Source organism: Acinetobacter junii CIP 64.5 (genome assembly GCF_000368765.1).
GTDB classification, from domain to species: Bacteria; Pseudomonadota; Gammaproteobacteria; order Pseudomonadales; family Moraxellaceae; genus Acinetobacter; species Acinetobacter junii.
Map to the genome: position 1 here is coordinate 872,322 of NZ_KB849655.1, position 43,889 is coordinate 916,210.

Annotated in this window: 34 protein-coding genes, 1 pseudogene and 1 CRISPR repeat array; of the genes and pseudogenes, 15 read left to right on the top strand and 20 right to left on the bottom strand. The window is 37.9% G+C overall.

What is annotated here, in order from left to right:
* The first annotated feature begins 3 nt into the window (after positions 1–3).
* Positions 4–571: a CRISPR direct-repeat array (repeat unit 28 nt; unit sequence TTTCTAAATGGCGTATGCCGCCATGAAC).
* A 131-nt stretch (positions 572–702) separates the two neighbouring features.
* The 8 genes from cas6f to F948_RS09845 form a co-directional block, all read right to left on the bottom strand.
* Positions 703–1,314, bottom strand: coding sequence for a type I-F CRISPR-associated endoribonuclease Cas6/Csy4 (gene cas6f, locus F948_RS09810; RefSeq protein WP_004963255.1), 612 nt, complete (start codon positions 1,312–1,314; stop codon positions 703–705).
* 3 nt (positions 1,315–1,317) lie between these two features.
* A complete protein-coding gene (gene csy3, locus F948_RS09815; RefSeq protein ID WP_004963257.1) occupies positions 1,318–2,331 on the bottom strand; it encodes a type I-F CRISPR-associated protein Csy3 in 1,014 nt (337 codons plus the stop codon).
* A gap of 26 nt (positions 2,332–2,357) precedes the next feature.
* Entirely contained in the window at positions 2,358–3,242 is an 885-nt protein-coding gene (gene csy2, locus F948_RS09820; RefSeq protein ID WP_004963260.1) for a type I-F CRISPR-associated protein Csy2, read from the bottom strand.
* On the bottom strand, positions 3,242–4,483 hold the full coding sequence (gene csy1 / locus F948_RS09825) for a type I-F CRISPR-associated protein Csy1 (RefSeq protein ID WP_004963263.1): 1,242 nt from the start codon (positions 4,481–4,483) through the stop codon (positions 3,242–3,244). Before csy1 ends, csy2 begins: the two co-directional genes overlap by 1 nt.
* 14 nt (positions 4,484–4,497) lie before the next feature.
* Positions 4,498–7,875, bottom strand: coding sequence for a type I-F CRISPR-associated helicase Cas3f (gene cas3f / locus F948_RS09830; protein WP_004963266.1), 3,378 nt, complete (start codon positions 7,873–7,875; stop codon positions 4,498–4,500).
* Between the two features lie 138 nt (positions 7,876–8,013).
* Positions 8,014–8,241 (bottom strand): DUF2188 domain-containing protein, encoded by a 228-nt coding sequence (locus F948_RS09835; protein WP_004963268.1) that lies wholly within the window; start codon positions 8,239–8,241, stop codon positions 8,014–8,016.
* A gap of 138 nt (positions 8,242–8,379) precedes the next feature.
* Entirely contained in the window at positions 8,380–9,318 is a 939-nt protein-coding gene (gene cas1f / locus F948_RS09840) for a type I-F CRISPR-associated endonuclease Cas1f (protein ID WP_004963272.1), read from the bottom strand.
* A 112-nt stretch (positions 9,319–9,430) separates the two neighbouring features.
* Positions 9,431–9,802 carry an Mpo1-like protein gene (locus F948_RS09845; RefSeq protein WP_004956250.1) on the bottom strand — a complete coding sequence of 124 codons (372 nt, stop codon included), beginning with the start codon at positions 9,800–9,802 and terminating at the stop codon, positions 9,431–9,433.
* Positions 9,803–9,975: 173 nt separating this feature from the next.
* Between F948_RS09845 and F948_RS09850 the strand changes: the two genes are divergently transcribed.
* Positions 9,976–11,430, top strand: coding sequence for a CYTH and CHAD domain-containing protein (locus F948_RS09850; protein WP_004963277.1), 1,455 nt, complete (start codon positions 9,976–9,978; stop codon positions 11,428–11,430).
* Between the two features lie 256 nt (positions 11,431–11,686).
* On the opposite strand, the gene F948_RS09855 is transcribed toward F948_RS09850, so the two are convergent.
* On the bottom strand, positions 11,687–12,319 hold the full coding sequence (locus F948_RS09855; RefSeq protein ID WP_004963280.1) for a hypothetical protein: 633 nt from the start codon (positions 12,317–12,319) through the stop codon (positions 11,687–11,689).
* 104 nt (positions 12,320–12,423) lie between these two features.
* Between F948_RS09855 and F948_RS09860 the strand changes: the two genes are divergently transcribed.
* Positions 12,424–12,807, top strand: coding sequence for a DUF3144 domain-containing protein (locus tag F948_RS09860; protein WP_004963285.1), 384 nt, complete (start codon positions 12,424–12,426; stop codon positions 12,805–12,807).
* An 87-nt stretch (positions 12,808–12,894) separates the two neighbouring features.
* Here the strand turns inward: F948_RS09860 and F948_RS09865 are convergent, their stop codons facing one another.
* The 4 genes from F948_RS09865 to icd form a co-directional block, all read right to left on the bottom strand.
* A complete protein-coding gene (locus F948_RS09865) occupies positions 12,895–13,860 on the bottom strand; it encodes a calcium/sodium antiporter (protein ID WP_004963287.1) in 966 nt (321 codons plus the stop codon).
* 134 nt (positions 13,861–13,994) lie between these two features.
* Entirely contained in the window at positions 13,995–16,757 is a 2,763-nt protein-coding gene (locus tag F948_RS09870) for a M16 family metallopeptidase (protein WP_004963289.1), read from the bottom strand.
* Between the two features lie 144 nt (positions 16,758–16,901).
* On the bottom strand, positions 16,902–17,723 hold the full coding sequence (locus F948_RS09875; RefSeq protein ID WP_004963292.1) for a PhzF family phenazine biosynthesis protein: 822 nt from the start codon (positions 17,721–17,723) through the stop codon (positions 16,902–16,904).
* Between the two features lie 171 nt (positions 17,724–17,894).
* Positions 17,895–19,151 (bottom strand): NADP-dependent isocitrate dehydrogenase, encoded by a 1,257-nt coding sequence (icd, locus tag F948_RS09880; RefSeq protein WP_004963293.1) that lies wholly within the window; start codon positions 19,149–19,151, stop codon positions 17,895–17,897.
* A 193-nt stretch (positions 19,152–19,344) separates the two neighbouring features.
* Here icd and F948_RS09885 point away from each other — a divergent pair, with 193 nt between their 5' ends.
* Positions 19,345–20,148, top strand: coding sequence for an rRNA large subunit pseudouridine synthase E (locus tag F948_RS09885; protein WP_004912587.1), 804 nt, complete (start codon positions 19,345–19,347; stop codon positions 20,146–20,148).
* Positions 20,149–20,208: 60 nt separating this feature from the next.
* Here the strand turns inward: F948_RS09885 and F948_RS09890 are convergent, their stop codons facing one another.
* The 3 genes from F948_RS09890 to F948_RS09900 all read right to left on the bottom strand — a co-directional run bounded on the left by F948_RS09890 (position 20,209) and on the right by F948_RS09900 (position 25,470).
* Positions 20,209–20,949 carry a hypothetical protein gene (locus F948_RS09890; protein ID WP_004963298.1) on the bottom strand — a complete coding sequence of 247 codons (741 nt, stop codon included), beginning with the start codon at positions 20,947–20,949 and terminating at the stop codon, positions 20,209–20,211.
* Between the two features lie 163 nt (positions 20,950–21,112).
* The gene (locus tag F948_RS09895) at positions 21,113–23,344 is read right to left on the bottom strand and encodes an NADP-dependent isocitrate dehydrogenase (RefSeq protein ID WP_004963301.1); all 2,232 of its coding nucleotides are present in this window, start codon (positions 23,342–23,344) and stop codon (positions 21,113–21,115) included.
* 422 nt (positions 23,345–23,766) lie between these two features.
* Positions 23,767–25,470, bottom strand: coding sequence for a M61 family metallopeptidase (locus F948_RS09900; RefSeq protein ID WP_004963304.1), 1,704 nt, complete (start codon positions 25,468–25,470; stop codon positions 23,767–23,769).
* A 170-nt stretch (positions 25,471–25,640) separates the two neighbouring features.
* Here F948_RS09900 and F948_RS09905 point away from each other — a divergent pair, with 170 nt between their 5' ends.
* From F948_RS09905 to F948_RS09940, 9 genes and pseudogenes are all read left to right on the top strand, one after another.
* The gene (locus F948_RS09905; RefSeq protein ID WP_004963309.1) at positions 25,641–26,960 is read left to right on the top strand and encodes a D-alanyl-D-alanine carboxypeptidase PBP6B; all 1,320 of its coding nucleotides are present in this window, start codon (positions 25,641–25,643) and stop codon (positions 26,958–26,960) included.
* A 93-nt stretch (positions 26,961–27,053) separates the two neighbouring features.
* Complete coding sequence (locus F948_RS09910; protein ID WP_004912601.1) at positions 27,054–28,340, top strand: NAD(P)/FAD-dependent oxidoreductase; 1,287 nt, start codon at positions 27,054–27,056, stop codon at positions 28,338–28,340.
* A gap of 122 nt (positions 28,341–28,462) precedes the next feature.
* Positions 28,463–28,945 carry an FKBP-type peptidyl-prolyl cis-trans isomerase gene (locus F948_RS09915; protein WP_004912603.1) on the top strand — a complete coding sequence of 161 codons (483 nt, stop codon included), beginning with the start codon at positions 28,463–28,465 and terminating at the stop codon, positions 28,943–28,945.
* A 112-nt stretch (positions 28,946–29,057) separates the two neighbouring features.
* On the top strand, positions 29,058–30,500 hold the full coding sequence (locus tag F948_RS09920; RefSeq protein ID WP_004963313.1) for a cryptochrome/photolyase family protein: 1,443 nt from the start codon (positions 29,058–29,060) through the stop codon (positions 30,498–30,500).
* Positions 30,501–30,775: 275 nt separating this feature from the next.
* Positions 30,776–31,477: a VIT1/CCC1 transporter family protein gene (locus F948_RS09925; protein WP_004912625.1), complete on the top strand. Its 702-nt coding sequence runs from the start codon at positions 30,776–30,778 to the stop codon at positions 31,475–31,477.
* Positions 31,478–31,656: 179 nt separating this feature from the next.
* Positions 31,657–32,090 (top strand): annotated as a pseudogene (locus F948_RS16100) (DUF2946 domain-containing protein).
* Positions 32,091–32,236: 146 nt separating this feature from the next.
* The gene (locus F948_RS09930; protein ID WP_004963322.1) at positions 32,237–33,670 is read left to right on the top strand and encodes a cytochrome ubiquinol oxidase subunit I; all 1,434 of its coding nucleotides are present in this window, start codon (positions 32,237–32,239) and stop codon (positions 33,668–33,670) included.
* Positions 33,671–33,672: 2 nt separating this feature from the next.
* Entirely contained in the window at positions 33,673–34,674 is a 1,002-nt protein-coding gene (gene cydB, locus F948_RS09935) for a cytochrome d ubiquinol oxidase subunit II (RefSeq protein WP_004963324.1), read from the top strand.
* A 279-nt stretch (positions 34,675–34,953) separates the two neighbouring features.
* The gene (locus F948_RS09940; RefSeq protein WP_004963325.1) at positions 34,954–35,997 is read left to right on the top strand and encodes an NAD(P)H-dependent flavin oxidoreductase; all 1,044 of its coding nucleotides are present in this window, start codon (positions 34,954–34,956) and stop codon (positions 35,995–35,997) included.
* A gap of 57 nt (positions 35,998–36,054) precedes the next feature.
* Here F948_RS09940 and ppk1 read toward each other — a convergent pair whose 3' ends face one another.
* Positions 36,055–38,133: a polyphosphate kinase 1 gene (gene ppk1, locus F948_RS09945; RefSeq protein ID WP_004963328.1), complete on the bottom strand. Its 2,079-nt coding sequence runs from the start codon at positions 38,131–38,133 to the stop codon at positions 36,055–36,057.
* A gap of 110 nt (positions 38,134–38,243) precedes the next feature.
* Entirely contained in the window at positions 38,244–38,918 is a 675-nt protein-coding gene (gene mtgA, locus F948_RS09950; protein WP_004912643.1) for a monofunctional biosynthetic peptidoglycan transglycosylase, read from the bottom strand.
* 73 nt (positions 38,919–38,991) lie between these two features.
* On the opposite strand from mtgA, the gene F948_RS09955 reads away from it, so the two are divergent.
* On the top strand, positions 38,992–39,798 hold the full coding sequence (locus F948_RS09955; RefSeq protein WP_004963329.1) for a rhomboid family intramembrane serine protease: 807 nt from the start codon (positions 38,992–38,994) through the stop codon (positions 39,796–39,798).
* On the opposite strand, the gene F948_RS09960 is transcribed toward F948_RS09955, so the two are convergent.
* Together F948_RS09960 and F948_RS09965 are read right to left on the bottom strand one after the other, a co-directional pair.
* Positions 39,795–42,281, bottom strand: coding sequence for an ABC transporter permease (locus F948_RS09960; protein ID WP_004963333.1), 2,487 nt, complete (start codon positions 42,279–42,281; stop codon positions 39,795–39,797). The two genes, F948_RS09955 and F948_RS09960, sit on opposite strands and share 4 nt — an antisense overlap.
* Complete coding sequence (locus tag F948_RS09965) at positions 42,278–42,982, bottom strand: ABC transporter ATP-binding protein (RefSeq protein WP_004963335.1); 705 nt, start codon at positions 42,980–42,982, stop codon at positions 42,278–42,280. Before F948_RS09965 ends, F948_RS09960 begins: the two co-directional genes overlap by 4 nt.
* Positions 42,983–43,024: 42 nt before the next feature.
* Here F948_RS09965 and F948_RS09970 point away from each other — a divergent pair, with 42 nt between their 5' ends.
* Together F948_RS09970 and F948_RS16105 are read left to right on the top strand one after the other, a co-directional pair.
* Positions 43,025–43,648 carry an arylesterase gene (locus F948_RS09970; protein WP_171057543.1) on the top strand — a complete coding sequence of 208 codons (624 nt, stop codon included), beginning with the start codon at positions 43,025–43,027 and terminating at the stop codon, positions 43,646–43,648.
* A 100-nt stretch (positions 43,649–43,748) separates the two neighbouring features.
* Positions 43,749–43,889, top strand: a 141-nt coding sequence (locus F948_RS16105) for a DUF4372 domain-containing protein (protein ID WP_004963338.1), incomplete at its 3' end; no start/stop codon positions are given.

The window sequence follows — 43,889 nt, forward strand, 5'->3', positions numbered from 1 at the left end:
CAATTTCTAAATGGCGTATGCCGCCATGAACCTCCAGACTGCGACTGGAGAACAACACCTCAATTTCTAAATGGCGTATGCCGCCATGAACGATATATATAGACTTATGTTGTTTTTGGTTGTTTTCTAAATGGCGTATGCCGCCATGAACAGTTATTAGGGTCGTCAGGTGTATCTGGATCATTTCTAAATGGCGTATGCCGCCATGAACCGAGTCCCCGAAGCTGTGCGCAGGGGTCGCAATTTCTAAATGGCGTATGCCGCCATGAACAATTGGCTTAGAGTCTCTTAGCGATTCATTATTTTCTAAATGGCGTATGCCGCCATGAACGCGGCTCAGGCTATGTAAGCGGTTCTTTTAATTTTCTAAATGGCGTATGCCGCCATGAACCCAATTACGACAATACAATTCTTCAATCTACATTTCTAAATGGCGTATGCCGCCATGAACTTGCTACATACAACGCAGATGGTTTCCCACTTTTTCTAAATGGCGTATGCCGCCATGAACATTTTGGCAAAAAGTATCTGATTGGTTTGACTTTTCTAAATGGCGTATGCCGCCATGAACTATAAAATTATAGTAAAAATATAAGTTACAACAAGTATTTATGATGGTTTTTAGCAATTTACCCAACCAAAAAATGACTTGGTGTAACTTATTGATTTTATTGAGCTGTTAAAGAGTAAAAAAATATTGGGTCAAAATTCTGGAACTGTTGCCATTCGACTTAGTCCATACGTTCCAAACTCTCCATCTTTTGCCTCATCAACAAGAGATTTACCAATATATAAACGATATGGTCGATCTATATTTTGTTCTCGTTTAGCACTCAGACTTTTTAAACTCACATAAGGCTCAATGATAGGTTGTTCAATATATTGTTTAAAATGTTGCTTAGCTTCATCCAAAGAAATTTTTCGACGTTGCGCTTGATGAACTATACGTTCCTCAATCCCCATCTTTGGATTGACTCGATAATAGTGTGCATGACCAGTAACTTTAGCTTGAGGTACTTCTCTCGGTTGAATGATATGAACATAATCAATGAATCGTTCTAGCCATTTACCTAAATTAAGCTGTTGTAGCTGATTTTCCGAACTGGCAAACACACGAATTTTTGTACCCAAAAAACCAATTTTCTTTTGCTCATTAATACGATATTGAGGAAAAGATACACCGAAGAGTATTCTACCCTGCTCATTACTGTGTTCGGCAAAAGCAATATGAAGCTGGGTATAAACTTTTGACCAAATAAAATAGGGGGAAATTTCATCTTGATCAATCAAGGTGATTTCTTGATACCAATCCATCACTTACTCCTTGCCACTTTGACCAAATACTCCACCACGCACTAACACAGCCATTACATAATGTTCTTGTTCAGCATTCTCTAAAGAATCACCTAAAGCATATTTATCAAATAAGCTGAAAAAATCTTTTTTATCTTTAGGGGTACGATAAGCCTTCCCTAGATTAGTTACTGCACCATATGGTTCAATCGCAATTGCTGTTTTCTTATCATCAAATTCAGGATACCAAGTATCAATTGTACGTAGTGCATTACCAATTTTTTGAGAGTGCATTGCTGCAACATCATTTACATGATAAAGAATTTTACTTTTATCACCTTTGCCTTTATCCAAAACTAACTCTTCACTTGGATAAACTTCTTGCGCTTTTCCTACTAATGCATAAGCTTCAATTTTAATTAATAAATAGGGTGTTTCGCCTTTTAAAGCTTGTGCAATTTGATTAGCCAAGTTATGTACTTTTTCATCAATTTTATCAAAGTTATGTAATGGATATTCCAAAGCATTAAAACTGACTGCAGGTTGATCATTAACTGTAACTACAACCTCAATTTTTTCAGCGCCTACTCGGTTACGCCATAAGAAACGCGCATTCGCTATATTTAAAGCATAACGCTTTGCTAATTCTGTAAAACCATATTGTTGAATATAGTTTTTAGCTACTGACTGATAAGATTGTAGAAACATTTCATTATTACAAGCTGATGGATTTTCAACACCACCTAGTACTTTCAAAGTGAATCCAACCTTTAAAGTATCTTGATGCTCACCCAACGCACAGGCATCTACAGTTTGTAAGTTCGCTTTTTCAACTTCTGCATTCAATTTTAATGGATCACTTGCAACGGCTGGTTTTAGTCGATTGGAAATTGTTCCCCGTACTGATTTTTGAATAAGTTTCAAAGCTGTTTGTTCTTCACGATTTCCCCAAGTTGTTCCATAAAAATAACCATCAGATGGAACAAGTTTCTTTTCAAATGCGAGTACACTTGCAACTACTTTTTCATTCTTAGCCATGATTTTTTCCTTTTTCAGTTTTTCATTTAAATTGTTGAAACATTTTGACAAAGATATAAATTATTTTCCAAATCAACATGATACTGCCATAAAAGTTGATCAATATGTTCTATACGATACGGCATCACAAACTCCCCCAAAGTAAGAACACTTTCAGCAAAACGATGAGGCGTATTGGCATCGCGTTGATTTTTTGCTCGTCCTAGTTCTGAGATTCCTTGAAAACCGACAGCAATCGGTATAAGCCAACCTTCAGCTTTACGCTTGGATGTCCATGTCACTTTGTCATACTCATCTATGGTTGAACTATGGGTGACCTTCAAATAATCTAAAACTGAATCTAATGCATCTTTACCCTGATTCATACTTTCAATAATAAGATCACGGCGCTCAATAAGCACATGTCCAAGCATGAGTTTATTTAAGATAGGTCTTAATTCTTTGTCCTGACTTTCATCTTCATCAAAATCAATAACTTGACACTTTTTAACTGCTAGAACATCCCCACTGGCAAATTTCATACTACCGACCAAATCAGTAACCATTTCCAAAAGCTGCTCTCTTTTTTTGATGCTTAGATTTTCGATCTCGATTAAAAGAGAAACTTCCAAATGACATCGTGCTTCTTCGATAAAAGCTGGCCTGCTTCCATCTTTATCTAGCGGGTTCGCAGTGCCTATAATTGAATGAACAAAATCCCCTTGCCCTTTATAAGTTTGTAAATTAAATTCATGGCAGCTCACTGCCACTTTAGTTAAAGCCACATCTAAAGCTTTAGCTTGCAATTTACGTTGCAAGGCATGAACTGCACCGAGCCAAGCGGTCATTGCAGGAAATCCAATGGTATATGGACTACTCATCGCATTTGCATTATGGAGTTTTAAATGAGGAATCAATAGAAAATAACGCATTAAAAAAACTCCTTATCTTCATCCAATGCTTCAAATACAATAGCTTTTAACTCAATGATTTCTGGACTGCCAAATAACTTAGAACCATAGAAATCTTCAAAGCTATCTAAAATCCATTTAGCAGTTCTTCTAGCAATTTCGTCTCGCCATTCGTTTTCAGTTTGTCTTACATCTAAATATGCATCATCAAGCCATATTTTTTGTTTTAAAACTAAAGATTGATAGTGTTCCTTTTTAGACCATCCCTTTTCATTTTTACGTACACAGAAAGCAATAAATAAAATATCTTCAACCATTTTACGCAAAATCTTTTTAATTTTTTTACGTGTATGCTGATTATTAATCTCCGTGACATATTTTTGTAAGCTTTCAAATTCACTACTAAATTTTTTCCAATATAGACACTGTTGAAAAAAGTCCTGATTAGGTAATTTAATATTACGGTTTTCAAATACAGGTGGGCAACTCGATAATAAATACGCCCGCCCCGCATTTTGGCTATTCAAAACACTGACATTTTGTGGTTGAGTTCCACCATAAGCAGTTACAGTTAAATCAAAAATATCTGAATATCCAACTTCATGATGCTCATTTTTCTTACGTGACTCTTTAGCCTGTTTGGTCTCTTCAGAAAAACGCATAACATCTATTGCCTGTTTTAATCGAGTGATTAAACCTGAGGGTGTTAGTATAGAAAGTAAATGATAATTTACTTCACTAACGGGGAAGTAAACTTGTTTTACTAAGTGATCGGTTCTAATAGAGTTATCTGTTGCTTTTATTTTCAAAAACTCCGCACTTAAAGTTTCAAAGTTTAGTTTAGCATCAGCAATTAGATTCTTAAGCCCTTGATCATTCTCTTCAAAACCATCTAATACAGTTAATTCTTCATTTAGTGGCAAGGATAAAAACTTAAATACATCCATTGCGGCAGCATTGCCAAATACATCTAATGAATAGTTCACGTTCCCACTTCGTAAATAACCATCATTACGTTGCTCTACATTGGCAATAACGCTTGAAGTTTTAGCACTTGGATGACTAAATTTACTTGGATGACTCACCATGGAAAGCTGAGTAACCCTTTTCGCTGCATCAGGAAGCCACTCATTCAAACTAAATTTATCTTTTGCTTGCTGCTGTAATTCAGCTATTACACTTTCATTTTCAGCTTTCTTTATACGATCTTTTAACCAAAGCTCTTTACGCTCATTTAAAAATGCATGAATGCTTTCAGCCATATTCCCCCTCCATTTTATTCTTTATCTAACACTACAAGTCCAAAATGCTCTGAATAGATAAGATTTTTATTCTCATCATATTCCGGCAACATAATTTCCCCATACCGTTTTGATAATGATTCTATCTTTTCCTCAATATCCTCATTTTTACCTGAATTATCAAGAGCTAAACGACATAAAATGTCGTAATAATTTCGATTTAACCATAATCTTTTATTCTCCAACTCATTTAATTGAATGTGATAAATATTATAAAAACCATTACGATTAATATATTTCCCAAAATCATCTTTTATAGAAAACTCAAGTTTTTTATTTTTTAATACAGCAAAAAGCTGAATATTAGGTGAACTCTGCCTAAAAGGTGTAAATCGTTGAGGTAAAGCTGTTAAAAACCATTTTTGAGTTAACCAAGCATTGAGAGGTTTTGCTCCAACTTTATTGTATGATGTGAGAGCATCTCCCATCACAGCATGCTCAAGATCAGCTAATTTTTTTACCGCTTGTAAAGGCTGATTTGCCTTAATTCGTGGAATCGCATTAATATTAAAATCAGATGCTGTAATTTCGAGAAGCTCAGTTAGATTTTTCGTCTGTAATTTGAATTTATCATTATTAACTTCAAAACCTGGTTTCTCAAACGCAACCTTAGCTTTGCGAAGCCCTCTTAAATTATATTGCAGCAAAGCAATATTCGGTTTTTGAATATCATGTTCTAATTTTCGATGACGTAACACTCGCCCTGCTAATTGAATGATAGAACGATACGAAGACGGTTCTACAATGGCCCAATCAAAATCATGATCTCGGCCAACTTCCTCTACAGGTGTAGCAACCAAAATAAAAATAACATGTTCATCATCAGTTGAATCTAAATGCTGGCGAATGACTTCATTTGAAAATGAGGCAGGCTGCTCTTCTCGTTTTTCTTTACGTTTTAGAACTTGATCTAAATGTCGCTCTTGTTCACTACGTAGTAAGAGAACTTGACGACTATGATATGCCATGACACGTGGTGTTATGCTTTTAGACCACTCAGCGTTCAATAAATACTGCGTGAGTGCTACACATGGTGGAATATTCGCTACCCGTACTACTCCGAATGAAACTTTTTTACCAGTTTGAATATCTATAGTGTGATGATCTAAATGCAACTGTTCAACATTCTGCTTAATCCGTTCAAAATATTGGGACTGCAAACTTTGATCTAAACGATGAACCTCTTTTTCTGCGACAAGATCAGCACAATCTACAATATATGCTTTATGTTTGACGTTTTGCTTATTTAACGCATCTGCTCGAAGTTCAATAAATGAATGATGTAAATGTTTAAATTGCTGGGTCGCTTCCATTGCTTGGCTTGAATCAATGGTTTGAATTTTAGTTTTAAACTCATCGACCCACATCGCAACAGCATCTGTATTTTTAAGTTTCTTAAAAGCACAGTAAAGCGACCAACCTTGCTGATAAGCATTAAAAAAACCTTCAGCTAATGCAGGCGGAATCGTTGCCGATGAAATCATCACTTTACGCCCCAACATTCCAGCTAAATGAATGAGTCGAGCAATTGCAATTAAGTCCTGACCATTAAAATCATCAACTTCATCAATGACCAAATCAGATGAAGAAAGTCTCAAGCTCGGTAAAATATATTTACCACCACGCTTGGTTTCAGTGGCCGCCATCATATGATCAATGGTGCAAGTCAAAACAGGTTTATATAAAAAAGCTTTATTTCGTTGTTCTTGATGCTTTGGAAACAAGGCATTCATAAAGTCGGCTTGCGGCATAGCATCATAATCGAGTTCATTTTCTAATAGTTCTTCCAACGACTCAGAACCAATTTCCTCAATATTGATTTCATCTTTTTGATCATTCTTTGTATTTTTATGATGCAGCTCTTGAACAGCTTTTGAACCTATTAAAACAGCAAGCTCATCATTACCTAATCCTATATCATGCCGATATGAATCTCCTGTTTGTAAGGTTAATGTTCTTAGTCCTAAAGCCAAGATATACCGTAATGATCCTCCATCCTTTGATAAAGCTTGCATAATTTTTGCGTTGGCAATGGTTTTACCCTTACCTGTACTCGCCATATTGACAATAAACCAACCTTGTTTCCTAGCAGTTTCATTTTTCTGAATAAATTGCTGTATTCCTTTGACAGCCTGATCTTGCCATTCAAAACCTTGGGGACTTTTCTTTTTTAATTTTTGAATATCATATGCTGACTCCATGTCATCCGCTAAACGGCTCAAAGACTGTGCGACACGCATGGCATTGTCACTGACACGTACCAAATGCTCATCTAAATACTGCTTCGCTTGTTTTGTTAAAGGGTCAGTATTTGCAACGAGTGTTAAATTTGTTTTCCACGTTTTATCTGCCTGACATGATGAATAATAGTGATCACCCAACATGAGACATAACCTTGCATGATGTAAAATCACTCGCCAACTACCATCAATAAAAATTTGTTCTGATACCTGAGATTCTTGCAGTAAACGTGATGACCATTTTTTAATTAGCTTTGTCCATTCAACTGATTGAGTCAACAAACCTTGTTCAAATTCAAAACATAATTTCAAGCGTTGTTGATATTCTTTCTCTTCAAACTTATTTTGATAACCCCAATCTGCTTCAATCAACTCAAAGAGTTCAGCAATATTATTTGCGGGTTCAGCCGCATAAGCTTTTAAAGCTTTATCATCTTTTAAATTCGGTAAACGATGATGCGAAACAATAAGCCAAGCAACTAACTGCGCTAAAGGTGGAAGTTGATCAAGAACTTTTGATTGATCGGAGTTTTTTAAGATGGTTTGTTTAAGTAAATCCTCATCCCAACTTTGATTGATCAATAGATTTAACCATGCTTCATCTGACTTAGTATTACCCGATGATTGCACCAAAGCATTTAACAACATGCAAGAAATCCATTCATGCCGTAATGGATCACCTTTAAATTGATTATTTTTACTGAGGAGTTTTTGCTGAAACAAAACGGTTGCTTTGCCCCAATCATGCAGTAAAGCAGAAACAGCAACCAAGGCTTTGATTATAGGTAAATAATGCCAATCATTTTCCCATTTATTTTGAACTAAACTTTTTCTTTTAGTATTAACAGGAACAATCCCCTGCTCATTAAACTTATTACGATTTCCCACAATCCATAAAAGTTCACTTCTACGCCGACCACGAATCCAATGACAACTCACCGCAGTATTCTTAGTAACTGTTTTTCTAAGCAGCTTTTTTACTGCTAACAAACCATCTTCAGTGATCACCGTTTGCCAAGTGTTATCACCTATACGATCTGCAAACGCATCTAACACACGACGAGTTCGAGGGATGGCTTTCTTTTCGCATTGGGAGATAAAAGTGACAATCATGTTTCGTCCTTAAAATTTTATTAAAAGAGTTGAAACATCCTCAAATATTTCAACTCACAATTATCTTAAGTTGCCTGTGCGGCAAAAAATCAAACAGTAATACCTTATATTTCTAAGCAGCCTATATAGCTTATATAATTACCCTTTTGGTGGGTAAGGATCATTACCATGACTATCTTTACCAGAGATACGCCCATCTTTGTTGTGAACAACTAATTCCGTATCTTGATTTTTACTGATTACTCTAGCGCGTTGAACTGCTTCGTGCTTAGTATCAAAGTGTCCAGAAGAACGCTGCCCTCCACTTTGTTTAATATCCCAACCACCTTTGGTATTTGGAACAACATGAGTTGATTTATTTGACATATTTTTCTCCTAATGTCATATGGTGAAATCACAGACGAAGATTTGGAAAATAACCATCTCCGTTTGCTGTAGAACTTTTGTTCTATACACACAATAAATCAGATAAAAAATAAATTCAACCTATAAAGTATTTCTGTTTTATAATATTGATTTTTCTTTCACCTGCTCAAACATCCAATCCAAGCAGCGATAATCCGTAAATTTCTGCAATAGCTGTTGACGGAATTCTTGCTCAGACATACCCTCTTTGGCACAAATAAAAGCCCAAGGTAAAACTACAGCATCCTTAATCAAATCAGCAACATCAAACACCAAAGCACCCCGTCTTGTTTTACCGTGCATCACTGCAAAACCATGATTGATACCGAGCACCCAAAGCGTGGTAGCCGAAAGCCCATAAGCCAAATAGTTGCCATGGTTTAAAAAGTCATTCGCCAAATCCCCCTGTTCAGGATTACGTTCAAAACTAAGTTTGCAACGAATCGCTGCAATCTTATAAAGTTGTTTGGTCATTTGGGCTTCTGCAAGCAATAAATCACCTACTTTGCTCTGATGCGGTATTTTCTTTTCAAAACCATCCAAAGCTTGTTGAATATCTAGATCATCTAAATAAAAACCTTCATCTTTTAGGTCTTTGTCTTTTGCCCAAATTTTGCGGATAAACTCAATTCGAGCAAATTGAAATTGTTTGGCCACATCTAAACGTTTAGCTTCATCAAACCAAAAACTCATCCATCCTTGCATGTACTCAGTTGGACGATATTCACTCTGTGGTGTTAACCATTCTACTTCACTCCCTGCAAATAATGGTGTACCGCCACCCCCACAAAAACCTACCAAAACACCTGCACTACACAACATTCGCATTGCCGCTTGAGTAATAGACGTACCTGTTCCAAGTAAAATTACCGTCGTATTAGCTATTGGAATATTCCAATACTGATTTTCATTTTTGGCTTCAGTGAGATATAAAACCCGACCATCTTTTTGCATCACTCGACAATGTTCGAGATAGTAAAGATTTGCACGTTTTGAATGTAAGATTGCTTTTAAATCAGATGGGTTAAGTTGTTCCATTCTTATGATTTCTCTTGTTTTTTCTTATACTACTTGAACATTTGGTAATAAAAAAGCTGCCGAAGCAGCTGAGCGACGTACTATGTCGTTTTAACTCTATTTCTATTAAAGATTAAGATTCAATTTTATCAAACTGACGGTCAATTAAACTTAGACGACCGCGCACAACATCAGACAACATACGCCAATCTGAAATAAAACTATAAAGTGGTTGTTTAAAGCTCGCTGGCTTATTGTGTTCAAAAAAGAAGTGTCCAACCCATGCACACGCATATCCAGACAATAAACCATAAGCTAAATACTTTGCTTTACGCTGGCGAATTGCTTTACTCCAAAAATACAAACCCAGTGTACTACCTGCTACATGCAAACGTCGGCTCGCAATACTACGATGTTCAGTTAAATAAAAGCGGTAAAATTCATTATAGTCTTTAATTGGCAATGTGAATTCTACTGGCTTATCGATCTTCGCTGGTGCATTCATGTGGATCATCCTAATCTTTAAACTCCCCACAACTTAAAGTATTTTTTGTTCAAAATAAAGTCATTGTGAGCCATCCTCAACGAGACTTAAAAGATCTTTACAATAATTTTTGAGATCAACACGTTATACTAATTTTAGAATATTTATCAAAAATGGTCAGGAGTTATAACATCATGGAAATAGAGCTTAAATTTCAGCTACCTGAATCTAAGAAAAAAAGTGTCCTGCAATTTTTAAATAAACAATCAGCTCAGAAAATTCGTTTGCAAGCAAAATACTATGATACTGCTGATCGTCTATTAGCAAAAAATTATGTGGCTATTCGTCTGCGTCAAGAGGGTGATCATTGGGTACAAACCTTTAAAGCTGCGACTAAAAATCATTTGCAACGTATTGAAGAAGACATCTATTTAGGTAAATGTGAACAAGAACCTGAATTGGACCTTACACTTTATAAACATAATCAAACCGTTCAAAGTGTACTACGTGATGTATTAGGTGACTCGCCTACTGAACTACTACTTCAGTTCCAAACAGATGTGCAACGTACATTTCATGTTTTTGAATTTGAAAATTCGCTAATTGAAGTTTGTTTAGATGATGGTGAAATTCGTACACCTAACGATCAAGCCCAAATATGTGAAGTTGAATTTGAACTGAAACAAGGCTCACCCCAAGACCTAATTACATTCGCACATACATGGGTGAAGAAATATCAATTATGGCTAGATGTTCGCAGTAAGGCTGAACGTGGTAATTTACTTGCCGTAACTAAACGTGTCTCTCCTGCTACTAAAGCAAAAACGCTCAAATTAGAATCTGATATTAGTGCTGATCAAGCAATCAAACAAATTGTCGAAAATACGTTAAATCATATTTTACCTAATGCAGCAGCGATTGCTGATGGTGTTGCAGAAGCGGATCATATTCACCAAGCACGTGTGGGAATAAGACGTTTGCGTTCTGCCTTAAAACATTTTTCAAACTGGTCAACTCAAGTTGATGAGTCTTGGGAAAGTCAGTTAGCTGAAATTTTTAGAGTTTTGGGTGATTCGCGTGACAATGATGCCATCCAAGATTCGGTCATTCCTTTAATTCAGAAAGTGTGTGATTTTGAATTTAAGCTTACAGCCTCTGACGTAACTAATATTGCTCAGATTTTCAGTCGGACTCAAACTACTGAGCTATTTTTATCACTACTCAACTTTAGCTATCGTGAATCTGAATCAAAGCCTAAAGTCACTAAACAAGCTGCAAAAAGTTTAACCAAGCTCTATCAAAAAATCCTCAAGGATGCAGAACATTTTTCATCACTTGCTATAGAAGAACAGCATCGAACCCGCAAACGAGTAAAACAATTGCGTTATTGTATCGACTTTATTTCTGATCTTTATCTTGAGAAAGATGTTCAACAATTCCTAGATAAATTACAGCCAATTCAGGAATATTTAGGTTTTTATAATGATTTGTTTGTCGCTGAACATATTTTCGAGGAACAAGCTACAGAGCACCCACAATTTTTATTTGCTTTAGGTTGGGTAAAAGCACAACAACCACATGTTGCTAAGAAGGCTGCAAAGAAACTAGAGGATTTATCGATCAAAGACATTTTTTGGGATGAGGAGTGATTGCTCTGCAAGGGAAAATCACCTCACTCTGTTATCGTGCTGGTGGCATGAATGCCGCCGTTAAGCTTTGGCATCAAGGATGTGCCATCAACTTAACGGAAGGGTTTTGTTACTTTTGCCCAGTCAAAAGTAAGGCACTACCTATACAAAAGGTATTCGGTTATTCATAATTTTTGAGGTCTTGCTCACCTTAACGAAAAATGAGAATTAATCCTTTATCAGGTAGATAATATCTTCATATTGAGCTTAAAATCATTTACCGATACTTCCCAAAAATCTTCCACGTGCCATTATCCGCAATCGGATCACTATAACTATCATTACGTTGCTTACGTGGTTTATCCCGTGCATCCACCAATTTAAAATGTGGTTCGACGCTTAAAATCACACCATTCATATAAAAACGGGTTCGTGTATATTCACTTTGCCCATGCTGAAACACGTAAGTACGCAAATCTATAAACTCACGATGAGCCACCAAAGCAGCAGTGTCATCACTCCCTAACCATTCTTGCATCGCAAAAATCTGATCTGTGTCAAATTGCCCACACTTTTCGACCAATGCCGCAACACCACGAAAAGTTTTAGACTCTTTAGCGCGAGTTTTATTGATTCGAATACGATCGACGTGAAAGAAAAACAATGGCAGATTCAGATGGCTGGGTAAATGAATCGCATCCACAGGCTCATCTTCCATAAAAGGCTGACAAAGTTCCTGCGCCCTTTCAATCAATGGTTGCCATTGACGATAATACTCATCGACCTCATCTTTTAGACCATAATAAATCGGTAAACCTTCAACATGTTCCAAATATTGAGGTGGATAAATATGTTGACGAAGTAAAGCGATATCTGTTTTTAAGCTTTGAATGGCGATAGCATCTTGCATGATGATAATTCGATTTGCTTAGGCTATTTTAGATTAAGGCAAAGGTTTAGTTTCGACAAGGCTTTGACTATAATAAGACGTCTTATTTTTGTTGGAAAATGATCATGTCTCAAAAAATCAACGCCACCGATGTGACGGAAGAAGAAGCGTTAAATGCGGTGTTTTTTGAGCGTGCAGATGAATTCATCAAACTCGCCAATGAGTATTGCCGCCCACCGAAAGGTCAACCAGCAAAACCAGAGGAATTACGCGGACAAGTGAGCGCTGCTATGCTATTCGCGACTGCTCGTTTTAATACTTGGGTCGCTGCAAATAACTTTAAAAATGGCAATGAAATGCGTGATGCCAAAGAGCAAGTGATGACTTATTTGCTTCAACAATTTCAAATGATGCTCGAAGATAATTTTGACGAATATTGCGAGCAGTTTGAAAACTATTTACGCTTCCGTAAAAATGAAGATTTTCATGCTCATAAACATGATCATTGACGAGTAAATTAGTCTTTAGAGATTAAATATTTATCTTCATCAAAACAAGGCATTCATTAGTTTAATGCCTTGTTCTGATTAAATAAATTAAAAAGCTGTATTAATTAGATAAGCTGTATAAGCGATAAAACTGAATAACCAAATTCCACCTTTTAAACGCCCGATACGTCCATGCCCTTTCAAACTGATAGTGAAAAAAAGTAGACTCAAGGTGAGTACGCCCATTACCACCATATCACGCTGTAAAACCTCTTGGGGTACTGTAGTAGGATGAATCATTCCAGCAAGTCCAACCACTGCCAAAGTATTGAACATATTTGAACCAATTACATTTCCTATCGCGATATCAAGTTCACCCTTTCTAGCAGCAGCGATGGATGAGGCTAACTCTGGTAATGAAGTTCCAATAGCTACAACAGTTAAACCAATAATTAATTCACTTACACCAAAGGATTGAGCAATCTCAACAGCTCCCCACACCAATAGACGTGAGCTTATAACTAATACAATTAACCCAAATATTAGTAGTGGAATAGCCTTTTTAAGAGGCATTTGATGTGTTTGTAATTCAAAATCAAATTCATGGCTTAAAACATCACTTTTACTGCGCATACCTTGCCAAATTGTCCATCCCATATAAACAAATAAAAGCAAGAACAGTAACAATGCATCATTCCGACTCAGTTCGCCATCCATGATTTGCATGATCGCTACCACTGTCACGGCTAATAAAAGAGGTAGCTCCTTACGAACTATTGTTGAATGCACCACGATAGGGTGAATGATAGCCGTCAGCCCTAGTATTAATGCAATATTAACAATGTTTGAACCATAAGCATTACCTAACGCAATACCAGGATTACCATCTAGTGCAGCCATGACCGAGACAACAAGTTCTGGAGCAGATGTACCAAATCCGACAACGATCATGCCAACCAATAATGAAGGCATTCCTAGATGATGAGCAGTTGCAGAAGCACCATCAATAAACTTGTCAGCACTCCACACCAATAAAACAATTCCAGCAAGAACAGCGATTAAAGCTAAAAGCATATTATTCCCCGCACTTTAGTTTGAAATGAGGTTTATGAATCATAAAATCTCATTTCATGCGAAGAAAATAAAGCACTTAAGTATTATTTTATTGATGACTAAAAATTAGCTTAGTCCGAAACTATTGATGCCAATTATTGTTGCGCTTTTCCATACTGATCTGCCATAACCTCAACAAACTGATCAAGCTTAATATATTTCTTAATCACGGTATCAATGTCAGATTTCGTTAGTTTAGCAATTTCCTGATCACGTTTTGCTCGATCCAGCAGTGTTTTATTGCGCTCAAGTTGACCCGTCAACATGCCATGAATCGAACGTTCATCTTCTAATGAAGTCACGCGTTTCTTCATAATGTCAGCTTTTGCAGCTTCAACTTCTTGCTGAGTAACACCTTTATCAAGTAAATCATTCAACACTTTATGCACAGACTGTGAGACTTGATCTGAGCGGCCTGCTGTGTAATTTGCTGAAATACTGAGCGAACCACTTTCTGTATCTGAATCTAAATCTACACTACTACCAAATCCATAGACCAATGCATTTTTCTCTCTTAGCTCTTGAGCTAAACGAGACGAAAGCTGAGAGTTCCCCATAATGTGACTTAAAATCATCAATGCAGCCGCATCTGGATGATAAGCGCCAACTGGAATTGTGAGCACACTTTGATAACTTCCAAACTCACGTTGCTCAGATAAGGCATGAACTTTTTGAGCTTTAAATGCTACAAATGGAGTGACTATCTTTTGATATGGCTGTTTCGTCTTCCATTTTCCAAATGCATTTTCTAGAGTTTTCTGTATTTTTATAGCATCAAAATCACCAGTCACTGCAATTTGCGCATGATTGGTCATGAAGAATTGATCATAAAATTGCTTAACCTGTGACTGAGTGGCATCTTTAAGCTGTTGTTTAGTCAACTCAGGTTCAAAATGATAACGCAAGTCACCTGGTTGATAGGTTTCAAGTAGCCTTGCTAAAGTCATTGATGATACGATCGCTGGTTCTGTATAAGGGCGATCTAAAGCAGATAAGCTCTGATTTTTAGCCAAATCGAATTCAGACTGAGAAAACTTAGGTTGTTTAATGACATCAATGATAAAACTTAAAAAGTCTTCAAATTTGTCTTTTTTGGCCTGAACCACAATGGTCATTCCATTACCATTCGAACTCACCGATGCTCCACCACTTGCAGCAATTGCCTTATCGGTAATTTCTTGTAAAGTATGTTTTTCTGAACCACGTAGCATCAAATAACTGGTTAGATCTAAAGTAACACCTTTGCCGAATAAAGATTTCTCATTACCAAAATCTAAACTAATCGTGGCATAGGTTTTATCATCACGTGTTGGGGTTGGGAATAAAGCATAACGAATGCCATTCTTTAATTCGCCTCGTTGAATCTTCTTTTCATTCTTTTGTAACTGCTGGGCAGATTGTTCGATGAACTGTTTCACCTCTTGCTGATAAACACTTGGATCTTTCAGCGGTTCAGCTTGCTCAGTGTTTTGATCTAAGGTTTTTGGTTTATCTTCAGCTTTTAAAGTCATCGCTTTTTTCTGATCTTCTGGAGTAGGTAAAATATCCCCAGAAATTCGATGTGAAGCGACTAAAAATTGTTTTAAAGTTTGATTAGCATCTTCAAGTTTTAAGTTCTGAATCGCCTCTAAGTCTCTAAAGTATTCATCCCACTGACCGTGTGAAGACACAGCATAATCACTCAAACGTGAGCCTAAAGCGACTGCATCATTTGCAATCGTATCGGCTGTATTTTGAGTAATATTTTTTATACGTTGTAATTCTGCATCAGTAAAAGTTTTGCTATTTTCAACCCCATCAACTAGAGCATCACCCACTTTTTTCGCATCATGATTAGGTGCGTAAATCGCCCCCATGAATACGACATTAAAGTCTTGGTCTAACCAAGTGGTTGATTGCACTGCTGTACTAATGCCTGTTTCAACCATACTTTTATATAAAGTTCCACTCGGTTGCATCGTAAATAATGCTGGAGCGAGCGCTAAAGCTGGCTGTAATTTTTCATTCTTGCCATTCATATAAATATTAAACTTGGCAAGATCACTTCCCTTTTGTACCGTAAACTGGCGTTGTTCAATTTTACTTGAATCTAAAACAGGGACTTGTACTGGGCTTGGAATTTTACGTGCTGGAATAGGGCTAAAATATTGATCAATTTTCTGTAAAACTTCTGTTTTATCGAATTTACCAGAGATCACCATGACCGCATTATTAGGTGCATACCAAGTTTTATAAAACTGGTTCAGCTCTTTCATTTTTATCGATTTCAATTCAGGTAGATCACCAATCGGCAAACGCCCTAAGTATTGATTTCCGTAGGCAGCTTTCCACATTTGATCCATCAATACCGCAAATGGCTGATCCATACGGATTTCACGTTCACGTTTCACAATTTCAATTTCTGATGGAACAAATTTCTCCTGAAGCACCAATTTATCCATACGTTCAGATTCTAAATACAGAATCTCATTGAGCGCATTTTTCTCTGGACGAACAATATTCAAATACTTAGTTGAATAATAATCCGTGCTTGCATTTGTCATTAAGGTATATTGATCAAGGCGACGTTGAAATTCCTCACCTTTTACATTTTGTGTTCCTTTAAAAGCCAAATGTTCAAGCAAGTGAGCCAAACCACCTTTGCCCTTTGGATCATTCAAAGAACCTGTCATATAAACTGTATTTACAAAGACTTTATTTTCTTTTTCATTTGGGGCGAGAATAACTCTAAAGCCGTTGTCTAATTTATATTCTTCGATATTTTTTTCAGTTTTTACGAGTACAGCCTGAGGCCATGAAGCTGCGCTCACCCCAAGTAAACAAAGAGAGAGTGTAAGTTGCTTAAACCGCATTAACATAGATTATCCGAATATTTTTGATGATTTAAATAAATACAAGCGTCCATACTAGTAAACAGCATAGTTTTTTAATAGTTATATTTTGAAAAAAGCTGTTCACTTAAACAGCTTTTTTCATTGTTTTTATTCGTTTTTTGTTACAAGCTAAATAGATAGTTCAGCCTGCATATATAACTTTGCATATCCCGAAATTTCAATACGCTCTGATGACTCAATGAAGCATTCCAAAATGCCACCACGTGCTGATGCTTGATATGCAACTAATCGTTGTTTGTTCAGTTTTTCTGCCCAAAGTGGAACAATTGCCGTATGAATCGAACCTGTTACAGGATCTTCGTCTATCCCAATCGTAGGAGCAAAATAACGTGACACGCAATCGAACTTTCCATCCTCACCATTTGCAGTTATTGCAATATCAGTTTGAGATGCAGTAATTGCTGTACGTACCTGTCCTAATTGTTTTAATTTCTCTAGGTTCGGTTGCTCATCCAATACATCTTGGACAGACTCATATTCAACAATATAGGCTTGAGCATTTAAATAAACTGCCTTAAATGGCTTGGTTAAGCCATCACGTAAAGCTTGTGGATAATCAGAAACCTGTTCAGCTTTACGAATCGGAAAATTCATTTTGATTTTCCCATCAGCATCTTGAGTAACTACAAAAATTCCAAGTTGACGGACATGAAACCGTATGGTCTTCGCTTCTGTAAAATCTTTAAATAAAACATAGGCACTAGCTAAAGTTGCATGTCCACAAAAGGCAACCTCATCTGTCGGTGAAAACCAGCGTATTTCGTAATTAGCATCATCTATTTTTCGGACAAAAGCTGTTTCTGAAAGATTATTTTCTAATGCGATATTTTGCATTAAATGCTCATCTAACCAATTATCCAAAACTATAACCGCTGCAGGATTGCCCTTGAATAATTCTTTGGTGAAAGCATCAACTTGATACATTTTCATAACAGCAAACTCTTCATAATTTTCAGCATATTTTGAACAAATGATCTAAAAATACTAGATACAGTTTTTTTAAAATTTACGATACAACTAAAAAGCTCAACACAGAATTAATATAAATTATATAGAACAAAAAAAGAGCGGTTTAACCGCTCTTTTAAAATCATAAATAGATTAATCACCCATATGTTCAATAATTGCTTGACCAAATTCAGAGCAACGTACCAAGGTTGCACCAGGCATTAAACGCTCGAAATCATAGGTCACTGTTTTTGCTTCAATCGCACCTGATACACCTTTAATGATCAAATCAGCAGCTTCAACCCACCCCATATCACGCAGCATCATCTCAGCAGAAAGGATAATCGAGCCTGGATTTACTTTATCTTGTCCTGCATATTTCGGCGCTGTACCGTGTGTCGCTTCATACACTGCTATCGCACCACCAATATTTGCACCTGGCGCAATACCAATACCACCAACTTCTGCTGCAAGCGCATCAGAAATATAGTCACCATTTAAATTAAGCGTGGCAATAACTGAATAATCTGCTGGACGCATAAGAATTTGCTGTAAAAATGCATCTGCAATCACATCTTTAATAATGATGTCTTTGCCTGTTTTTGGATTTTTAATTTTAACCCAAGGACCACCATCGAATAGTTCGCCACCAAAACGCTCCATCGCTAGCTCATAGCCCCACTCTTTGAAGGCACCTTCGGTGTACTTCATGATATTGCCTTTATGGACAAGCGTCACTGAAGGTTTATCATTATCAATTGCAAACTGAATGGCTTTACGGACAAGACGTTGAGTACCCTCTTTTGAAACAGGTTTAATCCCAATACCACAGCCTTCATCAAAACGGATTTTTGTTACGCCCATTTCTTCTTTTAGAAATTTGATAACTTTTTTAGCTTCATCCGAATCTGCTTTCCATTCAATCCCTGCATAAATATCTTCAGAGTTCTCACGGAAAATAACCATGTCTGTTAATTCAGGATGTTGCACAGGTGATGGTACACCTTCAAACCAACGCACTGGTCGAACACAGACATACAAATCAAGTTCTTGTCTGAGCGCAACATTTAATGAACGGATACCACCACCAACAGGAGTGGTTAAAGGACCTTTGATTGAAACAATAAATTCACGTAATGCTTCGAAAGTCTCTTCTGGCATATAAGTGCCATATATTTTATCTGCTTTTTCGCCGCAATATACTTCCATCCACTCAATTGAACGTTTACCACCATACGCTTTTAGAACAGCAGCATCTACTACTGCCTTCATAGCTGGTGTAATATCCACACCAATACCATCACCTTCTATAAAAGGAATGATTGGATGATTTGGAACATTCAGTGACAGGTCTGCGTTTACTGTGATTTTGTCACCGTCAGCAGGAACCACGATCTTCTGATAACCCATTTTACAGGTTCTCCCTCATGTGTATCTTGCGAGTAAATGTATGCCTTCTATGGCATACTTTCGTTGTTATTACATGAAACAGTTTAATCCATAAGCAAGGTTTTTGAGATTTATAGGAGAAATACAAACATTTCTCTCTTAAATAAAAAGCTTTATGTCATGGTGCCACTTAAAGCCAAAGTAGTATATTCATATGAAAATAGTTGTATTTAATAAACCTTTTGACGTGTTGTCACAGTTTCGTGAGGATGAGGCGCATTTAACGCTGTCACATTTTATCCACGATCCTGATTTACGTCTTGCGGGTCGCCTTGACCTCGATTCTGAAGGCCTCATGTTCCTGACTGATCACGGCGGTTTAAACCAGTACATCACCAATCCAACCAATAAAAAATTTAAAACTTATCTCGCACAAGTTGATGGTGATGTCACAGAAGAAGCGCTAGAACAGCTACGTAAAGGTGTTGAGCTTGCTGATGGTATGACACTCCCTGCAAAAGCAATTAAGGTTGATCAACCTGAGTGGTTGTGGGATCGTGATCCACCTGTTCGCTTCCGTGCCAACATCCCAACGAGTTGGATTGAACTTCAGATTTGTGAAGGTCGTAACCGTCAAGTTCGTCGTATGACAGCTGCTGTTGGTTTTCCGACATTACGTTTAATTCGTACTAAGATTGGTGCCATCGACCTTGTACGTTTAGGTTTACAACCTGGTGAACAAAAAGAGATCGAACCTTTACTTTATCCTGATTTTAAAGATCTTCCTGAAGATAAGCCTTATCGTTCTCGCTCATACGTGAAAAAACCAGGTGGCACTGGTGGTAAACCAATGCATCAGAAAAAGAAAGAAGGCGATAAAAAAGACCCAAATAAGAAGAAGTCTGGTACTAAGCGTATTTGGCAAATGGATGAAAGTGAGAAACCACGTCGCAAGACTAATGGCACAACACGACCAAATACCAAAGCTCCACGCGGACGTAGCCGAAATAGTCGTTAGAATTTAGATGTTTTAAAGCCCACGGAAGTGGGCTTTTTAAATTTGTATAGTTTGTATTTTCTATAAATCAGCTTTCTTCAAAAAGAGATTTACACCATAAAATGGATGGTTGGTTTGATATACATGAATAAGTAATTCATATTTTACTGAACGCCCATTTATACTTTCATAAAAAAAATCTAATGAATCTTCCAATTCTTTTTTTTGATTTAATTGATCTATTTGAAATTGTGCCAATTCAAATCTAATTTCCTCTGATGTAGATGCTTTTACGGTACTAAGTTTTTTTAAAATCTCCTTACTCTTCGGGTGTGTTATTCTCAAATTAAAAGCATCTCCTCCCAAATTTTCTAGAGTGTAATTGATCACAAGAAATACTATATTATGGTTAATATCTATCTTAGGATCTGTGCTACTGCCATAAACGGGAGAATTTACTTTAGATTGAGAAATAATAAATCTTGGTTCGAGCATCTTATGCTGTTCATCGAGTTGTTGTCTTTGAAGTTGCACTAATTCAACTTGCTGTTTTATCCCTTCTCTCATCTCATCAATCTGAAGTTGAAGCGCTCTTTCTTGTTGCTCTAAAGCTTTGGTATTTTGTTCTAATTGTTTGCCCTGCTGCATATACCCTAAAATCAACCAAAAGAAAGCAACGGGTGCAAAAACACCAGCTAAGAAATCTCCAAACTCATTCAAAGACTTCGGATGTTCTAAGCCTGTAAAAAGATAAATAAATACAATAATTGCAATCCAAATTACTGTAACAAGAATTCCAATAGTTAAACTTCTCTTATTCATAGATTTTAAAGAAATGAATTATAAATTTATGTTTTATTTAAATTTAAATAGATTATTAATAAACAGTCAAATTTAAAAATATCTTATTTATCAAATAAAAAACCGATGCTTTCGCATCGGTATTTTTACATTACCAACAGGTTTGTTAGTTCTGCATTAAAACTTAAATCGTTTCAAGCGTAGCATTAAAAGTTGAACTTGGACGCATTACTGCATTTACTTTTACTGGATCCACAGCGTAGTAACCACCAATATCAGCTGCTTTACCCTGTACTTCACTCAATTCAGCAAGAATTTTTTGCTCATTTTCAACTAAAGCTTTTGCAAGAGGAGCAAACTTCGCTTTTAACTCAGCATCTTCGTCTTGAGCAGCAAGTGCTTCAGCCCAATACATTGCTAAATAGAAATGACTACCACGGTTATCTAGCTCACCAGTACGACGTGATGGAGACTTATCGTTATCGAGCAGTTTACCCGTAGCTTGATCAAGTGTTTTCGCTAGCAATTTAGCACGTGCATTATCTTCTTTAAGACCTAGCTCTTCTAAAGATACTGCAAGCGCAAGGAATTCACCTAGCGAATCCCAACGTAAGTGGTTTTCTTCAACTAACTGCTGAACATGTTTCGGCGCTGAACCACCTGCACCTGTTTCATACATGCCACCGCCCGCCATTAACGGAACGATAGACAACATTTTCGCTGAAGTACCCAACTCCATGATTGGGAACAAGTCAGTTAAATAGTCACGTAAAATGTTACCAGTTACAGAAATAGTATCTAAACCACGAGCTACACGTTCAAGCGTATAACGCATTGCACGTACTTGTGACATGATCTGAATGTCTAAACCTTCAGTGTCATGCTCTTTTAAGTACTTCTCAACTTTCTTGATCAACTCATTTTCGTGTGGACGATATGGGTCAAGCCAGAAAATTGCAGGCATACCAGAGTTACGCGCACGACTTACTGCAAGTTTTACCCAATCGCGAATCGGTGCATCTTTCACCTGACACATACGCCAGATATCGCCTTCTTCTACATTTTGAGACATCAGTACTTCACCCGTGTCTAAATCTGTAATGTTCGCAATACCAGCTTCAGGAATTTCAAATGTTTTATCGTGTGAACCGTATTCTTCTGCTTTTTGAGCCATCAAACCAACGTTAGGTACAGTACCCATCGTTTTCGGATCAAAATTACCATTCCACTTACAGAAATTGATCATTTCTTGGTAGATACGTGCGAAGGTCGATTCTGGCATTACCGCTTTACAATCGTAAGGTTTACCATCTGCACCCCACATTTTACCGCCACCACGAATCATTGCAGGCATTGAAGCATCTACAATTACATCGTTTGGTGAATGGAAGTTGTCGATGCCTTTTGCTGAGTCAACCATTGCTAATGCAGGGCGATGTTCTTGGCAAGCATGTAAATCTTCAATGATTTCTTCACGAAGTGAGGTTGGTAAAGTAGCGATCTTTTCATAAAGACCAGCCATACCGTTATTGACGTTAATACCTAACTGATCAAATAACTTACCGTGTTTCTCAAATGCTTCTTTGTAGTAAATTTTCACACAGTGACCAAAAACGATCGGGTGTGAAACTTTCATCATTGTGGCTTTTACGTGTAACGAGAATAAAATACCTGCTTCACGGCAATCATCGAGTTGCTTCTCATAGAAGTCACACAATGCTTTTTTGCTCATGAACATTGAATCAATTACTTCGCCATCTTGAAGTGCTACTTTCGGTTTCAGAACAATCGTTTCACCACGCTTAGTAATCAATTCCATCTTCACGTTACGTGCACGATCAAGCGTCATTGATTTTTCACCATGATAGAAGTCACCTTCTTCCATGTGTGATACGTGGGTTTGAGACCACTGTTTCCATTCAGTCATCGAATGTGGATGCTTCTTCGCATAGTTTTTAACAGCAGCAGGCGCACGACGATCTGAGTTACCTTCACGCAATACAGGGTTTACAGCAGAACCAAGACATTTACCGTAACGAGTCTTGATTTCTTTCTCTTCATCCGTAGTAGGGTTTTCTGGATAATCAGGAATTGCATATCCTTTGGACTGTAACTCTTTGATACATGCTGTCAATTGAGCAACAGACGCACTGATATTCGGCAGTTTGATGATATTCGTATCTGGATCTTGAGTAAGGCGACCAAGCTCTGCAAGGTTGTTAGCCACCTTCTGCTCATCACTTAAGTAGTCCGAAAATTCTGCAAGCACACGCGCTGCAACAGAAATGTCACTCTTGACAATTTCTATGCCAGCTGGCTTAGTAAAGGTCTCAATGATCGGCAGTAGCGAGTAGGTCGCCAATAACGGCGCCTCATCAGTCAGTGTATAAATGATTTTTGACTTTCCACCAGCCATATATAGCCCCTTGTGTTAAATTGAGTTTTTAGAAGCGAGCTTTTGGCCCAGCCTCTGCGAACCGGTTTGCTTGATTTAGGCCTGAGAGTATCAGTCTTGATCGCATCTCAGTCAACGCAATATCCTGTGATAACGACATTTCGCTACGAAATAGTAGTTGTGAGCTTAGGCATTTAGCCCTGCGAACCGGTTAGCTTAAATAAAACATGAGATTATCAGGATTCACACTAAGCCAGTCAATGTCATATCCTGTGATAACGACATTTCTTTAAGAAATACTACAAAACATATACTCTTCGTTATTTTAGAATTTGAAATGAATTTACAAATTATTATTTATTTCAATAATTTAATAGAAACAAAAACAAACACCGCTCAAGACTGTCATCTTGAGCGGTGTTTCTTTGAAAGCTTGGATAAGACTAAAGTTTTAGCCATGCATCCAGTTTGTTTTGATCTTCAATATTGAGTTCAACAGTCGCTAAGGTGTTTTCCCCTGCTATGAGTTCAAATTGCAATAACTCATCTCTACGAAATGCGTATGCATTATATGTCCCTGGCTGTTTAGCATACTTAGATAGTAGTTTTTCGGAAGCTTTTAAGCCATCGATTGCAATGATCACATCATTTGCAGATAAGCCTGCTTTTGCTGCAGAACTTTCTCGACGAACATTTTGAATAACAACACCTTCAGCTTTGTCAGTAACTTTTAAGCCGAATGGTAATGCTTTGTCATTTTTAAGCGTATAGCTCAAACCAAACTCAGGTAAAAGTTGATCTAGTGGTAATTCATCAGTGGTATTGATCAAATGATTAATCTGTTCAATCCAATTATCGCCAGTCAATTCATTACATAACTCAAAAATCGTGCGATCATTAACTTGTATGCCATTTTGAGTGTTTTCATACAAACGACGCATAAGTGCATCAAGATTTGAACCACGTAAACGTAAACCCAAATCTAAACACAATGCGACTAGACTACCTTTGTTGTAGTAACTCGTTCCTGCATTATTTGAGTTTTCATCCTGACGATAGAATTTAATCCATGCATCAAAACTTGACTCAGAAACAGATTGAATAAAACGTCCAGGATTCTGTAGATAACGGTCAATTTGAGCTTTTAATAAATCAAGATAAGACTTTTGTGAAATGACGCCACTACGCAACAAAATTAAATCATCGTAATACGAAGTAAATCCTTCAAAGATCCACAACAAACTGGTGTATGACTCTTTGTGTAGATCGTAATTTGCGAAATTCTCTGGACGAATAAATTTAACTAACCATGAATGGAAATACTCATGGCTACACAAACCCAAAAAGCGCTGATAGTCTTTTGATGGTTCTTCTGGTTCATTTGCTTTAGGCAAATCATCACGAGGTGTAATTAAGCTTGTGCTATTACAGTGCTCTAAACCACCATAACTATTGCCTGTTGCCATCGTCATAAAGGTATAGTTTTTAAAAGGTGCTGAACCAAACATATCTATTTCAGTACGGCATATTTTTTCAATATCTGCCTGAAGACGATTTAAATTAGTCGCGTGTTTGCCTGAAATCACAAACTCATGTGGGATACCATTTGCATCAAAGCTAAAACGGCTTTGCTCGGCTAACTCAAATGGACTATCGATTAGCTGATCGTAACTCTCTGCTTTTAAAGTAAAACGCCCCTTAACAAGACTCTTTGAAACTAGTCCTGTTGCCAGTTGGAAATGCTTTAATTCGCTTGGTAGAAATAGTTCTACTTCACATGGCGCATGTTCCTGATCTTGGAGACCTAGACAAACACACGCTGGGTTTACGTATAGTCGTGTTTGATCAACATAAGCACCACGTACGGATAAATCATATGCGTAGACATCATATTCAACAGTAATAAGCTCATGATCGGTATTAAACAAACGCCAGCGATTTTTCTCTGTTTTTTTAATTTTTAATAAGCGCCCAGCTTCGTCAGAAGCTTTTACCGATTCGATATGCTTAGAAAACTCACGAATTAAATAACTACCAGGAATCCAAGTCGGTAACCATAATTCTTGATTAGGGTTAGCCAGAAAACGAAGGGTGACGTGAATCAGATGTTGGCGATAATCGTCGAACTCAATTTGATAGTGCAACATAATTTAAGATCATAAAAATAAGAACGGTTTCACACAGCTTAGCATTTTTTTACAAAGTCATGCGTAGATGTCGTAATTGTCAGCAAAAGTGGCTGGATTCTCCACTAAAAAAGTCATAGGATGCTTTTTTCGCATTCCATGCCCATGGATCGGCTGCTCAAGGTGTACTCGTGAAATTCATCCTCTCCCTCTTTACGTTCTTTAGCCTATTGTGTGTAAATCTTGCACATGCAAGCTTACTCAAAATAGCGCCTGAAACGGTCGAAGCACAAGCATGGTCTATTGTCGATGCGCAGTCTGGACAAATTATTGCCGAGCACAATAGCCACGTTCAACGTGCCCCTGCTTCACTCACTAAGATGATGGTTGCTTATATCGCATTAAAAGAAATTGAGGCAGGAAAATTACGTAAAGAAGATATCCTAACGGCTACACCTGTTGTAAATACGGTCATGTGGGATGAGTCCCAAATGTATTTAAAAACGGGCGAAAAAATTTCAGTTGACCAACTACTGGCAGGACTCATTGTCATGTCTGCAAATGATGCAGCTGTTACACTAGCCGAGAAAATCTCAGGTAGCGTCCCTCAATTTGTTGCTCGTATGAATCAAGAAGCACAAGCTCTTGGGATGAAAGATACACATTTTAGTAATCCTGCTGGAATTACGATGCCTGATCACTATTCGACAGCAGCAGATTTAGGTTTATTAGCCAAAGCCATCGTTCAAGATACGCCTGAATATTTATATTATTCAAAAATGCCTAGCTTCAGTTATAACCAAAGATTCCATCATGCAACTAACCTCGCACTCAAAATGGATCCGACCGCAGATGGTCTTAAAACAGGTTATACCAAAGCTGCTGGTTATAATTTGGCACTAACAGCAGAGCGTCCAACATTCAATCCTGATGTCGAGAAACGCCGTTTGATCGTTGTGGTTTTGGGAACACCTAGCGCGGTAAAACGTGCTGAAGTCGCACACAAGTTAATGAATCTTGCATTTACTTATACACGGGATGAAGTTGTAATCCCCAAGCACCGATTAATTGCAGAACTTCCTGTAATTCGTTCAACGCTAAAAATGTTCAGAGTAGAAACACAACAACCTACTATTGTGACAACTTCTCTTTATGATCGACCAATGCCTATTGATCTGAATACATTTAATCTTTTGACTCAGCGCATCCACCTAGTTGACGCAAATCAATTGGTCACTACAGTTGAACCGCTCCAAAGCACCAATACACATATCAATATTGAATTGAATGAACAGCATCTGACAGCGCCGCTGATGCAAGTCATGAACTTAGCGACAGTTTCGGTTTATCAGAATAATCAATTGATCCGAAGTCTCCAGATTGAAAATGATGTACAAATTGAAGAAGCTAATATTTTTCAAAAAATTATGATCTGGTTTTCTAATTTATTTTCATTTTTTTCAACAAATGACACTCAGAGTGCCAAACTCTACCCATTAAATCAAGGGTAGAAACTCGACTATTTTTCTCAAGATTAACCATAGAATCCAGTGAAAAGGATGGCATAATCGGACCATCCTTTCACAAAAATAATTAGGTTGATCATGAGCAAAACCTTACATCATATCGTGATTGTGGGTGGTGGCGCAGGTGGTTTAGAGCTTGCAACACAGTTAGGTGAACGTTTTGGCAGACGAAAGAAAGCTAAAATTACCCTAGTTGACCAAAACCTCACTCATATTTGGAAACCTCTACTACACGAAATTGCCGCTGGCTCGCTTAACCCCCACGAAGAACAAACCAATTATTTTGCACATGCAGAAAAACATCACTTTGAGTTTGTACTCGGTAGCCTTGTCGCAGTTGATAAAGATCAAAAACAAATCACGCTTTCCCCTCCTCAGCTTTCTAAAGAACACACCCCTGTTATTCAAGATCTCAATTATGACACCTTAGTTCTCGCCGTTGGATCTGTGTCGAATGACTTTGGAACTGAAGGTGTACGTGAATATTGTCACTTCTTGGATAGCCGACAACAAGCAGATGTATTCCAACAAGATTTATTCCACCTTTATATCGAAGCTCAAAATCAGTCAACTGAACGTGCTTTAAATATCGGTATTGTTGGTGCTGGCGCTACAGGTGTTGAACTTGCTGCCGAATTGATTGAAACAACTAAAAACTTTTATCGTTACGGCTTGAAAAAAATCGACCCTAAACAAGTCAAGATCACTTTAATCGAAGCCTCAGATCGCATCTTACCCGCATTGAATGAGAAGACAGCTGCACACAGCGCCAAGCAACTCAAGAAAATGGGTATTGATGTTTTGACTGAACATAAAGTTCAAAAAGTAGATGAGTCAAACGTTTATTTTAGTAATGGTGAAGTTTTACATTCAGACATTACCGTTTGGGCTGCTGGGGTTAAAGCACCTAAAATCTTAGAAACACTTCATGACTTTAAGCGTGACAAGATTAATCGTTTGATGGTTTATGCAACACTACAAACGCAGACTGATCCAAATGTATTCGCTTTTGGTGATTGTGCAAACTGTCAGCTAGATGCTCGTCAACCACCTCTCGGACCTCGTGCTCAAGTCGCTAGTCAACAAGCAACTTTTTTAGTTGATGCTATGGCAGCACGTATTGCAAGCACACCACAACCGATGTTCAGCTTTAATGATAAAGGTTCATTGGTTTCGTTAAGTCGTAATCAAGCTGTGGGTGAATTACTCGGCGATGTTAGCGTTCAAGGGTTTATTGCAAAAACCATGTACGTTTCCCTTTATCGACTACATCAAGCCAACATTCACGGCTACACACAAGCAGGCATGCTGACGATGAAAGATTTTCTAACTCGTCGTGTACGTCCAAAAATTAAGCTTTATTGAGTTGAAATCTTAAATTTCGTTCCCATTTATAACGAAATAGTTTCAAAAAGTGGAAAATAGTCAACAAAATCTATTTTTCACTTTATGATATACATCTAAATTGATTGAATGGATCAGACAACATGACTGCTATTGCAAATAACCACGTGGTTTCATTCCACTACACTTTAACAAACGCTGAGGGTGAAACACTTGATCAATCTCAAGGTGAACCACTTGCATATTTGCACGGCGCAGGCAACATCATCCCTGGTCTAGAAAATGCTCTTACAGGTAAAACTGTTGGTGAAAAATTCACTGTAAACGTACCTGCTGCTGAAGGCTACGGTGAATATAACCCTGATCTAGTTCAAGAAGTTCCAGCTCAAATGTTCCAAGGCGTGGATAACATCCAAGCGGGCATGCAGTTCCAAGCTCAAACTGATGATGGCGTTCAAATCGTAACTGTTAAAGCTGTTGAAGGTGACAACGTTATCGTTGATGCAAACTTCCCATTAGCTGGTCAAGATCTTACTTTCGAAGTTGAAATCGTTGAAATTCGTGATGCGACTCAAGAAGAGTTAGATCACGGTCACGTACACGGTGTAGGTGGTCACCACCACTAATTCCTCTGTGAATTAGAACATCTCAAAAAGCAAAGCCTCGGCTTTGCTTTTTCTTCACATAAGCACCTATAAAATATAAATAATAATTTTTAAAGAACTTTATAGAATTGCTATGTCAAATACTTATCAATTAATCTGGTTCCGCCAAGACCTCCGCGTCCGTGATCAGGCAGCTTTATGGCATGCCCGTCAGAATGGTCCATGTATAGCGATTTGTATTCTGTCACCTGAACAATGGCAACGTCATGACGATGCGGATATTAAAATTGATTTTTATTTGCGCCAACTTTTAGAGCTAAAAACAGAACTTTCCAAACTACAGATCCCTTTACTCATATTTACTGTGCCTCTTTGGGATGACATTGCGAAGTTTTTTGTTGATCTCACAGAAAAATTACCATTTGAAAATGTGTATGCCAATATTGAATTTGGCTTCAATGAACTCAAACGCGATAATGAAGTACAACAAAGTTTAAATCGTCAAAAAAAAGAACTGATACTGTTTCAAGATCGAACGCTGTTTCCAGTTGCAAGTATTCGAACTCAATCGAATCTACCCTATCAAGTTTTTGGTGCTTTCAAAAAAAGTTGCTATCAACGCTTAGAACTCGGTTTACCTCAGTGTTATCCAATCCCAGAAACCCAAGCACCCATAGAGTTTGATTTTTGTCAGCTACACCAAACAGATTTACAGCACATCCAAAATCACTATGCTGACAAAATTAAAGACAAAAATGCGAGTGAATGGCGAGTGGGTGAAAAACATGCGAGAAACCTACTCAATCAGTTTGTTGAAAAACGAATTATTCAATATAACGCTTTACGGGACTACCCTTCGGTTAAAGGAACTAGTCAACTTTCTGCTTATTTAAATATTGGAATCATTTCAATTCGTCAGTGCATTCAAGCAGCATTTAGACATCAACAAGGTGATTTTGTTATACAGTCCGAAGGACAACAAACGTGGTTAAATGAATTATTATGGCGTGAGTTTTATCAACATATATTATTTGATTTTCCACAAGTTTCTAAGCACTTGCCTTTTAAAGCTGCAACACAGAATGTTCAATGGCGTGATGATAGCGAAGGTTTTGAAAAATGGAAACGAGGACAAACAGGTATTCCAATTGTTGATGCGGGTATGCGTCAACTTCTTTCTACAGGTTGGATGCACAACCGAGTTCGCATGATTTGTGCCATGTTCCTAACTAAAAATCTATTAATTGATTGGCGTAAAGGTGAACAATGGTTCATGCAAAACCTGATTGATGGCGATCTAGCTGCAAATAATGGCGGTTGGCAATGGTGTGCATCCACAGGAACTGATGCAGCTCCCTATTTCCGAATTTTTAATCCAATTAGCCAATCGCAAAAGTTCGATGAAAATGGCGTTTATATTCGACGTTGGGTACCAGAACTAACTCAACTAGATGCCAAACGCATTCATGAGCCTTATGCCCAAAATACCGCATTGAAATTAGATTATCCCCATCCAATTGTTGACTTAAAAACCAGTCGAGAACGTGCTATTCAAGCTTTCCAAGCATTATCATAAACTAGTCCAATAGCCTTCTTACACTAAAGTTAAATAATGTGTGTATGAAGGTTTATTTTCAAATAATTATGGTTCACAACGAAAACTTCGAAGAAGAATCAAAGCATTAAAATGTCAAATTATTCACATATTATAACCAAGAGATCATCACGGTATCGTTAAAATAAGTTATTTTATAAGTATGATAAGTTGATGAATCATTGAAAAATTTAGCAATAATCACAGATAAATGACTTTAATATTTTGAACAATATTGATTAATTAAGAGTAAGCCTATGTCACATTCACATCATTCAGAACTTCATGTTATGCAACGTTCAGGGTGGCTGCGTGCCGCAGTTCTTGGGGCGAATGATGGAATCATCTCCGTCACTAGTTTAGTTATGGGGGTAGCTGCAAGCGGTGTTAGTTCTCATACTTTATTGATTACCTGTATCGCAGGATTAATCTCAGGTGCTACATCTATGGCTGCAGGAGAATATATTTCGGTTAAGTCACAAGAAGATATAGAAACATCTGATCTTCGAAGAGAAGCTAAAGAACTTGAGAAAAACCCTCATGCTGAATTAAAAGAACTGACTGAAATCTATATCTCACGGGGTTTAAATCCTGAACTTGCACATGAGGTTGCAACTCAATTAACTGCACATGATGCACTTGGCGCACATGCTCGCGATGAAATTGGAATTCACGAAAATACAGCAGCAAATCCCATTCAAGCAGCATTATCTTCTGCCGCATCATTTTCATGTGGTGCAGCACTCCCCATGCTAGCTATTTTATTAAGTTCAAATGAATGGGTATCAAAAACTGTTTTAATTACGGGTGTTCTGTCTTTGGCTGTTCTAGGCGCTTTATCGAGTTATTTTGCACGCACATCGATGCTTAAAGGAAGCCTAAGAATAGTGATTTGGGGCGTGATCGCAATGGCATTTTCTAGTTGGGTAGGCTCATTATTTAATGTGCAGCCCTTGTAAGATAGCCATTTTATTTTGACCAATCAATCAAACTACAAATTAATAATATATCCCAAGCATCATTAAGATTTTTTTCAAAATTAGGTGTATGATGACATATAACACAAAGCCTAGTTTGATGGTCTGAATTAACCAAAAGCTAACTTTCTGGTTTGAAATGTCCAATGTAGAGAAGTGTCTTGATACATCGACTTGGGATATTGTTGGCTTTTGCAACAATTGCATTACAGATCGCTGTTTTTTTACAGCCTTTATTGCCGCATGTGAGACTGTTTTGCTTCTGTCTACCCAAATAAAACAAAAATTACATCTACATTCGGAACAAGTTTTACATACTGATCACCACAGTTTGCATCTAGATCAGCCTCAAGCAGATTCTCATTCTGATCAGCACCATCACGATCTTAATCACCAATGTCCTTTTTGTTTCTTTTATGGACACTTAGTTGCACCCCCCACACTTGGGATTAAAGAAGTATTCGTGCGTGTACAAGTCCGATACTTGCATTTGTATCAAGTATTTATTGGTTTCTTCTTTTCACTACAACGTCTATTTCTCATCCCTCAAGGTCGAGCCCCGCCCTCTACGTTCTCAATGTATTCATTTATTTAATCAATTATTGAGAATGTGAGTTTATCTATGCTTAATCATTTTTCTTTTGCTGATCTTCAGCAAGAGCGTGTTACACACAGCCTTAAAAAAGCACTCTTTCACTCTGTTAATCAAAATATTTTGATCAGCGAAATGGAGGATTCATCATGGATCTAGGCTTAACAGCATTAGAACTGGCACGAATCCAGTTCGCTTTTACGGTTTCCTTTCATATTATTTTTCCTGCAACCTCGATTGGTCTCGCTTGTTTTCTTGCTGTACTAGAGTGGAAATGGCTTAGAAGTCACAATCCGATTTATCAAGATTTATATAAATATTGGTTAAAAATTTTCGCTGTCACGTTTGGTATGGGTGTCGTTTCTGGGGTAGTCATGAGCTATCAGTTTGGCACTAACTGGAGTGAATTTTCTCGGATTGCGGGCAGTGTAACTGGCCCACTGTTAACCTATGAGGTGCTTTCTGCCTTTTTCCTAGAGGCAGGCTTTCTCGGCGTCATGCTATTTGGCTGGGGGCGTGTCAGTGAAAAGGCACACTTTTTTGCTACATTTATGGTTGCTGTAGGTACATGTATTTCAATGTTTTGGATCTTATCTTCAAATAGTTGGATGCAAACACCTCAAGGTTTCGCAATAGAAAATGGCATTATTGTGCCGACTGATTGGTTTGCCATCGTATTCAATCCTTCCTTCTCTTACCGATTTGCACATATGGCTGTTGCAGCCTTTTTAGTTTCAGCTTTGGTTGTTGCAGCCACTGCTGCTTGGCATCTATTACGTGGTCGTCGGGATGCTTTAGTTAAAAAATCCTTTTCTATGGCTATGTGGATGATTCTATTTGCTGCACCTGCACAAGTTTTGATTGGAGATCATCACGGTTTAAATACTTTAAAGCATCAACCAGCGAAATTAGCTGCAATGGAAGGACATTGGGAAACCAATGTAGATGAAGCGATGCCTCTGTATTTATTTGGTATCCCTGATATGCAAGCTGAAAAGACCAAATATGCAGTTGGGATTCCTTATCTAGGTAGTCTCATTTTAACTCACAGTCTAGATGGTCAAGTTAAAGGTCTTAAAGAGTTTGCACCAGAAGATCGTCCAAATTCGACTTTGGTATTTTGGAGTTTCCGTATCATGGTGGGTCTCGGCACACTCATGGTTCTACTCGCTTTGATTGGTCTTTTACTTCGCAAGAAGCAACAGTTATTCGAGAAAAAGTGGTTCCATAAATTTGCATTAATCATGGGACCTACAGGCTATATCGCATTGTTAGCAGGATGGTTTACGACCGAGCTAGGTCGCCAACCATGGGTTGTTTATGGTGTGTTACGAACTAAAGATGCTCTGTCTAGCGTATCAGCTGATCAAGTCGGTATTACCCTGATTATTTTTGTCATTGTATACACTGTTGTATTTGGTACAGGCATCTATTACATCTTCAAACTCATGCACAAAGGACCACAATTTATTCACACACCGATAGAGGAACAAGGTGGTGTTGGTCATTTTAAAACACCAATGCGCCCACTCAGTGCTGTAGATGAACGTCTTGAATCCAATGATCATGAGAAAGGAGAATAAGCATGGATATTTCACTAATCTGGGCAATGATTATTGCATTAGGTGTTTTGATATATGTTGTTCTAGATGGTTTTGATCTTGGCATCGGTATTTTGTTTCCCTTTATTCAGGACCAACAAGAACGTGATGTCATGATGAATACGGTTGCACCTGTTTGGGATGGCAATGAAACATGGATGGTATTAGGGGGAGCAGGTCTTTTTGCTGCCTTCCCAATCGTTTATGCCACTGTGCTTTCTGCCTTATATATGCCGATTACGCTCATGGTGATTGCCCTTATTTTTAGGGGTGTCGCTTTTGAGTTTAGATTCAAGGCCAATCGTACCAAAGCACTCTGGGACTTGGCATTCATCGGAGGTTCCACGATTGCTAGTTTTCTCCAAGGAATGATTTTAGGTGCATATATTCAGGGCTTAAAAACTGAAAATGGAATATTCGTTGGTGGTAGTTTTGACTGGTTTACCCCATTTTCTATGTTTACAGGCATAGGTGTGGTCGTGATGTATGCTGCATTAGGCTGTGGTTGGTTAATTTTGAAAACTGATGATGGTCTACAAGAGAAAATGTATGAGCTGATGCCAAAATTAATTATTGCTTTATTCATTATTTTTGCTGCTGTCAGTTTATATACACCTTATAGCCAACCTGCAATTGCAGCGAAATGGTTTACTGTGCCACAACTGATTTATTTTAGCCCTGTTCCAATCTTGGTGATTATTTTTACCGTATTAACTTGGCGAGCTTGCCTAAACCGAAATGAACATAAGCCTTTTCTCTACACATTAGTACTGATGTTCCTCGCCTACTCAGGCTTTGTGATTACTTTATGGCCCAACATCATTCCTCCATCAGTTACCATTTGGGAAGCTGCTGCGCCACGAAATAGTCAAATGTTTGCATTAATTGGTGCTGTCGTGATGATTCCGATCATTTTGGCATACACCTTTTGGGGTTACTGGATTTTTAGAGATAAAGTTCGTGTTGGTGACCAAGGCTATCATTGAGGTTAAATCAAATGAAATCATCACAAGTAAAATGGTTTATTGGACTTTGGTTTGTTGGCTTTTTAGGTCTAGCTCTGATCGCAGGCATATTTAAGGCTTTGCTCATGCTGGCTTATTCTTAATCCAATGTTTTGATGTTTGGCTACACAGTTAGCCAAGCATCTTTATATCTATTTAAATAACATAAGTTTTGATCATTCTTTAAAGAAATAGCCATTATTATTTGCCATTTTTTAAGCATTTAAGCTATGTTGAATAAAAATGATGTAGGTAAAGAATATGACTATTTTAGAATTATTAGAAATTAAACATCCCATTTTTATTTCACCAATGGCTGGTGTTTCCACACCTGAACTTGCAGCGGAGGTGTCTAACCAAGGCGCTCTTGGTGCACTTGGGTTAGGTGCAAACACACCTGAAGCAGCTAAAGAACAGATCATTAAAACACAATCATTAACTGATAAACCTTTTCAGGTGAACTTCTTTTGTCATCAATCTGAACAGCTTGATCACGATGTAGCACAACAATGGATCAACTACCTACGCCCTCATTTTGAGAAATTTGATGCACAACCACCCCAACAACTGAATTGTATATATCCTAGCTTTTTAGACAGCGATGATTATTTGGATATTGTTTTACAAACCCAACCCAAAGCTGTCAGTTTCCATTTCGGCATTCCCAAAGCTCATCAAATTTCTGCACTAAAACAAGCAGGAATTATCACCATGGTTTCTGCAACAAATTTAATTGAAGCCCAAGCCATTGAAGCTGCTGGTATAGATTTGATCATCGCTCAAGGTATAGAAGCTGGAGGACATCGCGGTATTTTTAATCAAGAATTTGATGCAGCTATTAAAACTTTTGATTTGGTGAGCTTAATTTCAAAACATTGCAAAATACCAGTGATTGCTGCAGGCGGTATTATGAATGGTGATCAAGCTAAGCAGATGATGAAAGCGGGAGCGGGAGCTGTTCAACTTGGAACCGCATTTGTTCAATGTAAAAGTTCAAGTGCAAATGCGGCTTATCGAAAAGCATTGTTTAGTCAAAAAATCACCCAGATCAGTACGAGTTTATCTGGTCGCCCTGCACGTGGCTTATTGGGCACATGGCATACGGAAATTGACTCACCACAGCGACCAAAAGTTCCAGCCTACCCATACACTTATGATCTAACCAAACAACTGATGGCTATTGCCAACAAACAACAAGAATTTGGCTACAATGCATTTTGGGCAGGTAGTAATGTTGCACAAATTCGTGAACTTGAAGCAGCTGATCTCATTAACCAATTGGTTTTAGAAATGAAATCATATTAAGCACTGATCAAGGCAGAATTAAAAAAACCGATCTATTGAAGATCGGTTTTTTAATGCTTATTTAATCAAGTCTAACAATGTGTGTTGAGCATTATGTAGCTCCTCACCTTCCGCAGGTTTAGCGCGCTCCCAAACACCATCACCTTGCAATAACCATGCTTGCTGATTATCTTTCAGATAGTTAAGCAGACCTTGTTGATAAATACGTTTTTTCAATGCAGGGTCTTCAATTGGGAAACAAGCTTCAACACGGTTGAATAAATTACGATCCATCCAGTCTGCACTCGAACAAAAAATACGTGGATTTCCATTATTGCTAAAGTAATAAACACGGGTATGTTCTAAGAAACGTCCAACGATCGAACGGACACGAATATTTTCTGACAAGTTCGGTAAACCAGGACGTAAACAGCAAATTGAACGAATAATTAAGTCAATCTGAACACCCGCTTGAGATGCCTCATACAATTTATTGATCAATTGAACTTCAGTTAAAGCATTTACTTTGACGATGATTTGAGCTGGCTTACCTGCTTTTGCATTAGCAATTTCATCATCAATATAGTTAATCAATTGAGCATGTAAAGTAAATGGAGCATGCAAGAGCTTCTTCGGCTTCGCCATTTTGCCCATGCCAGTTAACTCTTGGAATATGCGATGTACGTCTTCACATAAATCTTTGTCTGTCGTCATCAAACCATAGTCCGTATAGATACGGGCATTGGTTGCATGGTAATTACCTGTACCCAAATGAACATAACGGACTAGTTTATTATTCTCACGACGCACAACTAAGATCATTTTGGCATGTGTTTTGTAGCCTACGATGCCGTATACAACGACCGCACCTGCTTCTTGCAAAACGTTTGCAACCTCGATGTTTGACTCTTCATCAAAACGAGCCCGCAATTCAATTACTGCTGTGACTTCTTTGCCATTCCGTGCAGCTTCAGCAAGTACCTGAACAATTTCAGAATCAGCACCACTTCGATACAAAGTCTGCTTAATTGCAAGCACTTGTGGATCACGTGCTGCTTCACGTAATAATTGAATTACAGGTGCAAAAGATTCGAATGGATGATGCAGCAAAATATCTTGCTTTTGCATCGCAGAAAATACACTTTCGGATTTCTTAAATGCTTTTGGAATAATCGGTGTGTGGGAATCATATCGTAAATGTGGACGTTTAAAATTAGACAACAAACGCGCCAAATTTACAGGACCATCTACACGATAAAGTTGCTCTTCATTTAGATCAAATTCATCTAACAAATATTCATAGATGTGTTTTGGACAATTATGAGTTACTTCTAAACGTACAGCACGACCAAAACGACGAGAACTTAACTCACCTTTTAATGCTTTCGCTAAGTCTTCAACATCTTCATTAAGTGCTAAATCAGCATTACGTGTTACACGGAACTGATAACAACCTGTCGCTGTCATACCAGGGAATAAATCAGATACATGCTCATGGATAATCGCAGATAGCATGACATGATGTTCTTTTCCACCAGTCAGTTCATCAGGTAAACGAACCACACGAGGTAATGAGCGCGGTGCAGGTACGACAGCTAGATCAATTTGACGACCAAAAGCATCTTTACCTTCTAAGGTCACGATAAAGTTTAGACTTTTATTCACTAAACGAGGAAATGGATGCGCTGGATCAAGACTAATTGGCGTTAACACAGGAGCGACTTGCTCTTGAAAATACTTTTTAATCCATGCTGACTGTGCAGGTGTCAACTCACCACGGCGTAGGAAACAAATGTCTTCTTCACGCAACTTAGGTAAGATCTGCTCGTTTAGAATTCGATATTGTCGTTCAATTGCAGCATGAGCAGTAACAGAGATTTGATCTAAAACTTGCTTTGGAGTTAAGCCATCTGGTGTGCGACTTTCATTGCCCAGAGTTAGTTGCTCCATCATCCCTGCAACACGGATTTCAAAAAACTCATCTAAATTGCGGGAAAAGATCAGTAAGAAATTCATACGCTCCAATAACGGATGAAGTGGGTCGACAGCCTGTTCCAAGACACGTAAATGGAAATCGAGGATGGATAATTCGCGATTAATATAACGATCGTTGTAACTATATTCTATTGGCGTTGTTGTCGTCACTGCCGTATTCATACTGAACCTTGTTATTTATGCATTCATCTACTGATAATTTAAGTATGCTGCAAATTTATGTCAATTTGGTAAAAAAGCCCAAAAATATTGAGCTTTTTTAATCGATCGGATTATTCTGGAAGCTGTGTTCCGTTCATATATCTCAATATGACGCGTTTGCGATATTGCAACTTACGGTCATTACGATGATCTTGATAATACTTAGGATTTGGTAACAACGCTGCTAAAAATGCGGCTTGTTCACGTGTTAAGCTTTTTGAACTTTTCCCATAATAATATTGTGTTGCAGCTTCAACCCCATAAATATTTTCACCAAATTCTACAGAGTTCATATATACCTCTAAAATTCGGCGCTTTGACCACATCCGCTCCATCATCCACGTTGCAACTGCTTCCTGTCCTTTGCGAATAAACGAACGTTGGTTGTATAAAAATAGGTTTTTTGCCAATTGTTGAGAAATTGTTGATCCACCTGCAACCACTTCACCCTTCTCATTATTACGTTCTAAAGCATGCTGGATACCTGCCCAATCGAATCCATGATGATGAACAAACTTCGCATCTTCGGCTGCAAGAATTGCGTGCTTAAAGTTGTCACTAATCTCATCATAATCTCGCCAATCTTGCTGAATTGGTTTCATATCAGACCAATAGTCCAACCGCATAAACATTGTGGTTTCAACTGGATTGGTTCTCCACCAAACTAAACTTGCAAAGATCCAAAGTTGGATGAGGAGTATCACTCCAATAATCAACATTACTGCACGTGCTAAAAAGGCTTTCATTAAAGTGCATCACTCCTAGGGCAACGAATTCATGCTAAGCTGTTTTTTATATTGATGACTAGCTTAGACACATATGACTGACATGACACCACCACAAATCAATCAAAAGTTGAGAATCCATACATGGTGGTTTACCGCATTACTTATTGCCGTCAATGTCAGTTTATTTGGTTGGCAAATTCTTTCAGGTGTGAATATTACCGACCCTTCACCTCTAGATGCAATTGCTTGGGGTGCAGATTTTACTCCACTTACATTCTTATCTCAGCCTGAGCGCCTATTTACTAGCATGTTTTTCCATTTTGGACTCATCCATCTGATGCTAAATATGTGGGCGCTTTATATTTTTGGCAGTGTAGCTGAACAACTATTTGGTCGTTCCTATTATATAGGTATGTATTTTCTTGCTGGTTTAATGGGAAGTGTATTATCGAGTTATCTCTCGATTCGAGATGCATATGATTTGCTACAAAACTTTGATGCTGCTTTATTACCTCGTATTAGCGCAGGTGCATCAGGTGCTGTTATGGGACTCGGTGCTTCATTGACCGTAATTTCATTATTGCCTCAACTCGCAAATCAACGTTTTATTCTAGATAAAAAATCATTACTCATGATTATGGCAATCAACCTTGTGTTTGGTTTCACCGTATCTGGCATCAACAATGCCGCACATATCGGTGGCATGTTGATGGGTGGTTTGTTAGCGGGCTTATGGTATCTGTCTCAAAAAACACAACGAACTGGTGTATTCCAATTTATAGCACTGCTTGTTGCAGTCTCGACTTTAAGCATCTTTTATTGGTATTGCACCCGACTCAGCACAGAACTCACTTCTTTGTGGACTGAGATTCTGCGCCAAAATCAGATCAGTTTTTAAGACTGATTAATTTCTCTTAAACTTTGCAAAGGTGGTATATCACAGAGATAGCTCAAGCGATAACGACCTATCAATGTACATACCACCATCATCGTCAAAGGAAGAATAATCCAGATTTCTGGATGCCATTGAATAGACATTTGCATTTTATAGCTAGCGATAGCACTGATCACCTCAGCAAAAAAACACGCCACAACACCTGAGACTAATCCAATAAAACCGATTTCTAAACTCAACATGCGTTTTAATCGATTCTTAGCGATTCCAAATGATCTTAACAGTGCCACTTCTCGACGACGTTCATCCATCAATACATTTAAGCACGCAATCAAGACTAAGATACCTGACAAACCAACCAACATTGCAAGTACTGTCACGATCTGAACCAACACAGTCATCAAACGTTTCACTTCATCTAGAACACGTCCAACATCAATAAAAACAGTATTTGAAAATTGCTGAATCAACTCAACCATTTTTGCCTTATCAGTTGGCGGAACATAAAAACTACCTAAATAACTTCCAGCATTTTCATCCATCGTTTTAGGTGAAAAAATGAAAAAGAAATTGGGGCTAAAACTTTCCCATTCTACGGAGCGTAAATTAATCACGGTTGCATTCAAGCTTCCTTCAGGCAGACTAAAGCTCAGTTGATCGCCAATCTTGATTCCAAGTTCACTCGCCAATTTTTCTTCAACAGAAACTTGCCCAGTTTGAGTAAATGTTGAACGTCCTTGAGTAATCACATTATCTTTAGGGTACTCAGAGGACTGCGTAAGATTTAATTCACGACGTAATGAGTTATTTTCTTTGATCAATTCTGGAGAGAAAGCTACACCATTTTTTGAAATCAATCGACCTCGAATATTTGGATACAACGGCGTTGAACTCCAATGATTCTGTTCCAACGATTGTTTCAACAAAGGCATGTCAAATGGGGGCAGACCATACACAAATTGATTAGGTGTTCCCTCTGGAAGTTGTTGTTGCCAACGCTCAAGTAAGTCTGTTCTCAATACACTTAGTACCGTAATTAAGCTTAACCCCAATGCAAGTGCCGTAATTTGCAATGCAGTTTGATGCGGTATCCGAACATAGGCAGATAATGGGTGCTTTAATTGTTTGATCAGTTTGAGAAGCAACCAAATAACAGCATATAAGACTCCACAAAGCACAAGAATTGCAGCGAGAACCATTAGGCTCAATTGTAAATTATCACTAAGAACTAAACTAAAAATCATTAAACTGATCGTGCCGATAGCAAACATTGCTATATAGGATTTGCGTGAACGTTCTTGTTGACGAATTACGCGTATTGGCGGCGTATTTAATAACTCCCAAATACTCGGCAGAATAAAACCAATCAAAACCATTACACTGGTGAAAATAGCAATCGGTAATGCCATCAGGATATCAAATACAGCAAAACTAACTTGTAGTTGCGGAATGAGCTGCAACATCAATTGCAATAATCCATAGCCTAATGCGATTCCAATCAGGCTTCCTAACACGATGGAAATAGCACTTACCAAGGCTAACAAGCCTAAATAAGCAATCAATATCTGTTTCTTACTTGAACCCAAACACCGCATCAAAGCAATATGATCTTGGTTTTGTTGTACATAACGTTGACTAGTTAGAGCAATCGCAATCCCACAAAGCAAAATAGTAAGTAAATTGGCGAGCTGTAGGAATGTATCCAAATTCTCGATTGGTTTCATTAATCGTGTATTGGACTGACTAGCATCACGTAATCGAAGTGAAGTTTGTTCCGAATTTTCTACAGATGAATTTGCATTCGGAGAGGTTTCATCCTCTTGATGCGTTTGCTGCTTATAAATCGTTTTAAATGCATTTACTTGTTCTAGCTGACCCGCCATCAATAAACGATATTCAATCCGACTCCCTACTTGTATGGCATTTGTCTTCGCAATATCCGCCTGATGAATAATAACTGTTGGTGAAAATCCAGAGAAACCTAACTCTTGATTTGAATCATGTTCAATCACGCCTGTGAAAGTAAATGTTCCATCTGCAATTGCAACTTGCTCACCTAATTTAACTTTGAGTAAATCAACTGCCCGTGGGCTTAACCAGACTTGATTTGGTTGTATTGATTTGGCTTGGGGTTCAATTTCTAACTTGCCTCGTAGAGGAAATTGATCATTGACCGCTTTGACATTAACCATGACAAATTGATCTTGGGTATGTGCCATAGAACCAAATACAGTGACTGGAGAATGCTTCAAGTTCAGCTTATTCGCTTGCTCTATCCAACTGGACTGAATCGGATGATTATCCGACAACACCAGATCAGCTCCAAGCATTTCAGCTGCTTGTAAGGTCACAGCATTTTGTACTTGAGTGTTGCTAAATTTCAAAGCTGTTGTCGCACTGATCGCCAATGAAAGTGCAATAATCAGTAAATACAAACCACCCGTTCGAAAACTTTGTATCAGTAAGGGCTTTAAAATAGAACTCATATTGCCCCTCCTGACCGAACAATCTCCTGAATCTGACCATCGATGAGTTTGACATGACGTTGACAAAGTTCAGCTAAGTTTTGATCATGCGTGACTAGAACCAATGTTGTTCCCAACTCTTTGTTTAAATCAAAAAGTAATTGTTCAATCTCTTCTGCAGTTTGCCCATCTAAATTACCTGTGGGTTCATCTGCAAAAATTAATTTAGGTTCAGCAATCAAGGCACGTGCAATAGCGACACGCTGTTGCTCACCACCAGATAAAACTTTGGGTGTTTGATGAGCCTGTCGAATCAAACCAACACGCTCTAACCATGCCAACGCTTTTTTCTCAGCATCTTTAAATTGGAAGTCTGGCTGTAAACGCATCGGCAGCATGACATTTTCTAAAGCACTCAACTGTGGAAGAAGTTGAAATGACTGAAATACAAACCCAATATTTTCTAAACGAACTTGTGCTCGCTGCTCCTCTGTTAGCTGATGTACATCTTGACCACAAACCGTCAATTCACCACTACTAGGACGATCCAAAGTCGCTAAAATCCCCAACAATGTTGACTTTCCTGAACCTGAACGTCCCGTAATTGCAATCTGCTCTCCCTGATAAATCTCCAAATCAATTTCTTTTAAAATCGTTATATTTTGCTGATTAATTTGAATGGTTTGTGTAACTTTTCGAGCAGAAATAATCGGTTGTGGCATGATGTCACGTATCCTTTAGAACAAATTTTAAGTGCTATGCAAATATCTAAAGTTATCTTGTTCGTTTCTAAAACACTGGGAGCGCTTGCAATATGTGTATTCCCGACAATCGTTTCAGCTAAGACTATATTGATTGTGGGAGATAGTCTGAGTGCAGGCTATGGAATAGATGTCAAACAAGGCTGGGTTAACTTATTACAACAACGGCTTGACCAACAGTATCCGAAAAAACACAAAGTGGTCAATGCAAGTGTAAGCGGTGAAACAACAAGCGGTGCACTTGCAAGAATGCCTAAGCTATTACAAACCTATAAGCCTGAAATTGTGGTGATTGAGCTAGGTGGTAATGATGGACTTCGAGGACAACCACCTCAAATGATCCAACGTAATCTTGCTCAGTTGGTACAACTCAGTCAAAGACAAAAGGCAACAGTTTTACTGTTTGGTATGAAGATACCACCAAATTATGGAACGGCGTATAGCACAGCGTTTGAAAAAAATTATAAAGTTGTAAGTCAGCAATACAAAGTTAAGCTTTTACCTTTCTTTTTGGAGGGTGTAGCGGGTAATAAAAATCTTATTCAAAAAGATCAAATTCATCCAAATGCTCAGGCGCAGCCGATCATGTTAAATTCAGCTTATCCATATATAAAAGGTGCCTTGTAGGCCACTACTGTCCCATAGTTTGCTTTAAATAAAAAAACCTGAGTCTAAATAGTTAAAATATGAGTGCAAACAAACACTTTAACTATAAAGGACTCAGGTTTTGTCACATCAGAATACCGTATTTCATCAATTACTCAAACCCATTCTAAGACAAGATTTTGAACGTCTGGCTAAACTGCACCACTCTGGGCAAAAATTAAGATCAGCCACCCGCTGGGATCAGTTTGTTGCCATATTGATG

What these genes read in the sequence shown, in the direction of transcription:
- F948_RS09855 (WP_004963280.1), bottom strand. Translation starts at nt 12,319, where the DNA reads ATGCAAGATGCTATCGCCATTCAAAGCTTAAAAACAGATATCGCTTTA.
- F948_RS09845 (WP_004956250.1), bottom strand. Translation starts at nt 9,802, where the DNA reads ATGAATGCACCAGCGAAGATCGATAAGCCAGTAGAATTCACATTGCCA.
- csy3 (WP_004963257.1), bottom strand. Translation starts at nt 2,331, where the DNA reads ATGGCTAAGAATGAAAAAGTAGTTGCAAGTGTACTCGCATTTGAAAAG.
- cas6f (WP_004963255.1), bottom strand. Translation starts at nt 1,314, where the DNA reads ATGGATTGGTATCAAGAAATCACCTTGATTGATCAAGATGAAATTTCC.
- F948_RS09925 (WP_004912625.1), top strand. Translation starts at nt 30,776, where the DNA reads ATGTCACATTCACATCATTCAGAACTTCATGTTATGCAACGTTCAGGG.
- F948_RS09885 (WP_004912587.1), top strand. Translation starts at nt 19,345, where the DNA reads ATGAAAATAGTTGTATTTAATAAACCTTTTGACGTGTTGTCACAGTTT.
- csy2 (WP_004963260.1), bottom strand. Translation starts at nt 3,242, where the DNA reads ATGCGTTATTTTCTATTGATTCCTCATTTAAAACTCCATAATGCAAAT.
- F948_RS09955 (WP_004963329.1), top strand. Translation starts at nt 38,992, where the DNA reads ATGACTGACATGACACCACCACAAATCAATCAAAAGTTGAGAATCCAT.
- F948_RS09895 (WP_004963301.1), bottom strand. Translation starts at nt 23,344, where the DNA reads ATGGCTGGTGGAAAGTCAAAAATCATTTATACACTGACTGATGAGGCG.
- F948_RS09835 (WP_004963268.1), bottom strand. Translation starts at nt 8,241, where the DNA reads ATGTCAAATAAATCAACTCATGTTGTTCCAAATACCAAAGGTGGTTGG.
- cydB (WP_004963324.1), top strand. Translation starts at nt 33,673, where the DNA reads ATGGATATTTCACTAATCTGGGCAATGATTATTGCATTAGGTGTTTTG.
- F948_RS09850 (WP_004963277.1), top strand. Translation starts at nt 9,976, where the DNA reads ATGGAAATAGAGCTTAAATTTCAGCTACCTGAATCTAAGAAAAAAAGT.
- F948_RS09910 (WP_004912601.1), top strand. Translation starts at nt 27,054, where the DNA reads ATGAGCAAAACCTTACATCATATCGTGATTGTGGGTGGTGGCGCAGGT.
- F948_RS09900 (WP_004963304.1), bottom strand. Translation starts at nt 25,470, where the DNA reads ATGTTGCACTATCAAATTGAGTTCGACGATTATCGCCAACATCTGATT.
- F948_RS09915 (WP_004912603.1), top strand. Translation starts at nt 28,463, where the DNA reads ATGACTGCTATTGCAAATAACCACGTGGTTTCATTCCACTACACTTTA.
- F948_RS09865 (WP_004963287.1), bottom strand. Translation starts at nt 13,860, where the DNA reads ATGCTTTTAGCTTTAATCGCTGTTCTTGCTGGAATTGTTTTATTGGTG.
- F948_RS09860 (WP_004963285.1), top strand. Translation starts at nt 12,424, where the DNA reads ATGTCTCAAAAAATCAACGCCACCGATGTGACGGAAGAAGAAGCGTTA.
- F948_RS09870 (WP_004963289.1), bottom strand. Translation starts at nt 16,757, where the DNA reads ATGTTAATGCGGTTTAAGCAACTTACACTCTCTCTTTGTTTACTTGGG.
- ppk1 (WP_004963328.1), bottom strand. Translation starts at nt 38,133, where the DNA reads ATGAATACGGCAGTGACGACAACAACGCCAATAGAATATAGTTACAAC.
- cas3f (WP_004963266.1), bottom strand. Translation starts at nt 7,875, where the DNA reads ATGATTGTCACTTTTATCTCCCAATGCGAAAAGAAAGCCATCCCTCGA.
- icd (WP_004963293.1), bottom strand. Translation starts at nt 19,151, where the DNA reads ATGGGTTATCAGAAGATCGTGGTTCCTGCTGACGGTGACAAAATCACA.
- csy1 (WP_004963263.1), bottom strand. Translation starts at nt 4,483, where the DNA reads ATGGCTGAAAGCATTCATGCATTTTTAAATGAGCGTAAAGAGCTTTGG.
- F948_RS09920 (WP_004963313.1), top strand. Translation starts at nt 29,058, where the DNA reads ATGTCAAATACTTATCAATTAATCTGGTTCCGCCAAGACCTCCGCGTC.
- F948_RS09960 (WP_004963333.1), bottom strand. Translation starts at nt 42,281, where the DNA reads ATGAGTTCTATTTTAAAGCCCTTACTGATACAAAGTTTTCGAACGGGT.
- F948_RS09940 (WP_004963325.1), top strand. Translation starts at nt 34,954, where the DNA reads ATGACTATTTTAGAATTATTAGAAATTAAACATCCCATTTTTATTTCA.
- F948_RS09875 (WP_004963292.1), bottom strand. Translation starts at nt 17,723, where the DNA reads ATGAAAATGTATCAAGTTGATGCTTTCACCAAAGAATTATTCAAGGGC.
- F948_RS09930 (WP_004963322.1), top strand. Translation starts at nt 32,237, where the DNA reads ATGGATCTAGGCTTAACAGCATTAGAACTGGCACGAATCCAGTTCGCT.
- F948_RS09965 (WP_004963335.1), bottom strand. Translation starts at nt 42,982, where the DNA reads ATGCCACAACCGATTATTTCTGCTCGAAAAGTTACACAAACCATTCAA.
- cas1f (WP_004963272.1), bottom strand. Translation starts at nt 9,318, where the DNA reads ATGGAACAACTTAACCCATCTGATTTAAAAGCAATCTTACATTCAAAA.
- F948_RS09890 (WP_004963298.1), bottom strand. Translation starts at nt 20,949, where the DNA reads ATGAATAAGAGAAGTTTAACTATTGGAATTCTTGTTACAGTAATTTGG.
- mtgA (WP_004912643.1), bottom strand. Translation starts at nt 38,918, where the DNA reads ATGAAAGCCTTTTTAGCACGTGCAGTAATGTTGATTATTGGAGTGATA.